The sequence below is a fragment of the Myxococcus sp. RHSTA-1-4 genome (genome assembly GCF_020037125.1).
In the GTDB taxonomy this organism is placed as follows: Bacteria; Myxococcota; Myxococcia; order Myxococcales; family Myxococcaceae; genus Myxococcus.
In genome coordinates, this window is the sequence record NZ_JAIQDG010000011.1 from 57,672 (window position 1) to 115,342 (window position 57,671).

The 57,671-nt window shown below is 71.6% G+C and carries 44 protein-coding genes, 6 tRNA genes, 1 other RNA gene and 2 pseudogenes (2 of these 53 cut by a window edge); 21 read left to right on the top strand and 32 right to left on the bottom strand.

Annotation, left to right across the window (positions count from 1 at the left end; translation table 11 throughout):
* Positions 1-182, top strand: partial view of a hypothetical protein gene (locus K8638_RS16840; RefSeq protein WP_223755560.1) — the final stretch only. The gene continues 520 nt to the left of window position 1, outside the view; 182 of the gene's 702 nt are visible here — the last part of the coding sequence; its start codon lies beyond the left edge, outside the window; its stop codon occupies positions 180-182.
* A 227-nt stretch (positions 183-409) separates the two neighbouring features.
* Here the strand turns inward: K8638_RS16840 and K8638_RS16845 are convergent.
* Positions 410-482, bottom strand: a tRNA-Asn gene (locus tag K8638_RS16845).
* Positions 483-546: 64 nt separating this feature from the next.
* Here K8638_RS16845 and K8638_RS16850 point away from each other — a divergent pair.
* From K8638_RS16850 to K8638_RS16875, 6 genes are all read left to right on the top strand, one after another.
* A complete protein-coding gene (locus K8638_RS16850; RefSeq protein ID WP_370644007.1) occupies positions 547-1,821 on the top strand; it encodes an RsmB/NOP family class I SAM-dependent RNA methyltransferase in 1,275 nt (424 codons plus the stop codon).
* Positions 1,822-1,929: 108 nt separating this feature from the next.
* Positions 1,930-2,841: an LD-carboxypeptidase gene (locus K8638_RS16855; RefSeq protein WP_223755561.1), complete on the top strand. Its 912-nt coding sequence runs from the start codon at positions 1,930-1,932 to the stop codon at positions 2,839-2,841.
* The gene (locus K8638_RS16860; RefSeq protein WP_223755562.1) at positions 2,838-4,019 is read left to right on the top strand and encodes a serine hydrolase; all 1,182 of its coding nucleotides are present in this window, start codon (positions 2,838-2,840) and stop codon (positions 4,017-4,019) included. The genes K8638_RS16855 and K8638_RS16860 overlap by 4 nt, the downstream gene beginning before the upstream one ends.
* Positions 4,012-5,484 (top strand): UDP-N-acetylmuramate:L-alanyl-gamma-D-glutamyl-meso-diaminopimelate ligase, encoded by a 1,473-nt coding sequence (gene mpl / locus K8638_RS16865; protein WP_223755563.1) that lies wholly within the window; start codon positions 4,012-4,014, stop codon positions 5,482-5,484. The genes K8638_RS16860 and mpl overlap by 8 nt, the downstream gene beginning before the upstream one ends.
* 1 nt (position 5,485) lies before the next feature.
* Positions 5,486-6,049 carry a TlpA disulfide reductase family protein gene (locus tag K8638_RS16870; protein WP_223755564.1) on the top strand — a complete coding sequence of 188 codons (564 nt, stop codon included), beginning with the start codon at positions 5,486-5,488 and terminating at the stop codon, positions 6,047-6,049.
* Between the two features lie 16 nt (positions 6,050-6,065).
* The gene (locus K8638_RS16875) at positions 6,066-6,884 is read left to right on the top strand and encodes an inositol monophosphatase family protein (protein WP_223755565.1); all 819 of its coding nucleotides are present in this window, start codon (positions 6,066-6,068) and stop codon (positions 6,882-6,884) included.
* Between the two features lie 11 nt (positions 6,885-6,895).
* On the opposite strand, the gene K8638_RS16880 is transcribed toward K8638_RS16875, so the two are convergent.
* From K8638_RS16880 to mglB, 12 genes are all read right to left on the bottom strand, one after another.
* Positions 6,896-7,510, bottom strand: coding sequence for a polysaccharide biosynthesis/export family protein (locus K8638_RS16880; RefSeq protein ID WP_223755566.1), 615 nt, complete (start codon positions 7,508-7,510; stop codon positions 6,896-6,898).
* 49 nt (positions 7,511-7,559) lie between these two features.
* Positions 7,560-8,795 carry a hypothetical protein gene (locus tag K8638_RS16885; protein ID WP_223755567.1) on the bottom strand — a complete coding sequence of 412 codons (1,236 nt, stop codon included), beginning with the start codon at positions 8,793-8,795 and terminating at the stop codon, positions 7,560-7,562.
* 188 nt (positions 8,796-8,983) lie between these two features.
* Positions 8,984-9,562, bottom strand: a complete 579-nt coding sequence (locus K8638_RS16890; protein WP_223755568.1) for a hypothetical protein — start codon at positions 9,560-9,562, stop codon at positions 8,984-8,986.
* Between the two features lie 88 nt (positions 9,563-9,650).
* Positions 9,651-10,097 carry a cyclic nucleotide-binding domain-containing protein gene (locus K8638_RS16895; RefSeq protein ID WP_223755569.1) on the bottom strand — a complete coding sequence of 149 codons (447 nt, stop codon included), beginning with the start codon at positions 10,095-10,097 and terminating at the stop codon, positions 9,651-9,653.
* Positions 10,098-10,106: 9 nt separating this feature from the next.
* Complete coding sequence (locus K8638_RS16900; protein ID WP_223755570.1) at positions 10,107-11,450, bottom strand: AgmX/PglI C-terminal domain-containing protein; 1,344 nt, start codon at positions 11,448-11,450, stop codon at positions 10,107-10,109.
* A 4-nt stretch (positions 11,451-11,454) separates the two neighbouring features.
* Positions 11,455-11,736 (bottom strand): hypothetical protein, encoded by a 282-nt coding sequence (locus K8638_RS16905; RefSeq protein WP_223755571.1) that lies wholly within the window; start codon positions 11,734-11,736, stop codon positions 11,455-11,457.
* Between the two features lie 6 nt (positions 11,737-11,742).
* The gene (locus K8638_RS16910) at positions 11,743-13,350 is read right to left on the bottom strand and encodes a tetratricopeptide repeat protein (RefSeq protein WP_370644009.1); all 1,608 of its coding nucleotides are present in this window, start codon (positions 13,348-13,350) and stop codon (positions 11,743-11,745) included.
* Positions 13,347-16,718 (bottom strand): tetratricopeptide repeat protein, encoded by a 3,372-nt coding sequence (locus K8638_RS16915; RefSeq protein WP_223755572.1) that lies wholly within the window; start codon positions 16,716-16,718, stop codon positions 13,347-13,349. The genes K8638_RS16910 and K8638_RS16915 overlap by 4 nt, the downstream gene beginning before the upstream one ends.
* Positions 16,718-19,138, bottom strand: coding sequence for a tetratricopeptide repeat protein (locus tag K8638_RS16920; RefSeq protein ID WP_223755573.1), 2,421 nt, complete (start codon positions 19,136-19,138; stop codon positions 16,718-16,720). The genes K8638_RS16915 and K8638_RS16920 overlap by 1 nt, the downstream gene beginning before the upstream one ends.
* Positions 19,139-19,148: 10 nt before the next feature.
* Positions 19,149-19,901: a dihydrolipoamide acetyltransferase gene (locus K8638_RS16925; RefSeq protein ID WP_223755574.1), complete on the bottom strand. Its 753-nt coding sequence runs from the start codon at positions 19,899-19,901 to the stop codon at positions 19,149-19,151.
* A gap of 119 nt (positions 19,902-20,020) precedes the next feature.
* Positions 20,021-20,608 (bottom strand): gliding-motility regulator Ras-like GTPase MglA, encoded by a 588-nt coding sequence (gene mglA / locus K8638_RS16930; RefSeq protein WP_223755575.1) that lies wholly within the window; start codon positions 20,606-20,608, stop codon positions 20,021-20,023.
* A gap of 11 nt (positions 20,609-20,619) precedes the next feature.
* Positions 20,620-21,099, bottom strand: coding sequence for a gliding-motility regulator GTPase-activating protein MglB (gene mglB, locus K8638_RS16935; RefSeq protein ID WP_002637270.1), 480 nt, complete (start codon positions 21,097-21,099; stop codon positions 20,620-20,622).
* Positions 21,100-21,428: 329 nt separating this feature from the next.
* Here mglB and K8638_RS16940 point away from each other — a divergent pair, with 329 nt between their 5' ends.
* The 4 genes and pseudogenes from K8638_RS16940 to K8638_RS45225 all read left to right on the top strand — a co-directional run.
* Complete coding sequence (locus K8638_RS16940; protein ID WP_370644010.1) at positions 21,429-22,913, top strand: collagen binding domain-containing protein; 1,485 nt, start codon at positions 21,429-21,431, stop codon at positions 22,911-22,913.
* Positions 22,910-24,892, top strand: a complete 1,983-nt coding sequence (locus K8638_RS16945) for a FecR family protein (RefSeq protein ID WP_223755577.1) — start codon at positions 22,910-22,912, stop codon at positions 24,890-24,892. Before K8638_RS16940 ends, K8638_RS16945 begins: the two co-directional genes overlap by 4 nt.
* Positions 24,893-24,894: 2 nt before the next feature.
* Positions 24,895-26,197 (top strand): annotated as a pseudogene (locus tag K8638_RS16950) (protein kinase); the annotation flags it as partial.
* A gap of 386 nt (positions 26,198-26,583) precedes the next feature.
* Positions 26,584-26,892, top strand: a pseudogene (locus tag K8638_RS45225) (AgmX/PglI C-terminal domain-containing protein); the annotation flags it as partial.
* A gap of 30 nt (positions 26,893-26,922) precedes the next feature.
* Here K8638_RS45225 and recR read toward each other — a convergent pair.
* The 5 genes from recR to K8638_RS16975 form a co-directional block, all read right to left on the bottom strand.
* Positions 26,923-27,516: a recombination mediator RecR gene (gene recR / locus K8638_RS16955; protein WP_223755578.1), complete on the bottom strand. Its 594-nt coding sequence runs from the start codon at positions 27,514-27,516 to the stop codon at positions 26,923-26,925.
* 6 nt (positions 27,517-27,522) lie between these two features.
* Positions 27,523-27,840 (bottom strand): YbaB/EbfC family nucleoid-associated protein, encoded by a 318-nt coding sequence (locus tag K8638_RS16960; protein WP_223755579.1) that lies wholly within the window; start codon positions 27,838-27,840, stop codon positions 27,523-27,525.
* 90 nt (positions 27,841-27,930) lie between these two features.
* On the bottom strand, positions 27,931-29,652 hold the full coding sequence (locus K8638_RS16965; protein WP_223755580.1) for a DNA polymerase III subunit gamma/tau: 1,722 nt from the start codon (positions 29,650-29,652) through the stop codon (positions 27,931-27,933).
* A gap of 64 nt (positions 29,653-29,716) precedes the next feature.
* Complete coding sequence (dnaX, locus tag K8638_RS16970) at positions 29,717-30,931, bottom strand: DNA polymerase III subunit gamma/tau (protein WP_223755581.1); 1,215 nt, start codon at positions 30,929-30,931, stop codon at positions 29,717-29,719.
* 70 nt (positions 30,932-31,001) lie between these two features.
* The gene (locus K8638_RS16975) at positions 31,002-32,540 is read right to left on the bottom strand and encodes an NAD(P)/FAD-dependent oxidoreductase (protein ID WP_223755582.1); all 1,539 of its coding nucleotides are present in this window, start codon (positions 32,538-32,540) and stop codon (positions 31,002-31,004) included.
* A 118-nt stretch (positions 32,541-32,658) separates the two neighbouring features.
* Here K8638_RS16975 and K8638_RS16980 point away from each other — a divergent pair, with 118 nt between their 5' ends.
* A complete protein-coding gene (locus tag K8638_RS16980; RefSeq protein WP_370644011.1) occupies positions 32,659-34,122 on the top strand; it encodes a mannosyltransferase in 1,464 nt (487 codons plus the stop codon).
* A 73-nt stretch (positions 34,123-34,195) separates the two neighbouring features.
* On the opposite strand, the gene ffs is transcribed toward K8638_RS16980, so the two are convergent.
* The 9 genes from ffs to K8638_RS17025 all read right to left on the bottom strand — a co-directional run bounded on the left by ffs (position 34,196) and on the right by K8638_RS17025 (position 41,447).
* An RNA gene (gene ffs, locus K8638_RS16985) (signal recognition particle sRNA small type) lies at positions 34,196-34,288 on the bottom strand.
* A 30-nt stretch (positions 34,289-34,318) separates the two neighbouring features.
* Positions 34,319-34,405 (bottom strand) — tRNA-Ser (locus K8638_RS16990).
* A 13-nt stretch (positions 34,406-34,418) separates the two neighbouring features.
* A tRNA-Ser gene (locus K8638_RS16995) sits at positions 34,419-34,505 on the bottom strand.
* 5 nt (positions 34,506-34,510) lie between these two features.
* A complete protein-coding gene (tadA, locus tag K8638_RS17000; RefSeq protein WP_223755583.1) occupies positions 34,511-34,978 on the bottom strand; it encodes a tRNA adenosine(34) deaminase TadA in 468 nt (155 codons plus the stop codon).
* A 20-nt stretch (positions 34,979-34,998) separates the two neighbouring features.
* Positions 34,999-35,075: transfer RNA gene (locus tag K8638_RS17005), tRNA-Arg, on the bottom strand.
* Between the two features lie 29 nt (positions 35,076-35,104).
* Positions 35,105-35,194: transfer RNA gene (locus tag K8638_RS17010), tRNA-Ser, on the bottom strand.
* Positions 35,195-35,236: 42 nt separating this feature from the next.
* A tRNA-Ser gene (locus K8638_RS17015) sits at positions 35,237-35,323 on the bottom strand.
* 94 nt (positions 35,324-35,417) lie between these two features.
* On the bottom strand, positions 35,418-36,698 hold the full coding sequence (gene serS / locus K8638_RS17020) for a serine--tRNA ligase (protein ID WP_223755584.1): 1,281 nt from the start codon (positions 36,696-36,698) through the stop codon (positions 35,418-35,420).
* A gap of 141 nt (positions 36,699-36,839) precedes the next feature.
* Positions 36,840-41,447 carry a tetratricopeptide repeat protein gene (locus K8638_RS17025; RefSeq protein ID WP_223755585.1) on the bottom strand — a complete coding sequence of 1,536 codons (4,608 nt, stop codon included), beginning with the start codon at positions 41,445-41,447 and terminating at the stop codon, positions 36,840-36,842.
* Positions 41,448-41,684: 237 nt separating this feature from the next.
* On the opposite strand from K8638_RS17025, the gene K8638_RS17030 reads away from it, so the two are divergent.
* The 5 genes from K8638_RS17030 (at position 41,685) to K8638_RS17050 (ending at position 46,631) form a co-directional block, all read left to right on the top strand.
* Positions 41,685-42,998, top strand: a complete 1,314-nt coding sequence (locus K8638_RS17030) for an NAD(P)/FAD-dependent oxidoreductase (RefSeq protein WP_223755586.1) — start codon at positions 41,685-41,687, stop codon at positions 42,996-42,998.
* Positions 42,999-43,037: 39 nt separating this feature from the next.
* Complete coding sequence (locus tag K8638_RS17035) at positions 43,038-43,748, top strand: glycosyltransferase family 2 protein (RefSeq protein ID WP_223755587.1); 711 nt, start codon at positions 43,038-43,040, stop codon at positions 43,746-43,748.
* Between the two features lie 28 nt (positions 43,749-43,776).
* The gene (locus K8638_RS17040) at positions 43,777-44,715 is read left to right on the top strand and encodes a polysaccharide deacetylase family protein (protein ID WP_223755588.1); all 939 of its coding nucleotides are present in this window, start codon (positions 43,777-43,779) and stop codon (positions 44,713-44,715) included.
* 117 nt (positions 44,716-44,832) lie between these two features.
* Complete coding sequence (locus K8638_RS17045; RefSeq protein WP_223755589.1) at positions 44,833-45,687, top strand: lysophospholipid acyltransferase family protein; 855 nt, start codon at positions 44,833-44,835, stop codon at positions 45,685-45,687.
* Positions 45,684-46,631: an SDR family oxidoreductase gene (locus K8638_RS17050; RefSeq protein ID WP_223755590.1), complete on the top strand. Its 948-nt coding sequence runs from the start codon at positions 45,684-45,686 to the stop codon at positions 46,629-46,631. Before K8638_RS17045 ends, K8638_RS17050 begins: the two co-directional genes overlap by 4 nt.
* 408 nt (positions 46,632-47,039) lie before the next feature.
* Here the strand turns inward: K8638_RS17050 and K8638_RS17055 are convergent, their stop codons facing one another.
* The gene (locus K8638_RS17055) at positions 47,040-47,456 is read right to left on the bottom strand and encodes a hypothetical protein (RefSeq protein WP_223755591.1); all 417 of its coding nucleotides are present in this window, start codon (positions 47,454-47,456) and stop codon (positions 47,040-47,042) included.
* 90 nt (positions 47,457-47,546) lie between these two features.
* Between K8638_RS17055 and K8638_RS17060 the strand changes: the two genes are divergently transcribed.
* A complete protein-coding gene (locus tag K8638_RS17060) occupies positions 47,547-51,473 on the top strand; it encodes a tetratricopeptide repeat protein (RefSeq protein WP_223755592.1) in 3,927 nt (1,308 codons plus the stop codon).
* Position 51,474: 1 nt separating this feature from the next.
* Positions 51,475-51,858: a hypothetical protein gene (locus tag K8638_RS17065; RefSeq protein WP_223755593.1), complete on the top strand. Its 384-nt coding sequence runs from the start codon at positions 51,475-51,477 to the stop codon at positions 51,856-51,858.
* A 52-nt stretch (positions 51,859-51,910) separates the two neighbouring features.
* Here the strand turns inward: K8638_RS17065 and K8638_RS17070 are convergent, their stop codons facing one another.
* From K8638_RS17070 to K8638_RS17085, 4 genes are all read right to left on the bottom strand, one after another.
* Complete coding sequence (locus K8638_RS17070; protein WP_223755594.1) at positions 51,911-54,001, bottom strand: ATP-dependent DNA helicase RecQ; 2,091 nt, start codon at positions 53,999-54,001, stop codon at positions 51,911-51,913.
* 46 nt (positions 54,002-54,047) lie between these two features.
* Positions 54,048-54,299, bottom strand: coding sequence for a DUF3006 domain-containing protein (locus K8638_RS17075; protein WP_223755716.1), 252 nt, complete (start codon positions 54,297-54,299; stop codon positions 54,048-54,050).
* A 2-nt stretch (positions 54,300-54,301) separates the two neighbouring features.
* Positions 54,302-55,087 carry a DNA repair protein RadC gene (gene radC / locus K8638_RS17080; protein WP_223755595.1) on the bottom strand — a complete coding sequence of 262 codons (786 nt, stop codon included), beginning with the start codon at positions 55,085-55,087 and terminating at the stop codon, positions 54,302-54,304.
* A 161-nt stretch (positions 55,088-55,248) separates the two neighbouring features.
* A complete protein-coding gene (locus tag K8638_RS17085) occupies positions 55,249-55,707 on the bottom strand; it encodes a Crp/Fnr family transcriptional regulator (protein WP_223755596.1) in 459 nt (152 codons plus the stop codon).
* Positions 55,708-55,779: 72 nt separating this feature from the next.
* Here K8638_RS17085 and trxB point away from each other — a divergent pair, with 72 nt between their 5' ends.
* Complete coding sequence (trxB, locus tag K8638_RS17090) at positions 55,780-56,742, top strand: thioredoxin-disulfide reductase (protein ID WP_223755597.1); 963 nt, start codon at positions 55,780-55,782, stop codon at positions 56,740-56,742.
* 98 nt (positions 56,743-56,840) lie between these two features.
* Positions 56,841-57,671, top strand: the 5' portion of a protein-coding gene (locus tag K8638_RS17095) for a PLP-dependent aspartate aminotransferase family protein (protein WP_223755598.1). 354 nt of this gene lie beyond the right edge of the window; only the first 831 of its 1,185 coding nucleotides appear in the window; its start codon is at positions 56,841-56,843; its stop codon lies beyond the right edge, outside the window.

Sequence of the window (57,671 nt, forward strand, 5' to 3'; positions counted from 1 at the left end):
CCCGTGGAGAGCCCGTACCGCGTGAGGCGCTCGACCCGGACTTTGACCTCCAACCCGAAATGGCGCCGGTGCTTGTTGGCTCATTCCTCGGGAGGCTGGACCCCAAAGCGAATCCATTCCTGCGTACGCCCGAGGAGATGCGGAATCTCTTCTTCGAAGGCGTTCCCTACAAGCTGCCGTAGAGTGGAAGCGCCAGGCCCAAGGCACATGCTGGACTGGGGGGCACCAGTCCGGCCTCTGAACGTCGCCATGCCATGTCGGCCTGCGCGGGCTTGCGGATCCGCGGCGAGTTGCTCCGGCGCGGTCGCCACCTGCTCGGGGGGCTGCCACGCTGTCGCGTGCCCGCTCGGAGTTTCTGGGGTCAAATGAAAAGGGCCCTGGACTTTCGCCCAGGGCCCTTCGCTACTTGCTCCCCGACGTGGACTCGAACCACGGACCTAGTGATTAACAGTCACCCGCTCTACCGGCTGAGCTATCGGGGAATATGTACCTCACGGCGGAACGGCGTTGCCGTGATGACGCGCTTTGTAGAGAACGGAGCCCTCCGTGTCAACAGTCCCGTTTGATCCGCTCTCCCGGCTTCACGCCCAACCCTGGCCCGCGCTCGCCGGCCTGGTCTCCATTACCTCGGAGGCCATCGCCCAGGTGCTCGCCGGCTCCCCCGCCGAGCGCGTCCTGGACCGCACCCTCCGGGACCATCGCCACCTCTCCCGAGACCAGCGCCAGGCCCTCAAGGAGGCCGTCTTCAACGTCGGCCTCTGGCGCCGCCGCCTCGGCTTCCTCCTGGGCCGTGAGAACGCCACGCCCCCCTTCCTCCTTTACGCACTGCTGCACGGCCTGGCCGGCGTCCCCGCCTCCCAGGCCGCCGCCCTGGTCGGGGTGGGGGATGGCACCGTCCCCACCCTCGACACCCGGGAGCCCCCCACGCTCGCCCTCCGGGCCTCCCTCCCGGACTGGCTCGCCGGCCACTTCGCCCGCGAGCTGGGCCCCGAGGCCGACGCCTTCTGCGCCCACCTCAACGTCCCCGGCCCCATCACCCTCCGCGCCAACCCGCTGCGCACCTCGCGCGACGCCCTGGCCGAGCGCCTCCGCGCCGAGGGCGTCTCCACCCGCCTCGGCGCCTGGAGCCCGCTCGCGCTTCACGTCGAGGGCCCACGCCCCAACCTCTACGGCCTGCCCTCCCTCCGCGAGGGCCTCTTCGAGGTCCAGGACGAGGGCAGCCAGCTCCTTGGCCTCATCGTGGAGGCCCGCCCCGGAGAGACGGTGCTCGACCTGTGCGCCGGGGCCGGCGGCAAGACGCTCCAACTCGGCGCGGACATGAAGGACTCCGGCCGGCTGATGGCCTACGACCCCGACCCCGAGCGGCTCGACCGGCTCCTCCAGCGCTCCGCCCGCGCCGGCCTCTCCCACGTGCAGGTGCTCCGCGCTCCGCCCACGCCGGGCCTCGGCGCCGACCGCGTCCTCGTGGACGCCCCGTGCTCCGAGCTGGGCTCCCTGCGCCGCGGCCCCGACCTGCGCTTCCGCGCCGGGCCGGACGTGCTGACCCACTTCCCGCCGCTCCAGCAGGACATCCTCCAGCACGCCGGAGACCTGGTGCGCCCGGGCGGGCGGCTCGTCTACGCCACCTGCACCGTGAATCGCGCGGAGAACGAGGACGTCGCCCGGGCCTTCCTGGCCTCACGGCCCGACTTCCGCCTCGTGCGCCCCGGGGAGGGATGGCTTCCCCCGGCATGCATCCGGGACGGGTTCCTCTTCGTCGCGCCACACCGGCACGGCACGGACGCCTTCTTCGCGGCGGTGATGGAGCGGTCGGCAGGGTAGGGACGGGGGCACCGAGCGTCCGCAGTGTCCTCGCTCCGACGGACAGGGGGACTCAACGCTTCCCGGCCGCCTGTCTCGAATCAACACGCCCCCCACGCCCCCGGTGCTATGAAGCGCCCCGTGCGCTGGCTCAAGCCCCTCCCGCTCCGTCCTCGCGACACCGTCCACGTCGTCGCCCCCGCAGGGCCCTTCGACCGCCCGGGTTTCGAGGTGGGGCTCGCCGTCATCGCGGAGCGCTACGCCCCCGTCCACGGGCCGGACATCTTCTCCTCCCACCGCTACCTCGCGGGTGACGACGCGCGCCGCGGTGGTGAGCTGGCCCGCGCCCTGACCGACCGCGAAGCCCGCGCCATCTTCTGCGCCCGCGGCGGCTATGGCAGCGCCCGCCTGCTCCCCGACCTCCCGCTCGCGGATGCTCTGGCGAGCGCCTTCGTCGGCTTCTCGGACCTCACCTCCGTCCATGGCGCCATGCAGGCGCTCGGCCGCGTCTCCATCCACGGGCCCGTGCTCACGCAGCTCGGCCGGCAGCCTCCCGAGGTGCGCGACTACCTCTTCCGCCTCCTCGAGTCCCCGGAGGCCCCGCCGCCGCTGACGGGCACGGCCACCTACGTGCCCGGCATGGCCGAGGGCCACCTCGTCGGCGGCAACCTCTCCGTCCTCTCCCGGCTCCTCGGCACCTCGTACATGCCGCCGCTCGACGGCGCGGTGCTCCTCCTGGAGGACGTCACCGAGCGCCCCTACCGCATCGACCGCATGTGGACGCACCTGCGCCTGGCGGGCGTCTTCTCGCGCGTGCGCGGCATCGTCCTGGGCGACTTCACCGGGTGCGAGGAGAAGGACGCGAACTACTCCAGCGCCGACGTGCTCCGCGAGCTGGCAAGGGAGGCGGGCCTGCCCTGCGCCGCCGGCTTCCCCATTGGCCACGGCGACCTCAACTACCCCGTGGCCCTGGGCACCCAGGTTCGGTTGGACGCGGACGCGGCGCGCCTCACCTTCCTCGAAGGAGCCGTGCGCGCATGAGCGGCAATCCCCACCCCATCACCGTCCTTCGCACCGTCCTCGACGACGCCTGCAGGAATGGCGTGTTCCCCGCGGCCCAGGCCGTCGTCCTGCACCGCGGCATCCAGGTCTTCGGCCACGTGACGGGCGACGTGTCCGGCGACACGCGCTTCGACCTCGCCTCCGTCACCAAGGTGCTCGGCACCACCGCCCTCTTCCTCCGCCTGTGGACGGAAGGGAAGGTGGGCCCGGACACGCACGTGTCCCGCTTCTTCCCCGGCACGCCCGTGGGTGACGCGGGCGTCACCGTGGCGGACCTGCTCTACCACCGCTCGGGCCTGCCGCCCTTCGTGCCCTTCTTCGCCCAGGCCCTCACCGCGCACCCCGAGCTGCTCGACGCGGACTGCCCCTCCGCCCTGCGCGCCCGGGTCCGCGAGGAGGTCATCCAGGCCGCCGCCGCCACGCCGCTCGCCGCCGAGCCCCGCACGCGCACCGCGTACAGCGACGTGGGCTTCATCCTCCTGGGCGAAATCCTCTCCCGCGCCGCGGGCGCCCCGCTGGACACGCTCTTCTCGCGCTACGTGGCCGAGCCGCTCGGCCTGTCCGCGCGCTTCCACCGCCTCACGGACTTCCCCGCGGAGGCCGCCCCCGCGCCCACCGGCGCCACGCGCCCTCGCGAGCCCGCGCCCGGCCAGGAGGGGATGTGGAAGGACGTGCCCTCGCGGCCCACGCGCCCCGGCGAGGTGGATGACGACAACGCCTGGGTGATGGACGGCGTGGCCGGACACGCGGGCCTCTTCGGCACCGCGGTGGACGTGGCCCGCTTCGGGCAGGCCGTGCTGGACGGGTGCTCCGGTGGCGCCGCCATTGCTCCCGGCCCGCTCTGGCACCGCGTCCTGGCCACCGACCCGCTCGTGCCGGGCAGCACCCGCTCCATGGGCTTCGACTCGCCCTCCGCCGTGGGCTCCAGCGCGGGCCACTACATCGGCGACACGCCGCCGGGCGCCGTGGGGCACCTGGGCTTCACCGGCACCAGCCTCTGGGTGGACCTGCGCCGCTCGCTGGTGGTGGCGCTCGTCACCAACCGCGTGGCCCACGGCCGCCAGGAACTCCGCATCCGTGAATTCCGCCCGCTCTTCCACGACCTCGTCGTGGAGGCGCTCGGGCTCACCGAACTCCAGCAGGGAACACATGGCTGACGACAACGGAAACGTCCTCGACACCCTCGAACCCGGCAGCGTGCGCCGCGTCCACCTCGTGGGCGTGGCCGGCACCGGCATGGGCTCCTTCGCCGGCATGCTGAAGGCCGCCGGCTACGAAGTCACCGGCAGCGACGAGAATGTCTACCCGCCCATGAGCGACATGCTCCGGACGTGGGGCATCCCCGTCTCCACGCCCTACAAGCCGGAGAACCTGGACGCGGCGAAGCCGGACCTCGTCATCATCGGCAACGTCATCCGCCGCGTGAATCCCGAGGCCACCGCCGTGCGCGAGCGCGGCCTGAAGCAGATGAGCTTCCCCGCCGCCCTGGGCTCGCTCTTCCTGGAGCGCGCGCACTCGGTGGTGGTGGCCGGCACGCACGGCAAGACGACGACGTCCTCCCTCATGGCCCACGTGCTGGTGGAGGCCGGGAAGGACCCGTCCTTCCTCGTGGGCGGCGTCACCCAGAACTACGCGGGCAACTACCGCGTGGGCAAGGGCCCGCACTTCGTCGTCGAGGGCGACGAGTACGACACCGCGTACTGGGACAAGGGCTCCAAGTTCCTCCACTACCGGCCGCGCACCGCCATCCTCACCAGCGTGGAGTTCGACCACGCGGACATCTTCCGGGACTTGCCCCACTACGAGTCCACCTTCGAGAAGTTCGTCCGGCTCATTCCGCAGGACGGGCAGCTCGTCGTCTGCGCCGCGTACCCCAACGCCGTGAAGCTGTCGCGCGAGGGCTGCAAGGGCCGCGTGGTGACGTACGTGGCGAAGGAGGGCGCGGACGCGGACTACACGCCGCGCAACGTGTCCTTCGGCCCCGCCGGCGCGCGCTTCGACGTGGTGGAGCGCGGGCAGGTGCTGGGCACGGTGGAGCTGCCCATGGGTGGCGCGCACAACGTGGAGAACGCGCTGGGCGTCATCGCCGCCGCGCGCGGCCTGGGCCTGTCCTTCGAGGAGCTGCGCAAGGGGCTCGCGACGTTCTCCGGCGTCAAGCGCCGGCAGGAGGTCCGCGGCGAGCCCGGCGGCATCATGGTGGTGGACGACTTCGCGCACCACCCCACCGCGGTGCGGGAGACCATCTCCGCCATCCACCACCGCTACCCGGAGCGGCGGCTGTGGGCCATCTTCGAGCCGCGCTCCAACACCAGCCGCCGCAACATCCACCAGGAGGACTACGCCCACGCCTTCACCGGCGCGGCCCGCGCCAGCCTCAAGGTGCCCGAGCGCCATGACAAGGTGCCCGTGGGTGAGGAACTGAACGTGCGCAAGCTCGTCGAGGACCTCAAGGCCCAGGGCATCGCCGCGGAGGGCTCCACGGACGTGCAGACGCTGGTGGACCTGGTGGCCCGCGAGTCCCGCTCCGGCGACGTGCTGCTCGTCATGAGCAACGGCTCCTTCGGAGGCTTCATCGACAAGCTGCTCGTGGCCCTGAAGGCCCGCGTGGGGCAGGGGGCCTGAGATGCGCGCCCGCCTTCCGTTCGTCTTCGCCGGAGCGCTCACGCTCGCGGGCTGCATGAAGTCCACGCTGCCGCCGCTCACCGGCCCCGCGCCGGGTGCCACCGGCGGGGAGCAGGCGCTGGAGTCCGCCCCCGCGGCGCCGCTGGTCTTCCAGGTGAAGCGCTACCCGGGCGGCGAGCCGTATGACCTCGCCGCCGACAGGGGCAGCGTGGTGCTGCTGGACGTGTGGGCCACCTGGTGCGAGCCGTGCAGGGACGCGCTGCCCTTCTACGAGAATCTCGCCCGCGAGTACGCCGGCCGAGGGCTGAAGGTGTACGCGCTCAGCGTGGACGAGGACCCTCGCGCCATCGCCCCGTTCCTGCAGGAGACGAAGGTGGGCCTGCCCGTCCTCCTGGACGAGAACGCCCAGGTGGCCGAGCGCACGCTCAAGGTGAAGGGCATGCCCACCACCTATTACATCGACCGGCGCGGCGTGGTCCGCCACGTGGAGGAGGGCTTCACCGAGGAGTTCTACCCGCGCTACCAGTCGCACATCGAGGCGCTGCTCGCCGAGCCCGCGCCGTAGGAGGGGAGGAGTCGCCATGGCCCAGGACACGCCCGCCGCCCTACGCCGCACCGCGGAGGAGGGGGCCCGCCTCGCCGGGCGCATCCTCGCGGAGCGCTTCCTGGGCGAGCGCATCATCGAGTTCAAGGGCGGCATCGACCTGGTGACGGACGCGGACCGGGCGTCGGAGGAGGCGCTGCTGGCCTTCCTCCGCGAGCGCCACCCGGCGCACGCCATCCTCGCCGAGGAGAGCGGCGCCTCGGCCGGCTCCAACAACCTGCGCTGGCTGGTGGACCCGCTGGATGGCACCACCAACTACTCGCACCGCGTGCCCCACTTCTGCGTCAGCGTGGCGGTGGAGGGCCCCGGCGGCGTGGTGGCCGGCGCCGTCTATGACCCCATGCTGGACGAGCTGTTCTCCGCCGCGCGCGGAGAGGGCGCCACCCTCAACGGCCGCCCGCTGCGCGCCAGCGACGTCTCCTCGCTGGACAGGGCGCTGTTGTGCACGGGCTTCCCCTACGACGTGCGCGAGCGTCCGGAGGGGCCGGTGGGCCTCTTCAACCGCTTCATCCTCCGCGCCCAGGGCATGCGCCGCACCGGCAGCGCCGCCATGGACCTGGCCTACGTGGCCGCGGGCCGCTTCGACGGCTTCTTCGAGTTCGGCCTCAAGCCGTGGGACATCGCCGCGGGCTCGCTGCTGGTGGAGGAGGCCGGTGGCGTCATCCGCCACGTCACCGGAGAGCCCTTCAACGTGCTGCGCGGAGACGTGATTGCCGCCGCGCCGGCCCTGGCCCCGGAGCTGCTGGCCGAGGCGAAGCGCTTCGTCGAGGATTTGGGCTGGACGCCGAGGCCCTGAGGCCCGGAAGGCTAGAAGAAGCTCTCCGGCACGAAGACGATGTCGCCGGGCTGGAGCATGAAGTTCTTCTCCCGCCCCACGCCGATGTCCTCCACGGGCACGCGAATCTTGCGCTCCTGCCCGTCCACCACGCGCGTCACCAGCGTGTTGTTCTTCGCCGCCAGCTTGGTGAAGCCGCCGGCCAGTGTAATCGCCTGGACGATGGACATCTCCCCGTCCAACGGGAAGGTGCCGGGCTTCTGCACCTCGCCGAAGACGAAGACCTTCTGCGAGTTGTACTCGCGGATGAGCACCGACACCTGCGGCCGGCGCACGTAGCGCGCCAGGCACGTCTGCAGCGCGTCCGCCGCCCCGCTGGCCGTCCTCCCCTCCAGCGGCACCTTGCCGCACAGCGGGTAGTCGATGGTGCCCTCGGGAGACACGCGCCAGGTCCCCGAGTGCTCGGGCTCCTGGAAGACGCGCACCTCCACCACGTCACCCGGGCCCAGCGTGCCTCCGCCCGCTCGTGCTTCCCCTGCCTCGGCGGCCGGCGTGGGGGCCGGGGGCGGCGGGCGCGACGACGTGCCGAAGCAGGCGGGGAGCGCCGCGAGGAGCACCACGGCCAGAAAGGAGCGAGGGGTCTTCATCCGGGGTTGGGGCGCCCCGGCAGGTCACCGGGGCAGGGGCGCTGGAGGCTCAGTACATCACCGAGAGGCGAGCATAGCCCTCGTGGCGCGTGTAGTTGAGGCCGCCGCCGCCCAGCGAGGACGACCGGGAGCCCAACGAGTAGCCGGCCGCGCCGGAGAGCCACGGACGGAACTGGTACTCGGGGCCCACATCGAGCTGGATGAGGGTGTCGCTGCGGCCGCCGTTGAAGCCGAGGAAGTCCACCGACGCACCCAGGTGCATCGTCAGCTTGCCGCCGAAGAGGGCCCGCGCCTCTCCGTAGCCGCGGTTGTCGGTGAACAGGCCGTAGGCCGCCACCGGCTCCAGCGTGCGCAGGTAGCCGGCCTTGAAGCTCAGGGTGGGGCTGTAGAGGTACGTGCCCTCGAGCTGCGCGATGACGGTGCCGCCGCCGGTGCCGGAGAAGTCCTGCCCCCAGCCCGCCTTGGCCAGCACCGCAATCTTGGGCGACACGAGGCCCGCCACGCCCGCCATCGCGCGCACCAGCGTGGCGTCCGGGCTGGTGCTGTCGTTGAAGTAGCTGCGCAGGTCCACGCCCGAGTCCAGCACCACGGCCGTCTTGGGCAGGAAGCGCCAGCGGCCCTCCAGCCCGAAGTGCAGGTTGCCGTAGTCGAACTGCTCCGCCGTGACGGGGTTGCAGACGCCTTCCGTGCAGTCCACCGGGCTGGTGGCGCCCAGGGGCTCGAAGAACTCCACCGCGTAGGCGGCGTTCGGCGCCAGCTCCACCGCGCCGCCACCCGGCCTCCACGGCACCTTCACCCGGGCCTCGTTGAAGAGGCTGAGCACGCCCGCGCCGATGGCGGCGGTGCGCGTGCGGTCCGAGCGCACGAACTGGTCCGACACCTCCAGCGACAGCGGCGTGTCCGGGTTGAGGCGCGCCAGCAGGTCCGCCGCGCCCTGGAGGCGCGAGGCCGAACCCGAGTTGGGCGTCAGCAGCCCCGTGTACAGCACGTAGTCCAGGTTGCCGTTGAGGTTGAAGGCCAGCGTGGGCGAGGGAATGTCCAGCTTGAACCCGGGCCGGAAGTGCACCGCGAGCTCGCCGGACAGGTCCGGTGAGACGCCACCCGTGGACGGATCAACTCCCGGGCTCGCGAAGTAGCCGACGCCGCTGTCCAGCCGCGTCTCCAGGTCGAAGTACGGGTGCAGCCGCCCGCTGCCCACCTTGAAGCCATTACCGCCCGTGGGTGGCGCCGCCACCGACGACTCCTGGGCCGTGGCGGTGCCGCCGAGCGCAAGCAGCGCCAGCACACCCCACCCCCCCCAGAATTTGGCTGGCTGCTTCATGGCTCAGAGAGACTTCCCGGGTGGGAGCGGTACCTTCTCCCACCTTTCGCGCGTTCGGCCCGTGGCGTCATAACATGCGCCTTCCCCTGGCCGAAATGAATGTTGGACACACGATGGAGACTCGCTCGGTGGGCCACAGGGCACACGGGGCGCTAGCGGATGGGGCTGGCCGGGGGCGGACGGACGACGACGTCGTCCGGCGAGGGGGGACGGGTAGGGTCCCCACCCGGCAGGTTCTCCGGCTCCTCCACCTCCACGAAGAGGTTCTCGTCGGTGCGGAAGGCGAGCTGGCCGATGCACTCCTCGGCCTCCGCGCGGAGCTGGGTCACCTTCTGCTGGGCGATCATCACCTTGGTGTACTCATGCTCGCTGGTGGAAGTCTCCTTGCGAGCCACGGCCTCCTGGAGCGACACCTCCGCGTTCTCGGAGATGCGCAGCAGGCCCTTGACCTGGGTGAGCTTCTCGTTGGCGCAGTTGAGCTTCACCACGTCCTTGGTGCGGCGCGCCTCCTCCACCTTGCCCAGCACGTTGCGCAGCACGTCGCGCATGACATTCACGGCCTGCGCGCTGCGCTCCAGCTTCTGCGCGTCCGGCACGTCACTGGCCTTCTCCAGCGCCGCGGCCGCGGCGGAGGGCTGTGACGGAGGGTTCGCGGGCTGTGCAGGCGCCTGGACCTGCGCCAGCGCCACCCCGGCGGCGAGTACCACGACGAGCGTTCCCACGGTGCGCATGCGCCTCACGGCTCTCCCGGCCCTTCCATGATGACGTGAAGCGTAGATTCCGGGGGGTGGGGTGTCAAACCCGCCACACGCGGGGTTTTCAGGCCTTGCCCGCGAGGCGGGCATTGGCCTCACGCAAGCGAGCAGACAGGCTTCGGGCGATGTTGACGACGACGAAGGTGAAGCCCTCTCCGTGGGACTGGCGGAAGGCGCGGAGGTCCTGCGCGGTGAGCTGGAGGAGGTGGGCCTCCGTCTTCGCGCGCACGGTGGCGGAGCGGTAGTCCTTGTCGATGAGGCCCATCTCCCCGAAGAACTCGGGGGCGGACAGGACGGAGAGGGGGCTCACCCCGCCACCGGGCAGGCGGCGGACCACCTCCACCTGGCCGTCGACGATGACGAAGAGGCTGTCGCCCAGGTCGCCCTCCTCGAAGACGACCTCGCCGGCCCCGAAGCTGCGCACCCGTGCCAGCTCCGCCAGGTGCGTGAGCTCCGCGGGGGAGAGCATCTCGAAGAGCGGCGATGTGGCGATGACGGACAGCTTCTCCATACCCGGAGCCTACCCCGCCGGAGAGAAGACGAAGGGGTAGGAAACGGCGGTTTCGGAATCGGGCTTGAAGGGGAAGGTCCAGTTGCGAATCGTGGTGCGGATGCAGCTTCCCACCGCCTCGCTGCCCAGGGTGTTCTCCTCGACGTCGACGTCGCCGGCGCGGCCGTTGGGCTTGATGACGAAGCGGACCACCACCTTGCCCTTGAGGTTGGGGTTGCGCTTCAGCTCGCGCTCGTAGCAGGCCTGGATGGACTTCAGGCGAGAGCGGACGTAGCGGGCCAGCGCGGCACGGTCCACGTCCGAGCTCTCCACCTCGGGAGCCGCGTCCTGCACCCGGCCCTGCACCTGGGCCTCCTTCTTGGCGCCCAGGTCCACCTTGCCGCCGCCCTGGGTGCCCACCTCGCCGATGCCCGTCACCTTGCCGGTGCCGCCGCCACGCGGGCCGGTGCCGCCGCCCACGGAGGCCTCGGTGGCCACGCCCACGCCGCCCGCGCCCGCCAGCGCCGAGGCGATGTCGCCGCCGCCGCTGGCGCCGCCGAGCACGTCCGCGAAGGCACCCTCGCCGCCGCCGCTGTTGGAGCCGAGAATCTTGAGCAGGCCGGTGCCGGAGACCTTCTTGGCAATCGCGGCGCGGCGCTCGGTGGCGTCGCCGGCGGGCTTGTCCGCCGCGGGCTTGTCGGACGCCTTCGGCTCGTCACCCTTCTTGTCGTCCTTGGGGGCCTCGCCCGCGCCGGTGTCGGCGGGACGGGGCGCCTCCACGGGACGCTGGGGGATGATGGCGCGCACGAAGCGGTCATCCAGCTGGTCCAGGGCCAGCTCGGGCTCCTTGGGGGCCTCGGAGAAGATGATGAGCGTGGCGCCGGAGAAGTGGAGGAGGAGCGAGGCCGCGAGGATGCCGAAGAAGACGCGGTCCATCGTCTTCCACATGCTGACCTTGACGTCGGCGGGCAGCACCGGCTTCGCGTCCTCGGGAGGGGGCGCGACGAACTGGAAGAAGACGGTGGCGTCGCCCAGCTCCACCTTGCCGCGGGCGCTCTCCTGCAGGGGCAGGACGTAGAGGTCGCCCCGGCGGGTGGCCATGCCCTGCGAGCGCAGGGAGTCGAAGTCGACGTCCGAGGAGCCGAGGTTGACGCGGCCCTGCATGGCCGCGTCGATGACGAGCTGGAACTGCTGGCCCTGGTTCTCCAGCAGCGAGAAGCGGGCCGGCCGGCCGTCGGTCCTCGGGAGGACGATGGTGTTCCGGGCGTCGTGACCGATGGTCACGTTGTCGCGCCGGACGTGGTGCTCCTCGACGATGCGGCCGTTCTGGATGACGCCGACGCGGAGCAGCTTGGTCTGCGGAGTGGCTGCCATGGCTCTAGAAGGGGTCCTGCTCCACGCTCTTCACGACCTTGGGCACGAAGCTCTCCGTGCGGTTGAGGTCGTCGAAGCTCAGGTTGGAGCGTGGAAGGATGTAGAAGGCCTGGGGCTTCTGGATGCGCCCCTCGACGGTGATGGCGTCCAGGCGGATGACCTTGCGCGGCTTCTTGCCGGTGGACGCACTCCCGCCGGACGACGTGGCGGTGCCCGAGGACGCGGAGTCCTGCGCGAGCACGGGCGCGGCGGCGAGCAGCATGAAGAGGGCGAGGGCGGTGCGCATGGGGTCCTACTGGGAGTCGGTGGCGAGCTTACCCGAGCCGGCCGGCGCGGGGGCAGGGGAGGGTGAAGGCGATGGTTCCCTACCCGGCTGGGACACCGCCCCCGGGGCCGGAGTTCCCGCCGTGGCCGGCTCCCCGGCCGCCTGGGCGGCGTCCGGCGTCTTCTTCCTACCGGTGGCCCGGGCCTTCTTCTTGCTGGCGGACGGAGTCTTCTTCAGGCCCTTGTCGGCGGGCGGGGCCTCGGCGTCGGCGGGCTTCTGGGCGGCGGCCTGGGCCTCAGCGGCCTGTTTCTCGGCGGCGGCCTTCTCGGCGGCGGCCTTCTCGGCGGCCTGCTTTTCGGCCTCGGCCTTCTCCTCCGCCGCCTTGCGGAGCTGGTCCTTGCGCTCGCGCTCGCGGCGGCGCTCCTCGCGCTCGATGTTCTTCCGGGCGTCCTTCACGTACTGGGCGATGCGCTCGTCCTTGCCGCCCTTCTCCTGGAACTGCTCGAAGTAGGAGATGGACGTCTTGTACCGCTCGAGCGTGTCCATCTCGGGCGGCTCCACGTCCAGGTAGAGGATGGCGAGGTTGAAGTACGGGTCCGTCGAGCCGGGCAGCAGCTTCAGGACCTGCTCGTACTCGGCCCGCGAGCGGGCGAAGTCCCCCTGGCCCCGGTAGGCGTTGCCCAGGTTGAGGCGGGCGGAGGCGAAGTCCGGCGCGGCCCGCACTGCGGCCTCCAGCTCGGTGACGGCGGCGGGGTAGTCCTGCGCCTCGTTGAGCATGGCGCCGAAGTTGTTGCGCGCCTCCGCGAAGTCCGGGCGGAGCCGCGAGGCCTCCTTGAACGCCTCCAGCGCCTGCGGGCGCGCCTTGAGCGCCAGGTACACCAGGCCCAGCGCGTTGTGCGTGGCCGCGTCCCCGGCGTCGATGGCGCGGGCGTTCTCCAGCACCATGCGCGCCAGCTCGTACTTGCCCTCGCGGTAGTAGACCTGCGCCAGCACCTGCATGGCGCGCACGTGGCGCTCGTCGCCCTTGAGCGCGCGCTTCGCCTCGGTGGCGGCGGACTCGAGCTTCTTCTGCTGGAGCAGGGTGATGGCCAGCGCGGTGCGCAGCGGCACCGAGTCCTGGCGGGACTCGAGCAGGCCGCGCAGCTCCGCCTCCAGCTTCACCGCGCGGCCGGTGCGGCCGTACAGGCGCGCGAGGCAATCCCACGCGGCCTCCTGCTCGGGCGCCACCGCCAGCGCCTGGCGGTAGGAGCGCTCGGCCTCCTCCGTCTTGCCCAGCCGCTCCTGGACGATGCCCAGGTTCGTCCAGGCGTAGTCGAGCTTCGGCTCCTCGCGCGTCAGCGTGCTCAGCGCCGCCTCGGCCGCGGTCAGCTCGCCCTTCCGGGCAATCTCCACCGCGCGCGCGAAGTCCCGCGCCGCGCCTCGCGGAGCCTCGGGGCTTGCCTGCGTCGCCGTGGCCGCCGGCTTCTCCGCCGTGGCCGCGACGCCCGCGTCCGGAGCCTGGGGGGCGCCGTCCGCGGAGGGGATTGCCGGGTCCGGGCGCTGCTCCGGGCCGGAGGCACAGGCGGACAGCAGGAGGCCGGACGCGAGCGCCACGGCCGTGAGCGCCCGGGCGCCGGGGATACGCGGGGGACTCACTGCTCACCTCCGCCGGTCAGCTTCGGCTCTTCCTTCGGGGCGGTGGGGCGCGGCGGCCCGTCCACGCTGCCCACCAGCCCGTCCGGGTACGCGGCGTCCGCGGCCAGGGCGTGCTTGGGCTCCTTGAGCACCGGGTACTCCTTGGGGCGGAAGCGGTTGAGGGCCTCCAGCGTGCGCCGCGTCCACTCGTTGGAGATGCGATTCTTGCGCGCCTCCACCATGGTGGCCGCGTAGCTCTCCACCGCGGCCTCCTCCAGCGTCGTCGTCTGCTGCGCGAGCTGGTCCTGGTACACCACCACCGCCTCCTCGCCCAGCCGCTTCACCTCCGGCGGCACCGGCGTCTCGATGATGGTGTTGGCGAAGCGCTCCAGCGCGTAGCCGCGCCGGTACAGCGCCGCCAGCGTCCACTCCAGCCGCTTGTACGGGTAGACGCGCGCGTAGGCGTCGTTCACCGACTTCACCGCGTTGCGCTTCGCCGTGAAGCTGCGCTCCAGCGCCTTGCCCCGGCCGCCAATCTTCAGCCGGTCGAACTTCTTCAGCTCCGCCTCCGCGAGCTGGAAGCGGCCATAGGCGGCCGCGTCCGCCGCCAGCGGGTGCGTGTCCGGCTGGAGCTTGCGGCGGTCGAACTCGTTGGCCGCCTGGGCCCAGGCGCGCTGCGCCTCGCGCTCGTTGCCCAGCTTCTCCTGCGCGTCACCCATGCGCCGGTACGCGTCCACCACCAGCTCCACCTGGCCGGGCTTGTTGGAGAACTTGCGCACGAACTCCTGGAGCGCGCGGACCTCGCCGCGCGAGTCGCCCTGCTTCTCGTAGATGATGGCGGCGCGGTACTGGTTCTTCGGCGCGTCCTCCGCGTTGGGGAACAGGTCCGCGTAGCGCAGGAAGGCGGCCGCCGCCTCGGGGTAGCGCTGCTGGCCCTCCAGCAGGCGTCCGGTGTTGAAGAGCGCCGCCTCGCGGTCCTTCGACGCGGGGTAGTCCTTCACCAGCTTCTGGTAGCTGGCCACCGCCTTGTCGAAGTCGTACGAGTTCTCCGCGTTCACCGCCACGCGGAACAGCGCCGAGTCCGCCAGCGGCGAGCCCGGGTACTCGCGGTAGATGCGCTCGTACAGCTTCAGCGCCGAGTCGAAGCGGCGGGTGTTCTCGTACGCCACCGCGGCGTTGTTGAGCGCCTTGTCCGCGAACTCGTGGCGGGGCTCCTCGTCCACGAGCTGGATGTACTTCTTCGCGGCCTCGTCGTGCTTGCCCTCGGCCATGAGCTGGTCGGCCAGCTTGAAGCGGCCGGCGAGCTTGAACTTCACCAGGTCCTTGTGGAGCGGGCTGGACGGGTCGATGACCTGCGTGTTGCTGGCCAGCCGCGCGCTGACCTCCTCCACGCTCTTCCAGTCCTTGTCGATGAGGAACGTCTCGACGATGAGGTTGGTGGAGTACTTCGCCACCTCGTGCTTCGGGTACGTCTGGACGATGGCCTCGAAGCGCCGGCGCGCCTCGGGGAAGTCGTTGTGCGCGTAGTACAGCTCCGCGGCCTTGTAGGCGATGCCCGGCGCCTTGTCCGTCTTCGGCAGCAGGGCCAGGTACTTGTCCGACGCCTCGATGAGCTTCTGCTCGGTCTGCGCGAAGGGCAGGGGCTTGACGACCTCGCCCTCGGGGCGCTCGGTGGAGCGCAGCGGCTTCGCGTCCGGCGCCGCGCCGGACTTCACGTCCAGGTTCAGCTGCTGCTGCCACGCGAGCACCGCGTTGAGGGCGGCGTCGTCGCGGTGCTTCTCCGCCACGCCCGTGTCGCGCACCACCTCGTAGCCCTTCGCGGCGGCGGCGAACTGGAAGGAGTTGTAGAGGCACTCCGCGTGGTAGAAGCGCATCTCGCCCGCGCTCTTGCTGCGGGGGAAGCGCTCCAGGTAGGCGCCGTACGCGCGCGCGGCCACCTGGAAGCCCTGGTTGGCCTGCTCGAACCTGCCCTCCTGCTTGAACACCAGCGCCTGCTGGTGGTGGTAGGTGGCGGTGCTGTAGAGGCTGCGCTCCGCCAGCGCGTTCGCCTCGGAGAGCGCGTCCGGGTCGTGTTTGTTCTTCTCGTACCAGTCCGTGCCCGGCTGGTAGAGGGTGGCCAGCTTCTCCGACTCGGCGAAGGACTCGGCCATCCGCCGGTCACCCGTGTACGCCTGGACGATGCGCTGCTGGAGCGCCGGCGCGTCCGGGGCGAGCGGGTCCTTCTGGAGCACGAGCTGGTACGCCGCGATGGCATCCGGGTACTTCGTCTGGTCGAAGTAGACGTTGCCCAGGCGCCGGTAGACCTCCGCCTCATACGGGCGGGGGCCGCGCTGCGCGAAGACGGCCTGGGCGCGGGGCATGCCTCCCCAGTTCTCGTCCGCGAGGGAGATGGCCACGTACTGGAGGGCCTCCTCGCGCAGGTCGCCGCCGGCCTTCTCCTCGCCCTTCGCCACGCGCTGGGCCTCGTAGAAGTCCGCCAGCGTGAGGAAGGACGCCACCGCCTCGTCGAAGCGGTCCATGCGGTAGTACGTCCAGCCCAGCTTGTAGACGGCCTTGTCGTAGAGCGGGTGCTGGGTGTCGCGGCTGGCGGCCTCGAAGGCCACGGCGGCCTTGTCGAGCGCCTTCGGGTCCTCGTAGTCCTCGAACCAGTGCTCGCCGATGCGCACCCACGCCTCGGTGGTGAAGCGGCTCTTCGGGTAGCGCGCGATGAGCTGCTCGTAGGTGACGAGGCTCTCGTCGAACTGCTTCTGCTCCTCCAGGCAGTAGCCCAGCAGGTACAGGGCGCCGTCGTTGAGGCGGTAGTCGGGGAAGTCCTTCAGCAGCCGGCGGTAGAGCGCGATGGAGTCCGAGTAGTCCACCGTCGGCTCGGGAGGCATCTCCCCGTTGGGGTCGCCGTCGAGCGACGCGAGCCGCTCCCGGTACTCCTTGCTCGCCGCCAGGTGCTCGTCCGCGGAGCGCTCGTAGTAGAGCTCCGCGAGGCGGAACATGACGTCCGGCGTATAGCGGGCCTCGTCGGGGTAGCGGCGCAGGAACTCCTCGAAGCGGACGATGGCCTCCATCCGCTCCTTGCGCTCCTGCGACTCCAGCTCCCGGATGGCCTTCTCGTACGAGGACGCCAGCGCGCCGCGCTTCTGCTCGTACTTGCGCTCCACCAGGAGCTGCACCTCGCGGTGGAACTCGCGCGACTCCTCCTCGTACGTCTTCAGCGCGCGGCTCACCTCCTGGAGCAGGGCTTCCTGCTCGGGCGTGCGGCCCATGCCCTTCAGGTACTCACCGGGGGCCCCGGCCGCGGGCGCCTCGGTGGAGGGGGCCCCGGCCTTCGCCGCCTCCTGGGCGGCGGCGGGCAGCGGGGCGAGCGCGAGCAGGGCGGCGAGGAGGCTGCGGCGCATCACTCCTTCTCCTCCGCCAGCACGTCCTTGAACTCGGCGTCCAGCTCGCGCAGCGCCTTGTCCTGCTGCGCGGACAGGCGCTGGATTTCCGTCGTCTTGTCCTGCTTCTCCGCGAAGGCCACGTCCACCACGCCCACGTCCGCCTTGAGCACCAGGTCGTAGAACTGCTGCCGCACGCGGCGGAAGCTCTCGAAGGCGATGCGGCCCACCAGGTTGCGCGCATCGCCGGACACCGAGGCCACCTCCGCCTCGTAGGTGTTCAGCAGCAGCTGCTCCGCCAGCACCTTCTCTCGGATGACGCGGCCCCGCGACTCCAGCCGCGCGCGCAGCACGTCCCTCGCCGTCACCACGCGGGTGCGCAGCGCGTTGGCCCGGGCCCGCACCTCGTGGGCTCGCACCAGCGTGCGCGCGTCCTCCTGGGACAGCCGGCCCTCCGCCTCGCCCAGCAGCTCATGCTCGCGGCGCAGCGCCTCGGCGTACTCCGTGCGGATGGTCTGCTCGCCGGCCAGCGCCGTGGCCGCGGCGTGGCGCTCGTCCGCCAGCCGGGCGCGCGTGGCGTCCAGCTCCTCCTGGAGGTCGGTCAGCGTCTGCACCTCGGCCTGGAGCTGCACCAGGAACTCCCGCTCCTCATTCGGGTCCGAGTTCCGCTGCGGGCGCGTGTCGTCCACCCACTTGCGCACCGAGGCGGCCACGGCCTTGAGACTCTGCAGCTCGTAGCCCAGGCGGAAGGCCTCGCGGTCCACCTCGTCCACGCGGGACTGCATGCGCCGGCGCCGCTCTTCCATCTCCTGAATCGTGGTGGGCATCGCGGAGAAGCGCTCGCCCAGGGCCTCGCGCTCGCGCCGCACCGCCGCCAGCCGCTCGCGCTCGTCCGGGGTGAGCACCGCCTCCAGCGCGGCGGTCTCCACGCGCACCAGCGCGGCCTCCGCGTGGGTGAGGGCCGAGTCCACCGCGTCCGCGCGCGTGTAGCCCTCCTGCAGCTCCGGGAAGGTCTCCAGCCCGCGCGTCTCCAGCGCCTGGAGGATGCGCTCGGCCAGGGCCTGCGCCTCGTCCGCGCCCTGGCGGCCGCTGTCGATGTCGCCCACCATCCGCACCGCGTCCGCCACCTCGCGCTGCGTGGAGGCGTACTTCAGCGCCAGCGGGGGCAGGAGCGTGCGCACGTCCTGCGAGCCGTCCACGCGCCCCAGCAGCCGGTCGAAGTACGCCACCGGGTCCTGGCTCACGCGCATCAGGTTGTCGATGGAGTCCCGCGCCGGCCGGAAGGTGTTGATGACGCTGGAGTACGTCTCGATGGACGCGTCATACCGGCGCAGCTTCTGGAGCAGGTTGCCCTGGAGGATGCGCGCCTCGGGCGCGAGCTGCGAGTCGGGCGCCACCATCAGCAGGATGTCGATGGCGTTCTTCGCGAGCTGGTGGTTGCCCATCTTCACGTGGACCCACGCGGCCTCGTAGAGCGAGTCCGGGAAGGACTCGCTGTCCCGCGGCACCTGGCCATAACGGTCCAGCGCCTCGTCGTAGCGGCCCGTCTCGTACAGGAGCCGTCCCAGCGACATCAGCGCCAGCTCTCGCACGCGAAGCGCGTCCGCCTCCGGGGAGGAACCGGCGGCCGGACGCTTCGCCCCCGGGGCCGCGGTGGCCACCTGCGCGGAGGGCGGGGTGGCGAGCTGCTGGAACTGCTGGATGGCGGCGGGCAGCTCTCCGGCCTGCACGGACAGCACGCCCAGGTGGTAGGCGGCCTGGAGGCGGAAGGGGCCGCCCGGAGCCTGGGCCAGCGCGGTGAAGGCCTCGCGCGCGCGGGCGATGCGCTCTCCGGCCGGCAGGTCCGAGCGGCGGAAGAGCCACCTGGCGTACACGTACGCCATCTCCGGGGGAAGCTGCCCGCCGGAGAGGGCGCGGGCCTTCTCCACGTACCCGTCGATGCCCTCGAACTGGTTGAGGCGGCTGGCCACCGCGAGGTAGCGCGCCAGCGCGTCCCGGTAGTGGCCGGAGGTGGTGGGCTGCGACAGCAGCTCGCGCAGGTACAGCCTCGCGCCGATGTAGTTCTTCTGCTGGAACAGCGAGTCCGCCAGGTAGAAGAGCGCGTCCGGGTAGCGCGGGTGGACGCGGAACTTCGGGTCGCTCACCAGGTCGTAGAAGAGGACGGACGCCGCCTGCCAGTCTCCCAGCAGGTACTGGATTTCCCCGTCGGAGAAGCGGCGCACCCGCGAGTCGTCGTCACTGGGCTCGGGGCGCTGCGTGTACTGCGTCTCCACGAAGCGCAGGTTCTCCTCGGTGCCGCGGAGGCCCCTCTCCACGGCGTCGAGCTGCTGCGCCAGGTCGCGCGCGGACGGGCGGGGCGCCGGCCGGGGCTCGGCGGCGAGCGTGGGCGCGCTGCCCACGAGGGCGGCGGCCAGGGCGAGTGCGCGGAGCGACGCGTTCACCAGGGTGCCCCTACTTCGGTTCGGAGGAGGAGGTGGCCGGCGGCCCGGCCTTGCGGCCCGTGTCGCGCGACACCTCGATGTCGTAGCGCACCGCCGGCCGGTCCTTCAGGTCCGTGGTGAGGCCGCCCTGCTCGAAGCCCACCACTCGCACGGTGGACAGCTTCCCGGGCTCCGCGTTGAAGGTGTAGCTGGACTGCACCTTGAACTTGTAGCCCTCCAGGTAGCTGAACACGCCGTAGCCGTTGCCGCGGTAGACGAGCCGCACGGCAATCTGGTGCTGCCCGGGGACGATGCGGCCGTTGAAGACCTCGAACTCCAGGCGCTTGCCGAGGTCTCCCTCGGTATCCACCTGGGTGAAGATGGGGGCGCCGTCCAGCGCGTACGTCACCGACTCCAGCATGAAGGAGCCGCCCATCTCGTTCTTGTGGACGATGACGGCGCGTGAGCCGGTGGACACGTCACCGCCCAGCACCGTCTCCTGCAACAGCAGCAGCCGCGCCTTGGAGCGGTAGATCTTCTCCTTCAGGTCGACGACCTGCTCCTCCAGCGTCTTCACGCGGGTGTCGAAGGCCTCTTCCGCCGTACGCGCGCCCGCCGCCGGAGCCACCGGCGCCTGCGCGGCATCAGGAGCCCGCGGCGCGGCGGCCGGCGTGGAGACGGGCGCCGCGGGGGAGGCGGCGGAGGGCTCCTGCGCGAGCGCCGGCATCCAGGCGGTGGCGCTCAGGAGCGCGAGGAGGTGGAAGGTTGCGGCAGCGACACGCACGGTGCGACCTCAAGAAGTCAGACGGCCCGACCCGACGGCCTGAGGTCATACCACCCTTCCCCGCGGGCCGTCTTGTCACGCGCAGTGCGAGGGTCCGGCTCCCCGGCCGGAGGGTTGCATCAGCCGCCCTTCTTGAGCTCCGTGAGGACCAGCTTGGCCACCGCCTTGAGCGTGTCGAACACGCCCACGCCGGTGGGGGCCACGGCCTGGTACTCGGGGACGTTCCGGGGGTTGAGCGCCTTGCGCATCTCCTCCACCGTCACCGCGTTGGGCAGGTCCCGCTTGTTGTACTGGACCACGTACGGAATCTTGTTCAGGTCGTAGCCCTGCTCGGCGAGGTTCACACGGAGGTTCTCGATGGACTCCATGTTGGCCTCCATGCGCTCGATTTGACTGTCGGCGACGAAGACCACGCCGTCCACGCCCTTGAGGATGAGCTTGCGGCTGGCGTCGTAGAAGACCTGACCGGGCACCGTGTAGAGGTGGAAGCGCGTCTTGAAGCCGCGAATCTCACCGAGCGACAGCGGGAGGAAGTCGAAGAAGAGCGTGCGGTCCGTCTCCGTGGAGAGGGAGATGAGCTTGCCCTTCGTCTCCGCGGCGGTCTTGTTGTAGATGTACTGCAGGTTGGTCGTCTTCCCGCAGAGCCCGGGCCCGTAATAGACAATCTTGCAGTTGATTTCGCGGGATGAGTAGTTGATGAAGGACATGGCTTCCCGGGTTACTCGCTGAAGAGGTTGTCGATATCGTCGTCGGAGATCTCGGCGAAGGGCGACCCGGCTCCCGGACTGTCGGTCTTCTTCACCAGGCTCTCGAAGATCTTCGTGAGCTCGTCGCTGGCCTTCTTGATGCGCAGACGGACGAGGCCGAGGCTGGTGCGGTTGTCGAAGATGACGACCAGCACGACCCGGCTGCCGACGATGGTCATGTAGAGCGAGTCCTTGGCCCCCTCGTGGAACTGGTTGGGGAACTCGTTCTCACCGATCAGCTTGGCCAGGCCGCCCATCGCGGCCACGTTGCCGGCCGTCAGCGAGGCCAGCGAGGTGGTGTCGATGTTCTGCGTCTGACCGGCCGAGGAGATGAGCTGCCCGTTCTTGTCGACGAGGAAGACCACCTTCGCGTTCGCGTCCTTGGTGAGCCGGTCGCAAACGGCGTTGATCTTGGTGAACTCCTCTTCGTACATCACCAGTTGCGTGCCCATGGGCGTATGCGCTCCTCAGCGTTCGCTCGCCCCGCTCACGGCAACGCTCCGATTGTTTCTGGAGTGAATCCCGGAGGTTAGACGAGGCGCTACCGACCGTGAGGATGCTTAGCAAAGCGAACTCACTCCAGCAAGAAGCCATGCGCGTCCTGGAGGGCGATCCATGGCCGTCCCCATGCCGCCCGGACGGGCACGGGCCTGGGACCCTTCCCGGGACATCCCATCCCCCGGGGTTGGGAGCCTTCGCGGCTTTCTCTATACTCCGCCGGGCTTTGCAACCCCCCATCCCCCTTCTTTCCTCTCTGGCGCGTCTGGCGCTGGTGCTGCTCGTGCTGGTCTCCCCGGCCTCCGCCCGGGCGGAGCAGGAGGCCGAGCGTGCCTCGCTGCGCCTGCGCTACGGCGTCTCCCTGCGTGACGGCCAGCAGGCGGATGTAGGGCCGGGGCTCACCTATGAGGGCCTCACGCCCAACGACCTGGCGGCGGTGGGCGTGGGGTGGGTGGGGCCGTGGCTGGGGGCGTGGGCGGAGGTGCAGCGCGAGGCGTTCGATTTGAAGGAGGGCTCGCTGCGGATCACCGGTGGCAGCCTGCTGCGCGCGTCGGTGGGGCCGAGGGCGCGGACCTTCCTCGGGCCGGTGCGCGCGGAGGTGGGGGCGGGCTATGGCTTCGCGCAGCTGCCCCTCTTCGGAAGCTCGGAGGCGCCGGTGCTGGCGCGGGGCGTGCGGCACGCGGCGCTGGTGAATGGGCGCGTGCTGGTGCCGCTCTTCCTGGGACTGAAGCTGGAGGCGCGCGGTGAGCTGCCGGTGGCGCTGGCGGTGCGCGACGCGACGGGGACGAAGGCGGAGGCCACGGGCTTCTCGGCCGGGGGCGCGCTGCTGGTGCCCCTCAAGAGCGCGGCGCGGTGGGGTGGCACGCTGGTGCTGGACTTCCAGCACGTCCAGGACACGGTGACGCTGGCGGACGGCACGCGCTCGGAGCAGCGGCTGCGCCGGGTGGGCGCGGCGCTGGAGCTGTCCTGGAGGGATGCCCCGCACGCGCCGCCACCACCGCCTCCCGCGCGGGTGCCCGCGGGGACGCTGTCGCTCCAGATGGTGGACGCGGAGACGGGCGCGCCGTTGCCGGGCGCGAGGGTGGCGCTGGGCGACGTGGAGCGCGTGGCGGACGCCCAAGGCCGGGTGGAGGCGGAGCTGCCCCCGGGCGAGGTGGCCGCGCGGGTGAGCGCGGAGGGCTACGCGCCCTCGGAGGCGCGGGCCACGGTGGAGGACGGCGGGCGCGCGGCGGTGGAGGTGCGGGCGCGGCGGCTGCCTCCGCCCACGGGCGCTCTGCGGGTGACGGTGGTGAGCGCGCAGAATGGCGTGCCGCTGCCGGAGGTGCGCGTGGCGGTGGGGGCGGCGGAGGTGCGCACGGACATGATGGGGCAGGCGCAGGTGAAGGACCTGCCTCCCGGGCCGGTGGCGGTGGTGGTGAAGTCCCCGGGCTTCCGCCCGGCGGAGGAGGCGGCCGTCATCGTCGCGGGGCAGGAGTCGGCGCTGTCGGTGCCGCTCGCGTTGGAGCGCAAGAGCGGGCCGGCGACACTCACCGGGCAGGTGCGCAGCACGCGGGGCGGGCAGCCGCTGGCGGCCACGCTCCTCATTCCCCAGGCGAAGGTGCGCACGCGCACGGACGCGAAGGGGGCCTTCACGGTGCGGGTGAAGGGAGGTACCTACCGCATCACCATCTCCGCCCGCGGGCACCTGTCGCAGACCAAGGTGGTCAAGGTGCGTGACGGCGAGCAGGCCATCTTCAACGTCGATCTCTTCCCGAGGCAGAAACGGTGAGTTCCCCGCGTCCGTGGTTCCTGGCCGTCCTGCTGCTCGCCGCCGGCTGCGACGAGGACGCCGTCCCTCCGCCCGCGGCCCCCGTGGCAGCGGCCCCGGCGCCGGATGCGGGCCCGGGCGCGGAGCTGGCGCGGCTGGAGCGCCTGTCCGGCGAGGTCCGGCTGGAGCGCGGGGGAAGGACGGGCCCGGCGGGTGAGGGGCCCCTGTATGGAGGCGATGCGGTGGAGACGGGCCCCGGGGGCGCGGCCACGGTGCGCTTCCCGGACGGGCGGACGGTGGAGGTGGGGCCCGACGCGCGCTTCGCGATGGGCGGGGACGCGGGCGGCATCGTCATGACGGTGGAGCGCGGCATCGTCCTGTCGCGCGTGCCGGCGGGGGCGCGGCACGGAGGCGGTGGCTCGGGCTCCAAGGTGACGCTGAGCATCCACACGCCCTTCGGCCTCACCCGCGTGGGCTCCGACGCGCCCAGCGAGGTGAGCGTGCAGGTGGAGGAGGACACCGGCCGCGTGGAGGTGCGGCTGGGCGCCATCGAGTTCGTGGGCCGGGACGGGCAGCAGGTGCGCGCCGCCGAGGGCGAGTCGGTGGCGGTGGCCGGCGGCAGGCTGGAGGTGGTGCGCATGCCCCGCGTGGTGAAGCTGGCGCCCATTCCGGTGACGGTGCGCCTGGGCTCGGGCCGCGCGGAGGTGCGGCCGAAGGGGACGGTGCGCTGGCGGCCTGTCTCCAGGCAGGGCGAGGTGCTGTCGCCCGGAGACGGCGTGCGCACGCGGCCCGGTGGCTCGGCGGTGCTGGCGCTGGAGGGCTCGTCCTCCGTGCTGTCGCTGGGCTCGGGCTCGGAGTTGGTGCTGGAGGGGGCGGGGCAGGGGGGCTCCACGGACGAGGCGCGGGTGGACCTGCGGCAGGGCGGGCTGGGAGTGCAGCTCGCGCCGGGACGCACCAGCCGCGTGTTGCTGCCGGGGCTGGGCGTGGAGGGCGGCGGGGCGGCGCGGCTGGAAGTCCGGCGCACGGCGTCTGGCTACCGCGTGGAGGCCTTCACGGGACAGGTGACGCTGGTGCGAGGCGAGGCGCGGCAGCCGCTGCGCGCGGGCGAGCGCGCCATGCTGGAGGGCGAGTCCGGCGCCCCCCGAATCGAGCCGCTGGCGCCGGCGCCGCTGGCCCTGGGCGCGAGCGAGGGCGTGGAGGTGTTCCACCAGGGCATGGGCGACGTGGCCTTCACCTGGGAGGGCGAGGGCGAGGCGGTGGTGGAGGTGGCCTCGGACGCGGCCTTCACGCGCCCGGTGCTGGCGGGCACGGTGTTCCGGCCCTTCGTCACCGTGCCCGCTCCGTCGCGCGGCTCCCTCTACTGGCGGGTGCGCCGCAAGGACGGGACGGAGGTGGCGAAGGGCAGCGCGCGCTTTGCTCCGGAGCGTCCCGCGAGGGACCTGGCCCGGGTGCGCAACGTGGTGCCGGAGGGGCCGGAGAAGACGACCATCTTCTACCAGGACAAGCCTCCGGCGGTGACCTTCACCTATGGGGAGGAGGCGTCCGCGGCGAAGTACCGCGTGGCGGTGTACCGCGCGGGCGCGCTGGGCACGCCGGTGGTGGAGCGCACCGTGGCGGAGACGCGCGCCGCGCTGGACGCGGGGGCGCTGGGCGAGGGCAGCTACCTGTGGTCCGTCACCCCGCTGTCCGCGTCGGGCGCGCAGCTCAAGGGCGGGCGGATGAACAAGCTGGAGCTGGTCTACGACAACTCGGTTCCAGTGCTGGTGGTGTCCTCGCCGCGCAATGGACAGCCGGCCGGGGAGCGGGTGCGGGCCACCGGGGTGGCGCCGGTGAACGCGCGGCTGTCCATCAATGGACGTCCGGTGCCCCTGGATGGCAAACACCGATTCAGCACCTGGGTGCAGCCGGTGGGCTCCCCCCCGCTGCTGGTGTTTAAGATGTACCGTCCCGGTGCGCCGGACGTGTACACGGTGCGCACCTTGAACCCGCGAGGGCCGTGAGGATGGTACCCCCCCAGACGACCCGACCCGCTTCCGAGGTCGACTCCGCGCCCCTGCTCCGTCCCTATGGCCAGTACGTGCTGGTGCGGAAGCTGGCCGAAGGCGGCATGGCGGAAATCTTCCTCGCCAAGCTGCTGGGCGCGGACGGCTTCGAGCGCAATGTCGTCATCAAGCGCATGCTGCCGCACCTGTCCAGCAACTCCGACTTCGTGGAGATGTTCCGCGACGAGGCGCGGCTGGCGGCGAAGCTGGCCCACCCCAACATCGTGCAGATTCACGAGCTCGGCTTCACCGAGGGCTGCTACTACATCTGCATGGAGTACCTCGCGGGCGAGGACTTCTCCACGACGCTGCGGCTGGCGGGACGGCGCCGTCTCTACGTGCCCTACCCGGTGGTGCTGCGGGTGCTCATCGACGCGGCGCGCGGCCTGCACTACGCCCACGAGTTCTGCAACGAGGCGGGGCAGCCGCTGAACATCGTCCACCGCGACATCTCTCCCTCCAACCTGTACCTGACGTACCAGGGACAGGTGAAGGTGCTGGACTTCGGCATCGCCAAGGCCGAGTCGAGGCTCGTCAACACGCGCGCCGGCGTGGTGAAGGGCAAGTACATGTACATGGCGCCGGAGCAGGCGAAGGGCCAGGAGGTGGACCGGCGCGCGGACGTGTTCGCGCTGGGCGTGAGCCTCTTCGAGGCGCTCACCCACGTGAGGCCCTTCTCTCGGGAGAACGACCTGGCGGTGCTCAACGCGCTCTTGCAGGGCGACTTCAAGCGCCCGCGCGAGCTGCGGCCGGACCTGCCGCGGGAGCTGGAGGCCATCATCCTCAAGGCCATGGCCTACAAGCCCGAGGACCGCTACCCCACCGCGGAGGCCTTCGCGTTGGACCTGGAGGCGTTCCTGGGCGAGCACCTGAGCGCCTCCGGTACCTCGCAGCTCGCCGCCTTCCTGCGCGGACACTTCGGCGAGGAGCGCTTCACGGAGCGCACGCGCATTCCCACCATGGCCACGCTCACCGCCACCCATGGCACGGAAGGCTCACCCGTGCAGGTGCCCGGCTCGGGACTCCAAGGCACGGACGTCCATGGCGGACGGCCCAGGGGCTCCGAGGCTCCCACCGCGGCGCAGGCCGCCCTCTGGGCGACCCGGCCTCCCGCCGCGGCGGGCACGGTGGCGCCGGGGCCGGCGGTGCCTGCCGTCGCGGCGCCCGAGCGCCCGGCTCCGGGTGGCCGCCGCTGGCGCACGCTCGTCGTCGGGCTGGCCGGTGGCATGCTGCTGGCCGGTGCGGCCTTCGTGGGTTACGCCGGCGTGCGGAAGGTCCAGGCGTCGCCGTCCATCATTCACGAGCCAGTGGAGGGCGCTAAGGCGCCGGTACCTTCCGCCGGGGTGGGCAGTGGCAGCGGCACACCGGCCCCCGTGGCGGGAAGTGATACCGGGGCGCTGCAGGGCCAGGCCGCGCTGACGGGGACGGCCGCTCCGGCGGAAGGCGCGGTGGCGCCGGGTGGCTCCGCCCAGGGAACCTCCGTCGGGGAGACGGCGGCGGCCGCTCCCGGCGCGGGCACTCCAGAGGTGGCGCCGGCTGCCGCAGGGGGAGGCGCGACGCTGACCACCGCCGCTCCAGCGGGAGCCGGGACGGTGGAGGGCGGAGCCGCGTCCCAGGGCACCGGCACGAAGTCCGCGCCGGAGCCGCGCGCCACCTCTACGAAGAAGCTGGTGACGCTGGGCATCGAGGACATCCAGCGCGTGGTGTCGCGCGGGCGGGCCCGCATCACCGGCTGCTTCGAGCGCTACAAGTCGGACCTGCCGGCGACGCAGGGCGAGGTGCAGGTGCAGCTCACCATCGCCTCGTCGGGCAGGGTGCGGGCGGGGACGCGCGGGCCGCTGGCCTCGTCGAGCGTGGGACGCTGCCTGGAGACGCAGGCCGAGCGGCTGCGCTTCCCGGCCCACCGGGACCAGGAGGTCACGGTGGTGATGCCCTTCTCGTGGCGGGTGACGCAGTAGCGGCGCCGCGGTCCGGCGCCGCCCCACGGGCTACAGGTCGCGGCGGGCGGACAGCGCCTTCGCGAGCGTGGCCTGGTCCGCGAACTCCAGGTCTCCCCCCATGGGCAGGCCCTGGGCGAGACGGGTGATGCGCAGGCCCATGGGCTTGAGCATGCGGGTCAGGTAGAGCGCGGTGGCCTCGCCCTCCACGTCCGGGTTGGTCGCGAGGATGAGCTCCTCCACGCGGCCGTCATTGAGGCGCTCCAGCAGCTCCTTGATGCGGAGCTGCTCGGGGCCCACGCCTTCCAGCGGGGACAGCACGCCGTGCAGGACGTGGTAGCGGCCCTTGAATTCGCGGGTGCGCTCCAGGGCCATCAGGTCGGCGAAGGTCTCCACCACGCAGAGCACGCGCTCGTCGCGGCGGGAGTCCCGGCAGAAGCCGCACGTCTCCGAGTCGGTGAGGGAGAAGCAGCGCACGCACAGGTGCACCTTCTCCTTCACCTCGCGGATGGCCTGGGACAGGTCCGAGGCGTACTCGCCGGGCGCCCGCAGGATGTGGAATGCGAGGCGCTGGGCGGTCTTCTCGCCAATGCCCGGCAGCTTCGCGAGCTGGGCGACAAGTCGATTCAGCGGGTCGGGAGTCATCCGGTATCAGGTAACGCCGGGGATCTTGATGCCGCCGGAGATTTTCGCGAGCTCGCGCTGCATGTGCTGACGGCTGCTCGCCAGGGCGGCGTTCACCGCGGCGGTGATGAGGTCCTCGAGCATCGACGGGTCATTCGGGTCGATGGCGGACTTGTCGATCTTGATGCTGCGAATCTCCTGGGTGCAGGTGGCGACCACCGTCACCAGGCCTTCGCCGGACTTTGCCTCGACAGTCTCTTCGGCCAGCTGCTGCTTCCGCTCTTCAATCTTCTCCGTCAGCTTGTTCGCCTGCCGGATGAAGTAGTTCAGGTCGACGCCAGGCATGTGCTTCCTCGGTACTCGTGGGAGCGGGCACCCTCAGGGGTCCCGCCCCGGGCGTGGAGTGGCGCACCCTACCGTTGCGCGCGGTGGTTGTCAGGCGCTGTCGTCGGGGGTCTCGGCCGCAGGGCCGGCCGAGGGGCGTTCGGGCTCGTATACCTGGATGTGCTCGATTTCCCCCCCGAGGAACTTGAGCACGGCGCGGACGGCCGGGTGGTTGCGCACCTTGCTGTCCGTGCTCTTCTCGTGGGCGGCGCGGCTCTGGGCGTCCTGCTCGGCGATGCTCAGCCCCATGGCGGTGTCCTCGGCGGACACCTCCTGGATGGTGAGCTTCACCGGGCGCCCGAAGTGCTCGGCCAGGGCCTTGTCGATGGTGGCCTTGCCCCCGGGCGACGTCACGGCCGTGCGGTGGAAGCCGGCCGCGGGCAGGTATCCGAGGACGATTTCCCCGGCCCGCATGGACATGAGGCGCCCGTTGGCCAGCGCGGCGCCATGCCGGGGCGAGGCGGCCTTCACGCTCTCCACGGCGGCCCGCCACCGCTCGACGAGGGGGCGGTTGGGATTGTCACGGCCGCCCGCGACGGGGCGTGGCGCCGCCTCGGGCTCCGGTTCGGGGTCGGAGTCTGGCGCGGAGGGCGGGAAGGGCGCGCGGGCCGCGGGGCCGGCGTTGGGAGCCGGGAAGGGGGCGCGTGCGGCGGGCGCGGGCCCGACGGGGGTGGCCGAGTATGGCGCGCGGGAGGCGGGCACGGCTCCGGCGTTGGGGGCCGGGAAGGGCGCGCGAGCGGTAGGCCCATCAACGGCAGGTGGCGCCGCGAAGGACGCGCGGGAGTCCGAGATGGGTGTGCGAGGACCAGGCTCGGCGGCGTTGCCGTGCGGTGCCTGGAAGGGCGCGCGGGCAGTGCCCTCGGCAGCGGCAGGTGATGCCGGGAAGGAGGCGCGGGCGGCAATCGCGGAGGCAACCTCCGCGGGCCCGGCGGAGTCCTCTCCGGGGACGGGCTCGGCGTCGGGGAGACACTCCCCGGAGGCACAGCCTTCGGGCGAGTGCTCCTCGGGGTAGTAGCGCGCGTCGTCGTCGGAATACGGCGGTGGCTCGGAGGGGCCGGGCGGCGGCTCGGGCCGGCGGATGTTGGTGATGCGGACCGTGGGCGCGGGCTCGGTGGTGCGCGACAGCGGCGTGGCTCCGGCGGGCGCCGGCGGTGGCGTAGCGGGGGCCGAGGGCTGCGCGGTACCACCCTTGTTGCGCAGGAAGGAGAGCGGGCGGGCCGCCGACGGAGGCAGGCCGTCCATCAGCGGGCCGGAGGGAGGCAGCTCCTCGGCCACATAGGCCGTGGGGGCCGGAGCCGTCATCGCGGTGGCGGCCGAGCCTCCACCGTTGCGGAGGAAGGACAGGGGCCGGGCCGCGGAGGCCGGCAGGTCGTCCACGAGCGGCCCGGTCGGGGCCACCGGAGGCACGGCGGAAACGGAGCGCGGCTCGGCGGGATGGGGCGCTTCCGCGTAGCGCGGAGCGGACTCGGCCGCGCGCATCGATTCCGCGGGGTGAGACGCCTCGGCGTAGTGCGCGGGTTCCGCCGGGCGCATCGGCTCGGCGGGGAGGAGTCGCTCGGGGGCGTGCGGCGGCTCGGCGTAGTGCGCGGGTTCCGCCGGGCGCATCGGCTCGGCGGGGCGGAGTCGCTCGGGGGCGTGCGGCGGCTCGGTGGAGTACGCGGGCTCCGCGGGGGGCACGCGCTCAACGGCGTGTGGTGCCTCGGCCGTGCGCACGGGCCCCGCATGGCCCACGGGCTCGGTCGCGCGCTCCACCCGTGTGGCGGGCGCGGACACACCTCGGGTGTCCCACGGGCGTGGGGCAGGGGAGACCGCCGGAGCGGACGGGGCGTGCCGCGTCTCAGGCGCGAAAGTTGGCGGGACTGGAGCGACCTCCCGGCGCTCCAGCGGTGTTCCGGGCGGAACCCTCTCCCTGGGACAGCCCCGCCGCGAGCTTGTCCACCCGGGCGAGCAGCTCCGGGATGGAGCCGCCCGGCGAGAGCTGGATGGCCTTGAGCAGGGCCATCTCCAGCGCGAGCCTCGGCTGCGCCGCGCGCGACACGTCCCAGATGCAGCCGTGCACCACGTCGAACAGGCGGGTGAGCTGCGCGGTCTCCGCCTCCTTCGCCAACGCCAGAAGCGCCTTCTGCTCGGACTCGGCCAGCTCGGCGGGCGCCTCGTTCAGCGTCTTGGTGACGAAGAGGTGCCGGAGCTGGAAGGCCAGTTCCTCCGCCAGCCGCTTCAGGTCCAGGCCGCGGTTGAAGACCTCCTCCACGCGCTCCAGCACGCGCTTCGCGTCCTTGCGCACCAGCGCCTCGGCGAAGTCCTGCACCACCGTGCGGTCGATGGCGCCCAGCGCCTCGGCCACCTCTTCATCCGTGGGGTTGGCCCCGCACGAGGCAAGCACCTGGTCCAGGAGGCTCAGCGCGTCGCGCATGCCGCCTTCCGACTGGCGCACCACCAGGGCCAGCGAGCGGTCCGAGATGCCCGCCCCCTCCGCCTTGCAGATCTCCTGCAGCCGCTGGAGCATCCGCGCCGCCGGAATCCGCCGGAAGTTGTGGCGCTGGCACCGCGAGAGGATGGTGTCCGGGAGCTTGTGCGCCTCGGTGGTCGCGAAGATGAACTTCACGTGCCCGGGCGGCTCCTCCAGCGTCTTGAGCAGCGCGTTGAACGCCGCCCCCGACAGCATGTGGACCTCGTCGATGATGTAGATTTTGTGCCTGTCCCGCTGCGGCAGGTACTTGGCGTTCTCGCGAATCTCGCGGACGTTCTCCACGCCGTTGTTGGAGGCACCGTCGATCTCCGCCACGTCCACGCTGGTGCCGGCGGCAATCTCGGTGCAGGCCCGGCACTCGCCACAGGGGTTCGCCGTGGGGCCCTTCTCGCAGTTGAGCGCCTTGGCCAGCAGGCGGGCGGCCGTCGTCTTGCCCACCCCGCGAGGCCCGCAGAACAGGTACGCGTGAGCGACGCGGTCCATCTTGATGGCGTTCGCGACCGTCCGGACGACGTGCTCCTGCCCGGTCATGTCATCGAACTTCTGCGGACGCCATTTACGCGCGAGGACGAGGTAGCTCATGGGGGTGGTCATCTAAACACGACGGCGTGAATGATCCATCTCGTTGCCTGCCCACCAGGTGGGATTGCACTCACCGTCCGAGCGCCTGTAGCACCACGCCCGCCGCGTTGTGCCCGGCCGCGCCGATGACACTGCCCGCGGGGTGGCACCCGGCACTACAGAAGTAGAGCCCCTGCACCGGCGTCTCGTAGGGAAGCCGGTCCGTGAAGCCCCGCTTGTTGTCCACATGATGGATGTGGCCGCCGGTGATGCCGAAGTACTTCTCGATTTTCGGGGGAGTGAGGGTGAAGGTCTCCCGCACCCGGTCACTGGTGCCCGGGGCGAAGCGGTCGCAGATGGACAGGAGGTGCTTCACGTAGCGTGACTCCTCCTGCTCCCACGTCGTGCCCTTCAGCGCGTACGGCACCCACTGCACGAAGAGGGCGGAGTTGTGGTGCCCCTCCGCGTCGCGCAGCGACGGGTCCACCGTGGTGTGGATGTACCACTCGATGGAGGGGAACTCCGACAGCCGGCCTTCCTTCGTGTCCTGGTAGGCGCGCGCCAGCGCTCCGAGCACATCGTCCTCCTGCGGCAGCAGGTGGATGGTGGGGCCGAACTGGCCCCGGTCCTGCGGGAGGCAGGTGAAGGTGGGCAAATCCTCCAGGCAGAGGTTGACCTTCATTGTGGTGCCCGGCGCGGCCATGGCGTCCACCTTCGCGCGGTAGTCCGCGGGCAGCGCCGCCGCGTCCACCAGCTTCAGCGTGCGGAACGGGTCTCCGTTGGACACCACCACGGCGGCCTTCACCTCCTCGCCGCTCTCCAGCACCACGCCCTTCACCACGCCCCGGTCCACGCGCACGGACGTCACCTTCGCGCCGGTGCGGATGGAGGCCCCGTGCTTCCGCGCGACGTTGGCGATGGCCTGGGTGACGGTGCCCATGCCCCCGCCGACAATCATCCACGTGCCGCCGCTGCCGGGCAGCCGGCACATGTTGTGGACGAGCAGGTTCATCCCCGTGCCCGGCGTGTCGTAGCCACCGTCCAGGCCCGAGAAGGCGTCCGTCACCGCGTACATGGCCTTCACCAGGTCGGACTTGAAGCCGAAGCGCTCCAGGTACTCGCGCGCCGTGCCCCGGCACAGCCGGACGAAGTGCTGACGCAGGGCAGGGCGGATGTAGCGCTCCGCGGTCTCCTCCAGCGACAGAGGAGGCTTCAGCCACGCCGGGGCCAGGTCGTCGCGCAGCGCGGCCAGCTCGGTGTTCATCGCCACGTGGGCGTCCCAGTCCGCCTGGGAGAAGAACTCGAGGAACTGGCGCTTCAGCTCGCGCTCGTCCGAGCCGAACAGGAGGTAGCGCTTGCCGGTGGTGGGCAGGAAGTAGTGCGGGTCTCTCCGCTTGAGGGGCAGGTCCAGCTCCAGCTCGCGCAGGAGCTCCGGCGGCATCAGGCCCAGGAGGTACGCGCCCGTGGACACGCCCAGCCTCGGCGCCGCGCGGAACGGGTACTCCGTGCGGCACGCGCCGCCGATGACGTCCTTCTCCTCCAGGACGGTGACGGACAGTCCCCGGCGCGCGAGCAGCGCCGCCGCCACGAGGCCGTTGTGCCCCGCGCCCACCACGATGACATCCGGCATGCCTTCCTCCCGAGAATCGCCGCGTTTCCACCCGGGCCCGAGCCCGGGCGGAGAGCGGGCGGACGAACGCCACGCATCTTGCGCCCGGACGGCGGGGCGGGGAGAGTCGGCCACGCCCGTGTCCGCGCCCGCCCCCCAACCCCAGGCTCCCGCCGTTCCCGATACAACACTCGAGCCGGCTCCGGACCTGCCCCGCTCCTCGCCCGGGAATGGCCGGCGCTGGCCCGTTCTCCTGCTGGGACTGGGGGTGGCGATGCTGCCGGCCGTCATCGCCGTGCTGCAACTGGGCCGCATCCACCCGGACGAGGTGTACCAGGCGCTGGAGCCGGCCTTCTGGCGCGTGCACGGCTATGGCGTGCTGGCCTGGGAGTGGAAGGACGGCATCCGCAACTGGGCCGTGCCCGGTGTGCTGGCCGCATTCCTGAAGCTGGCGGACCTGCTGGGCATCACCCACCCGCGGGGCTACCGGGCGGTGATGGCCATTCCCCAGGCGGCGCTGCACGCGTGGAGCCTCTGGGCCGCGTACCGCTTCGCCTCGCGCCGCGCGGGCCCCTCGGGCGGGTGGCTGGCCGCCCTCCTGCTGGGGCTCTACGGGCCGGTGCTCGTCTTCGCGGGGCGCACCCTGGGCGAGTCCTTCTCCGCCTCCTTCCTCGTGGTGGCCATGGAGGCGCTGGACCGGCGCGAGCGTCCGGTGCGCGCGGGCCTCCTCGGTGGCATGGCCCTGGGGTTGGCGGTGGTGGCCCGCTACCCCTCCGCCATCTTCGTCCTGGTGGCGCTGGTGTGGCTGGCGGCGGCGCGGCGCTGGCGGTTGCTGGCCTTCACCTGCCTGGGCGGACTGGGCGTGGCGGCGGGGCTGGGCGCGCTCGACTGGGCCACCTGGGGCTCGCCCTTCCACTCCTTCTTCGCCTACGTGCGCTTCAACGTCCTGTCCGGCGGAGCGGCGGCGCGCTTCGGCTCCGCGTCCCCCGGCTTCTACCTGAAGCCCCTCCTCGACGCGGTGCCCCTCTGGGCGGCGGCCGCCGTGCCCCTGGGACTGGCCACCCTGCGCCAGCACCGCGCGCTGTCGCTGCCGCTGGGGTGCGCCGCCGTGTACACGGGCGTGCTGCTGGCCACCGCGCACAAGGAGGAGCGCTTCCTCTACCCGGGCCTGGTGCTGGCCATGCTGGCCGCGGCGCCGCCGGTGGCCGCCTTCATCACCGCCCAGGCCCGGCCCGTCCTCCGGTGGGGCCTCGCGGCGCTCGCCCTGGCGGCGGGCGTGCGGGTGGCCCGCGACTACCCGCCCGGCGACCTGCGGGCGGACCAGTTCCGCGCCATCGTCGCCGCCACCCGGGGGGAAGGGGCGAGGGGCCTGCTCATCGTCAACGAGGGGCTGTGGGGTGCCGGCGGCTTCTTCTACCTGGGGAAGCGGATTCCCTGGCTCACCTGCGACTGGCCCCGGGACGGCGCCTTCCAGCACGCCATGAGGGACAGGAACTTCAACCGCGCCGTCACCTTCGAGGACCGAGCCCTGGCCGAGTTGCAGGCCGCCGGCTTCCGGGTTGCGCGGAAGATTGGCCGCGAGACGATTCTCACGCGCGAGTAGCCGCCCGGGAGGGCGGGGCGCCAAGCCCGCAAAGGCGGAAAGCCGACATCCCGAAGCAGGATGCCGGCTCTCCAAAAGAACGGCCGGGACACACGCGGAAGTACGCTACCGTTGCTTCCTTCCGGACCTGGCGGGGTTCACGCCCCCACGTTGTCCCGACCACAAGCTCTGTAACCACCAACGACTGAAACAACAACGGAGAGGGTGGGATTCGAACCCACGATACCCTTTCAGATATACACGCGTTCCAGGCGTGCGCCTTCAACCGCTCGGCCACCTCTCCAAAAAGTCTGGAGCGGAGAGCGTAGGATTCGAACCTACGATACCGTTACCGGTATGCCTGATTTCGAGTCAGGTGCCTTCGACCACTCGGCCAGCTCTCCAGTATTCAGTTGTCACGTTTTCTCGCGCGCAGGCGCTCGAAGAACGTCTTCAAAAGCAGGCGGCTCTCGTCCGCCAGTACACCACTTGAGACCTGGAGCCGATGGTTGTGCCGAGGCTCCTCGGCCAGGTTGTAGAGCGAGCCGACCGCGCCTGCCTTCGCGTCCGAGGCTCCGAAAACGAGCCGTGTCACCCGGGACTGAACCAGCGCTCCCGCGCACATGGCACAGGGCTCCAGCGTCACATACAGGGTGACGCCCGAGAGCCGCCAGACGCCCAGCTTCCGGGCGGCGGCATCCATCGCCAGCATCTCGGCGTGCGCCAGTGGGTGCCGGTCCATCTCGCGGCGGTTGAAACCGGTGGCAATGACCTTTCCGTCATGCACCGCCACCGCGCCGACAGGGACCTCTCCGAGCTCCGCTGCTTCCCGCGCGAGCGCAAGCGCCTGCTGCATGAAAGCTTCGTCGTCACTCATGAGAACAACGCGAAAGAAGATGGCGCTCCCTGGAGGATTCGAACCTCCGGCCTTCGGATTCGTAGTCCGACGCTCTATCCAGCTGAGCTAAGGGAGCATTTCTTCCGGCGTTACTACCACAACAAGTGGCGGAGAGAGAGGGATTCGAACCCTCGATACCCTTTCGAGTATGCAGGTTTAGCAAACCTGTGCCTTCAGCCTCTCGGCCATCTCTCCATCTCTTCTCTGTCAAAGAACCGCGAAACTCAAGAACAAAATCGGAGGCGGTAGGATTCGAACCTACGGAGAGCTTGCACCCTCTGCGGTTTTCAAGACCGCTGCCTTCAGCCGCTCGGCCACGCCTCCATGCTTCAGAGCCGGCGGAGTCCCTCGGTCCGACGGCGACCGTGGGGCCGCCCTTCTACCTCATTCGGGGCCCGTTGCAAGCCGGATTCATGGCTCAAAGTGGCTTCAGCTCTTTCAGCCCCCCCATGTACGGCCACAACGCCTCGGGAATCGCCACGCTTCCGTCCTCGCGCTGGTAGTTCTCCAGGAGGGCAACGCTCGTCCGTCCCACGGCCAGACCGCTGCCGTTGAGCGTGTGGACGAGCTGGGGCTTGTCCCCCTTCTGGGCCCGGTAGCGAATCTTCGCCCGGCGGGCCTGGAAGTCACCGAAGTCCGAGCAGGAGGAAATCTCGCGGTACGTGTTCTGCCCGGGCAGCCAGACCTCGATGTCGTAGGTCTTCCGGGAGGCGAAGCCCATGTCCCCGGTGCACAGGAGCATCACCCGGTGGTGCAGCCCCAGGCGGCGGAGGATGTCGCAGGCGTCGTCCGTCAGCGCCTCCAGCTCCTCCAGGCTCTTCTCCGGGGGGGCGAACTTCACCAGCTCCACCTTGTGGAACTGGTGCTGGCGGATGAGGCCGCGCGTGTCCTTGCCGGCCGCCCCGGCCTCCGCCCGGAAGCAGGGGCTGAAGGCGCAGTAGCGCAGGGGCAGCTGCTCGCCCTCCAGGATTTCGTCCGCGTGGTAGTTGGTGATGGGCACTTCCGCCGTGGGGATGAGGAAGCGCTCGGGGTCCCCCACCGTCTTGAAGGCGTCCTCCTCGAACTTGGGGAGCTGGCCGGTGCCCAACATCGACTCGCGCAGCACCAGGTAGGGCGGGAGCATCTCCGTGTAGCCCTTCTGGGAGTGCACATCGATCATGAAGGTGACGAGCGCCCGCTCCAGCCGCGCCAGCGCGCCCTTGTAGAAGGCGAAGCGGCTGCCGGACACCTTGGCGGCGCGCTCGAAGTCGAGCATGCCCAGCTTCTCACCCAGCTCGAAGTGCTGCTTCGGGGTGAAGGGCAGGTTTGGCTTCTCGCCCCACGTGCGCACCTGGACGTTGTCCTCGGCGCCGGCTCCCACGGGGACGGACTCGTGCGGCACGTTGGGGATGAGCAGGAGGATGTGGCTGAGCTCCTCCTCCACCTCCTTGAGGCGGGCCTCCTTCTCCTTGATTTCCTGCGAGACGGCGCGCAGGTCCCCGCGCAGCGCATCCAGCGCCTTGGGGTCCTCCTTCGCCTTGCGCTTCATCTCGTCGTTGGCCGCGTTACGGCGGGCGGCCAGCGACTCCATGGAGACGTAGAGCTCGCGCCGCTCGGCGAAGAGGCTCTTGAAGGGGCCCAGGTCCAGGCTGCCACCGCGCGTCTGCAGGCGGGCGACAACGGCATCGAAGTTCTGCGCAACGTTCCGGAGGTCCAGCATGGGGCATGCCTTGTAGTCACCCCGGGCGGTGGCCAGCAAGACTCTCGCGCCCGGGCTGCTCAGGGGCGGACGCCCCGGCCCCCCTCCACCTGACGCCGGCCGTGTCCGCGAAGGGGCCACGGCCGGCCCGCCCTCCAGGGGCTAGTTCTCGAGGTCGTAGATTTCGTCCTCGATGTCCTTCTTGTCCGTCGCGTCCGGCTTGCGGGACAGGTAGTCCTTGAACGCCTGGACCGCCTCGCGGCGCTTGTTGCGCTCCTTATAGGCGAAGCCCAGGTAGTAGTAGGACATGGGGTTCTCCGGCTCCACGGTGGTGGCCTTGCGGTACCAGTCGATGGCCTTGGCGTGCTGGGCCTGCTCCGTGAAGGCGCGGGCGACCTTGTAATAGACGTACGTCAGCTTCGGGTCCGCCTTGAGGGCCGTCTGGTAGCGCTTCACGGCGTCACTCCAGCGCGCGGCGCTGAAGTACGCGTCACCGATGGAGCCCAGCACCCGGGTGCGGCGCGGGTCGGCCTTGAGGCTGGCCTCGAACGAGGCGATGGCCTCCTCGAACTCGCCGGCCTCCAGGTGGGCATGGCCCAGGGCCTCGTGGGCGTCCGCGTGCTGCGGGTCCAGCTCCACCGCCTTCTGCCACTCCTTGATGGCGTCCGGCAGGTTCTTCGCGTCACGCAGGATGACGCCGTAGGCGTAGTGGTAGTCCGGGCGAGAGGGCGCGCGCTCCACCGCCTTGCGCATGTTGTCCACGGCGCCGGTGAACTCCAGCCGCTTCGCCTTGACGAGGCCCAGGTAGTAGAGCGCCTCGTGGTTGGAGGGCTCGTTGCTCAGCGCCAGGCCCAGGTTGCTCTCCGCGCCGGCCAGGTCGCCCTTCTCCAGCAGCACCGCGCCGAGCGTAATCGGCGTGGTGGTGGAGCGCGGGTCCTCCACCTTGGCCTTCTCCAGCTCGGCCACGGCCTCGTCGAGCTGGCCCAGCCGCCAGAGGACGATGCCGCGCTGCAGCCGGCCGTCCTTCAAGAGGTGCGGGTCCAGCTCCAGGGCGAGGTTGGCCTCCTCCTTCGCCTTCTCCAAATCCCCGGACAGCAGCGCCACGCGCGACAGGCCCAGGTGGGCGTCGGCGAGGTTGGGGTCGAGCTGCACGGCGCGCTCGAACTCCTGCTGGCCCAGCAGCGTGTTGTTCTCCGCCAGGGCCAGCTCGCCAAGGCCGGCGCGCACGCCGGCCTCGTCCGGGGCCTTGGAGGCCGCCAGCTCGAGCTGGACGCGGGCCTCGGCGTTGCGGCGCTGGCGCAGGTAGAAGCGGCCCAGGTACAGGCTGGCCTCCACCAGGTTGGCGTCCGCGGCGATGGCGCGCTTGTAGTGGCCCTCCGCTTCGGAGAGCTTGTCGAGCGCGTCCTCGATGCGGCCGTAGAGGTAGGCGATGCGGGCCTCGTTGGGGAAGCGCTCGCTGGCCTTCTTCACGGCGTCCAGCGCGGCCTGCATCTTCCCCGTCATCACCAGGGTGGTGATGTGGCCGTCCGTGTACTCCAGGCTGTCGGCGTCCTTGGCGGCCAGGTCCGTGTAGAGGGGCAGGGCGCCCTCGTAGTTGCGCTGGGCGCGCAGCACGCGGGCGAGCTGGGCCTTGGTGAAGGCGGAGTCCGGGTCCTTCTCCAGGGCGGCCTTCAGCTCGGCCTCGGCCTCCTTCGGCTTGTGCTGCTGGAAGAGGGCCACGCCCTTGAGGCCGCGGGCGCGGGCCAGCTCCGCCGGGCCCAGCGCGGACTGGACGTCCTCGGCCAGGGCGCTCTCCACGGCCCGGGTGCCCTTCTCGCCGTCCTTGCGGACCAGCAGCTCCACCGCGGCCAGCTCCACCGCGGAGGCGGCGTGCTTCGGGTCGGCCTCCAGCGCCGCGGCGTACGCGGCGGCGGCGTCATCCGCGCGGCCTGCCTCCTGGTGCAGGTTGCCCAGGGCGTGGTGGGCCTTGGCGGACTTCGGCTCGCGCGCCAGCACCTTCTTCAACGTGTCGATGGCGCGGGCCTCGTCGCGCTTCTGGGCGTAGGCCTCGGCCACGAGGAAGGCCAGCTCCAGGTCCCCGCCGTTGGCCTCGCGGCTGTAGGCGTCGTTCAGCGCGGGCAGCACCGTGTCCACCTGACGGGCGGTGAGGGCGATGGCCGCGGCGGCCTTGACGACCTCCACGTCCTTCTTGCCCAGCAGCTCGATGTTCTCCATCTCCTGGCGGCAGCGCGCCAGCTCGCCCGGGGCGGCGGCGGCGTAGCGGCGTTGCAGGTAGTGGACGGCCTGGCACCACAGCGAGCGCACCGCGGGGTACTCACCCTGCTGGAGCACCTGGGCGCTGAGGGAGTGGGCCTCCTGGTAGCTGGCGAAGGTGTCCTGGAGGAGCGCCTGGCGCGCGTCCGCCACCATCTTCGCCTGGGGCGAGCCCTCGGAGACGCGGGCGGGGAAGAAGGCGCGGCGGCCGAAGGCACCGTAGCGCGAGCCCACCTCCATGCCCACGCCGATGCCCACCAGCACCACGCCGATGCCGGCGGCCACCAGCATGGGGATGCGCTTCTTCCACTTCTCCTGGACGCCGCTGCGGTCCACCACGGCCACACCGGCCATGCGGCCCTCGTACAGCTGCTCCAGCCGCTTCATGTTGGCCTGCGGGTTGGCGGCATCCACCCGGGGGGCCTCGGAGGTGGTGGCGATGGCCGGGGCCGCGACGGGGGCCACTCCCTTGGCGGGGCCCTCCATCAGCCGCTGGATGGCGGCGGCGAAGGTGGACACCGTGCCGATGGGCGACCAGTTCTCCGAGTCCGTGGAGACGTCCTCGTTGCCCAGCAGCTGCCCGTCTTCCAGCATCTTGACGATGACGCCTTCGTCGAACGGGCCGAACACCTTGCCCGAGCGGCGGCGGACGTGGAAGCGGCGCACCTTGGCGCCCGCCTGGGCACCGGCGTCCTTGCCGGCCGCGTCGTCGATGAACGACAGCATCTCCAGGCCGTCCGCGGTGCCCCCGTTGGGCGGGGGCGGCAACGGGTCGGAGAGGTCGGCCTCCAGGTCGTCCGCGGGCCTCGCGGTGGGGTCGAACTCGAGCGAGTCCGGGATTCCGCCGATGCCGGCGGGCGCGGCGGCCGCCGGGGGCGGAGAGCCGAAGTCCACGTCGCCGAAGTCCACCGCCGGGTTGACGGGGGCGGCCGGGGGCGGGGGCTCGGCGAAGTCGAGGTTGAAGTCCGGCGCGGGGGCGGGCGCGGCCGGGGGCTCATTGAAGTCGAAGGACAGGTCCTGCGGCGGCGCGGCCGGAGCGGGCAGGTCCGAGAAGTCCATCGCCGGGGCGGCCGGAGCAGGCAGGTCCGAGTAGTCCACCGCGCCAGGCACGGGCGGAGGGGGCAGGGCGAACGGGTCCTCACCCGCGGGGGCCGGCAGCTCGTTGAAGTCGAACGACGGTGTCGCGGCCGGGGGAGGGGGCAGGGCGAACGGGTCATCCTCCGGCATGGATGGCTGCGCGTACGCATCCGGCGGAGGGGGCAGGGCGAACGGGTCATCCGCCGGCATGGGCGGCTGCGCGTAGGCGTCCGGCGGAGGGGGCAGGGCGAACGGGTCCGCCTCGGCTGGCGCGGTGCCGTAGGCGTCCGGCGGAGGGGGCAGGGCGAACGGGTCCGCCTCGGCTGGCGCGGTGCCGTAGCCCAGGGTGGGGGAGGGCGTGGGCGGCAGCGCGAAGGCCGTGGCCTCGTTGCCCGGCGGCTCGATGTCGAAGGAGAACGGGTCCGCCCCGGACTGGGGCTGGGCGGGGACGGGCAGCGCGTCGTCGGAGAAGTCGAAGTCACGCGCGGTGCCGGGCATGTCGGGCGCGCCGTAGGCCGGCGCTTCCTCGACGGGCGGCGGCAGGGGCTCCTCGGAGAAGTCGAAGTCGCGCGCGGTGCCGCGCATCTCGTCGGACGTGCCGTAGTCCGGTGCGGCGGGAGGCTGCTCGGGGAACGCGTCCTCGGGCATCGGGATGCGGACGACGCGCGTCGCGTCCCGGTTGTCGGCCACGGCGAGGTCGTCCTGCTCGCCGAACGCATCCATCGGCGCGGCGGCGCCGGGCAGGGGGATGGCGGCGGCGGACGTCACGGCGGACGCGCCGTCGTCGAAGCCGAAGGCGTCCGGCTCCGGCGCGGCGCCCGGCAGGGGAATGGCCTGCGAGGACGGCCCCGCGCCCGGCAACGGAATGGCGGCGGACCGCGGCGCGGCAGCGCCGGGCAGGGGGATGGCCTGCGAGGACGGCGCGGCGCCCGGCAGGGGAATGGCGGCGGGACCGGCGCCGAGCGGAATGGCGGCGGCCTGCGGCGCGGCGCCCGGCAGGGGGATGGCGGCGGACTGCGGTGCGGCGGCGCCCGGCAGGGGAATTGCCCCGGCGGAGGGTGCGGCGGCGCCCGGCAGGGGGATTGCCCCGGCGGAGGGCGCGGCGGCGCCCGGCAGGGGGATGGCGGCGGCGGACGTCACGGCGGACGCGCCGTCGTCGAAGCCGAAGGCGTCCGGCTCCGGCGCGGCGCCCGGCAGGGGAATGGCCTGCGAGGACGGCCCCGCGCCCGGCAACGGAATGGCGGCGGCCTGCGGCGCGGCGGCACCCGGCAGGGGGATGGCGGCGGCCTGGGGGACGGGCGCGGCCGGCGCGCTCACCGACTCGAGCTTGATGGGGAAGGTGGTCTGGCACCGGGCGCACTTGAGCTTCGCGCCGCCAGGCGGGATCCGCTTGTCATCGATGTTGTAGTTCGTCTGGCAAGACGGGCAGGAGACTTTCATGGATTTCCTTCGACGGGTCCGACTGGCGCGAATGCTCGCGAGCAGGCTTCGGAGCGCCTTCGCGGTGCGCGCAGGCTAGCAGAGCCGTTTCCAGCCCGGAAAGAACGCGCACGTCGATGCCGGAAGAGAACCTCCCTTCGCTCCCCGAGCGGGCGGGCGAGGGCACTGTCCACCCGTAGGAGGGGGCATGCGTTCGTTTTCCCCCCGGTGAACCGGAGGTGGTAGACCCCTCCCGGCATGGAACCCATCGTCATTCTTGGCGCGGGACTCGCGGGCCTGTCCACCGCCCACTTCCTCCGGAGGCCCTGGCGCCTCATCGAGAAGTCCGACCGGGTCGGCGGCCTCATCAAGACCGAGGTCATCGATGGGTGTTATTTCGACCCCACCGGCCACTGGCTCCACCTGAGGGACCCGGAGATCCAGGAACTGGTGAACGGCACCTGGCTGCCGGGGCAGATGGTCCGCATCCAGCGCAAGGCGGGCATCTTCACGCGCGGGGTGTTCACCCGCTTCCCGTACCAGGTCAACACCCACGGCCTGCCGCCGGAGGTGGTGTCGGAGAACCTCGTCGGCTACGTGGAGGCCATCTACGGCGAGAAGGGCCGGGCGCTGCGGGAGCGGGAGCCGGCCAACTTCGAGGAGTTCATCCTCCGCTACATGGGGGAGGGCTTCGCGAAGAACTTCATGGTGCCCTACAACCAGAAGCTCTGGACGGTGCACCCGCGCGAGCTGTCCGCCGCCTGGGTGGGGCGCTTCGTGCCGAGGCCGAACCTCAAGGAGGTGGTGGACGGGGCGCTGGGGGCCGGCAGCGACGCGGTGGGCTACAACGCGTCCTTCCTCTACCCGCGCGAGGGTGGCATCGAGAGCCTCGCCCGCGCCATGCTGCGCCACCTCCAGGGCGGTGAGCTGAGCGTCAACACCGAGCCCACCGCCATCGACTGGAAGGCCCGCAAGGTGACGCTGTCGGATGGCCGCGTGCTGCCGTACTCGGGGCTGGTGTCCAGCATCTCACTGCCGGGGCTGGTGCAGCTGCTGGCGAAGGGCGGCCCGGGCGTGCCCGACTCCGTCATGGCCGCGTCGAAGCGGCTGCGCGCCACCACTGTCACCTACGTGGCAGTGGCCGCGCGCGGGGCCAACCGCCAGCCCTGGCATTGGATCTACCTGCCGGAGCCGGAGTTCCACACGTACCGCATCGGCTCGCCCTCGGCGGTGTACGCGCCGTTGGCGCCGCCGGACACCTCCACCTTCTACGTGGAGTACAGCCACCACGGGGAGCTGTCCCCCGCCACGGCGGAGAAGTACGCGGTGGAGGACCTGCTGCGCTCGCGGATGATTCATTCGGCGGACGACGTGCTCTTCGCCCACGCTCGGGAGATTCCGCACGCGTACGTGCTCTATGACGAGGCGTACGGCCCCGCGAAGGCGGAGATCCTCCGCTTCCTGGAGCACGCGGGCATCCTCATCGCCGGGCGATACGGGCAGTGGGAGTACTCCTCCATGGAGGACGCCATCCTCGCTGGCAGGGCCTGCGCCCGGACGCTGAACGGTTGACGGCCCGGCCCCCGCCCCATATCTGAGGGACCCAATTCCATGGCCCCGCACCTCTCCGTCGTCATTCCCGTCTACAACGAGGAGTCCATCATCGCCTCGGCGGCGGAGGAGCTCCGCCAGGGGCTGGATGCGCGGGGGCTCGACTACGAAATCATCTTCGCGGAGAACGGCTCGCGCGACGCCACGCCGGGCATCCTTGAAGACCTGTGCGCGAAGAACCCGCGCCTGCGCTGGTTCCACTCGGAGCGGCCCAACTACGGCTCCGCGCTCAAGGCCGGCATCACCATGGCCCGGGGCACCTACGTCATCTGCGACGAAATCGACCTGTGCGACCTCACCTTCTACGACGCGGCGCTGCCGCGGCTGGAGCGGGGCGAGGCGGACATGGTGGTGGGCTCCAAGGCGGCCAAGGGCGCCAGCGACCAGCGCCCGCTGGTGCGCCGGGCGGCCACGCGCGTGCACAACAAGCTGCTGAAGGTGGCGCTGGGCTTCAAGGGCACGGACACGCACGGGCTGAAGGCCTTCCGCCGCGAGGCGCTGCTGCCCGTCATCCAGAAGTGCGTGGTGGACATGGACGTGTTCGCCAGCGAGTTCGTCATCCGCGCCTGGCGCGAGGGGCTGAAGGTGGTGGAAATCCCCATCCAGCTCCACGAGAAGCGCCAGCCCTCCATCCACCTGTTCAAGCGCGTGCCCAACGTCCTCAAGAACGTGGGCAAGCTGTTCTACGTCATCCGCATCGCCGGGAAGTGAGCCCCGGGCTCCAGGAAGGGCGGGCACCGTGAGGCTGGCGTCCATCTCCGTCGACCTGGACTCGCTGCCGCACTACTGCCGCATCCACGGCCTGCCGGAGTCGCTGCTGGACGCGCGCGCCCGCACCCTGGTCCACGCGGTGGCGGTGCCCCGCTTCCGTGAGCTGCTGGACGCGCTGGGCGTGCCGGGCACCTTCTTCGCCATTGGGGAGGACTTGGAGTCGGACCCGGGCGCCGCCTCGGGGATGCGCGCGGCCCACGCGGCGGGCATCGAGGTGGCCAGCCACAGCCACTCGCACGACTACGCGCTCACCCGCCGGGGGCCCGCCGTCATCCGCGAGGACCTGGCGCGAGCGGACGCGGCCATCCTCGCGGCCACGGGCGTCCGTCCGGAGGGCTTCCGCGCCCCGGGCTACACGCTGAACGCGGACCTCTACGCGGCCACGGCGGAGCTGGGCTACCGGTACGGCTCGTCCGCGTTCCCCGCCGCGCCGTACTACGCGGCCAAGGCGGCGGTGATGGGAGCGCTGGCGCTGATGGGCCGGCCGTCGCGCTCGGTGCTGGACACGCCGCGGGTGCTGCTGGCGCCCCGGGTGCCCTACCGGCCCGACCCGGCCCGGCCGTACCAGCGGGGGACGGGCGCGGTGCTGGAGCTGCCCATGGCGGTGACGCCGGCCGTGCGCTTTCCCTTCATCGGCACCTTCGCCACCACGCTGCCGCTGCCCCCCCTGCGCGCGGCCTGGCGCGCGTGCCGGAAGGACGCCTTCTTCAACTTCGAGCTCCACGGGGTGGACGTCCTGGACGCGTCCGACGGGATTCCTCCCGCGCTCGTCCGCCAGCAGCGGGATTTGCGCGTGAGCGCCACCCGGAAGATGGAGCGGCTGCGCGAGGTGTTCGGCTGGCTGAAGGCGGAGTGTGACGTCGTCACCCTGCGCGAGGCCGCCGGAAGGCTCTCCGCCACGCCGTGAGGGCCCCGGGCCTCTGTCCTCCGGGTGACGTCGCCCGCGCCGGGGGTGGCCCGAAAAAGGGTGCCGCCGGTGGGCCGGACCTCCCGGAGAGCAGGCCGGTGGTGTAGACACCAGCACATGCTGGAGCGCCTCACCGACCGAGTGAAGAAGGGCCTGCGCGGCTGGACGGACCGGCTGGCCACCGACGAGCAGAAGGACCGGCTCCTGGCCCTGGCCCGCCCGGAGAACGAGTACGGGGTGGACCCGTTCGGCTACAACCTCGACTTCAGCCTGTCCGCCGTGGCGCCCTTCCTGTGGCTCTACCGGAACTACTTCCGGGTGGAGACGTACGGCATCGAGAAGGTCCCCGCCGGCCGGGTGCTGCTGGTGTCCAACCACTCGGGGCAGCTCCCGCTGGACGGCGCCATGATTGGCGTCTCCATGATGCTGGAGGCCAGCCCGCCGCGCGCCATCCGCAGCATGGTGGAGAAGTGGGTGCCCTCGCTGCCGTACGTGTCCACCTTCATGGCGCGCATGGGGCAGATTGTCGGCACGCCGGAGAACTGCCGCCGGCTGCTGGAGGCGGAGGAGGCCATCCTCGTCTTCCCCGAGGGCACCCGCGGCATCAACAAGCTGTGGCCCCAGCGCTACCAGCTCCAGGAGTTCGGCCTGGGCTTCATGCGGCTCGCGCTGGAGACGCACACCCCCATCGTCCCCATCGCCGTGGTGGGTGCCGAGGAGCAGGCCCCCGCGCTCCTGGACCTCAAGCCCGTGGCGAAGCTGCTCGGCTTCCCGTCCTTCCCCGTCACCCCCACCGGGCTGCCCATTCCGCTGCCCACCAAGTACCGCATCTATTACGGGGACCCGCTGCGCTTCACCGGCCGCCCGGATGACGAGGACAGTGAATTGGACAAGAAGGTCCGCACCGTGAAGGCCGCCATCCAGTCCATGCTGCACCAGGGCCTCAAGGAGCGCCGGGGGGTGTTCTGGTGAGCCCCGCGTCCAGCAGTGGCTCGAGGCCGGCCGTCGTCGTCACGGGCATCAGCGGCAACCTCGGCCGTACCCTCGCCAAGCTCCTCCACAAGCACGAGCGCATCATCGGCATCGACCGGCGCCCCTTCGTGGGCCGGCCGAAAGACGTGGAGATGTACGAGCTGGACCTGCGCAAGAAGAAGGCGGAGGACGTCTTCCGGAAGAACGAGGTCCGCGCCGTCATCCACATGGGCATCATGCATGACCCGCGGATGAGCGAGGAGGAGCACCACTCCTTCAACGTCGTGGGCACCACGCGCCTGCTGGAGTACTGCGCGAAGTACGGCGTGAAGAAGGTGGTCGTCCTCTCCTCGGCCAACGTCTACGGCCCCAGCCCGGACAACTCCAACTTCCTCACCGAGGACGCGCCGCTGATGGCGGCCAGCCGCTTCTCCGGCGTGAGGGACCTCATCGAAGTGGACATGCTCGCGCATGGCTTCTTCTGGAAGCACCCCCACATCGAGACGGTCATCCTCCGCCCCGTCCACATCGTCGGGCCCACCATCAAGAACGCGCCCTCCAACTACCTGCGCCTGCGCCGCCCGTGGGTGATGGCCGGCTTCGACCCCATGGTGCAGCTCATCCACGTGGAGGACGTGGCGCGCGCCATGGTGGAGGCCCTCCGCCCGGAGCCCAAGGGCGTCTACAACGTCGTGGGCCCCGGCGAGGTGCCCCTGTCCGCGGTGATGCGCGAGCTGGGCCGCAGCCCCATCCCCGTGCCGCACCCCGTGGCCCGCCCGCTCCTGCGCACGCTGTTCAAGTACCGGCTCGCCAACTTCCCGCCCCCGGAGCTGGACCACATCCAGTTCCTCTGCGCCGTGGATGGCAGCCGCTGGGTGAAGGACGTGGACTGGAAGCCGCGCCACTCCATGCGCGACACCATCCGCTCCGTCATCGGCGAGTAGCGACGGGAAAGTCCGAGAGCCCCCTGACATGGGTGTCACGGCCCATGTGGCGCCCGGTGCCCTTGGGCCTGACAGCGATGTCAGTACCGGCGGGGCAGGGCGGCCGGCCGGCCGGGCGCCTGTGACTGCAAGTCCTTGAATCTCCGAAGGGCGGGCCCGCTCCAGGGACATGCGGGTCCGCTGGCACTCGCATTGCTCTAGGGAAGCCACGAAACGGCGCGGCGACGCGGGCCTGGAGAAACAGCGTCGCCTTTCGCCAGCGTGTCAGGGCGCTCCATTGGGGGGCTCCCGACGCCTGATGTCCCGGCCGGCCCCGGGACATCAGGCGGATTCTTGTAGGGCGCCCCATAGGGGGGCTCCCGACGCCCACCGCCTCGGCCGGCCCCGAGACGGTGGGCGGTTTCTTTTCTACGGCAGCTCGCCCCCGAAGGGGCCCTCGAGCTGCCGCTCCAGCAGCCACACCCCGTCCCGGAAGACGAATTCCGACGTCACGAGGGCGGTCTGCTCGGAGGCGGACGGCAGGCGCATCCACTGGATGCGGCTCTGCACGGTGGCGCGCTGCCCGTCCTCGGAGAGCTTCACGTCCTCGATTTCATAGTCGGTGATGGTGAGGTCCCGGTCGTCGTGGAGCTCGAGGCGGGCCCGCTGGAAGTCCCCTTGCCGCTCCGGGACGATGAGGCGGGCCGCCGACCGGTAGTCCCTCCAACGGATGGCCTCGTGGAAGCGCTCCACGGTGGGCTTGAGTGCCTCCAGATTGGATTTCTTGGATGTGGTTGCGCACGCCCCGAGGACGAGCACGAGGAAGAGGGCAGGCAGGCGTTTCACGACGGGGACGGTAGCACCCGCCAGCCTCCCCGGACGAGGGCGCGGTGGTATGGTCCGGCTCCCTCCCGAGTACCGGAGTCGCGAGCGCACATGGCCAAGTCGATGGTGGAGCGATACGAGCAGCTCCTCCGGCAGGACCCCACTTCTTCCGTCTTCGTCGAGCTCGCCAAGGCCCTGTTGGAAAAAGGGGACGCGGCGCGCGCCATCGAAGTCTGCGGGCAGGGCATCTCCCACCACCCCTCCTCCATCGTGGGGCGTGTGTTGTGGGGCAAGGCGCTCATCCAGTTGGGCCGTCCCGCGGAGGCGATGGAGCAGTTCGACCAGGCCATCAGCATCGAGAAGGACAACCCCTACGCGTACAACCTCATTGGCGAGGTGCTGTTGCAGCGGGGGCTGTACCGCTCGGCGCTGCCCATCCTCCGCAAGGCGGTGGCGCTGCAGCCCAATGACGGGCGCGTGAAGCTGTGGCTGGAGCAGGCCCAGCAGGCGCTGGCCGGCGGACCGGCCCCCGTCTTCGCGGACCTGATGGGGCTGGAGAAGCCCAAGGCGGACGGCGAGGCCGGGGACGCTGGGGCCTCGGAGGGTTCGCAGGAGCCGGGCGCCGCGGCGGCTCCCATGGCGGCGGCGAGACTGCGCGCCGCCGCGCTCGGCGAGGCCGCGAAGGCGAAGCCGGCGGAGGGTGTCGGGGCGGGCGCGCGAGGGGCGCGTGGCGCGGCCGCGCGGCGCGCGGACGGTGCCGCGAATGGCGCGGCCGGGGCGGATGCGAGTGGTGCGGCGGGTGCACAGGCGCGTGGGCCTCGCGTGGATGGGGCGCCCGGGGCCGCTGCGGATGACGCGGCGGGTGGTGGTGCCTCCGGAACCGCGGCGATGCGGCCTGCGGAGGACGCCGCTGGTGCCCATGGGATGACGGGACGCCGGGCGGACGGCGCGGAGGCGGGGGAGGACCCCGCGTCCGGCGAGGGCTCCGAGGGCATCGACTTCGGAGCCTCGCTCGCGGGGCAGCCGGGGCGCGCGGCCACCGGCGAGCACGCCAGCGTGGGCGGCTCGGACTCCGCGGGTGACGTGGCGGATTCCCTGGGGCTGATGAACCGGCAGGTGCCCGTGCCGCGTCCGGCGCCGGGCACGGAGCTGCCGGGCCTGGACCTCTCGCTCGACGATGAGGACGGTGACAAGGCCGCTGGCGCCGAGGGTGCGCCGTCCTCCGAGGAGAGCCGGAGCGCGTCCGGAGACGAAGCGTCCGGTGGGAACTCCGCGGAGTCCGAAGCGGCCTCCGGGAGCGACACGGCCTTTGGGCAGGACGCGTCCGACTCGCAAGGTGAGCCAGAGGCCGGAGGGCTCCAGGCCGCTCCGCGTGAAGAGACGGGGGAGCTGCCGCTGCTGCTGTCCGGCGAGTTCACCACGGCGAAGCCGACGATTCCGGCCAGTGGCGGGCTCCTCGGGGACCTGCCGCCTCCCGAGCCCACCGGACAGGCGCCCGTGGCGGCGCGCAAGTCCACGCCGGTGCGACCGTCGGGGAGCAAGCGCTCGCTGCTCGACGACATTCCGGATGCCACGTCGCAGGCTCTGCAAGTGGCTCCCGCGAAGGCCGCGGCCAGCGCGCCGGACACGGAGGCGCTCACCGCCGCCTACGAGAAGGAGCTGCGCGCGAAGCTGGAGCGCGAGGCCGCGAAGACCTCGTTCATCGCCCGGCACGGCGTGAAGGCCGCCGGCGCGGTGGTGGCGGTGGTGGTGCTGGCCATCATCATCGGCGGCTTCATCAAGTACCGCGCGGACCAGGGCGGGCAGACGCTGAACGAGACGCTGGCCCGTGCCGAGGACCTCATCGTCCAGGACTCGCGCGGCTCGCTGGACACGGCGCTCGCGCAGCTCGCTCGCGCGCGGGAGATGGACGAGGGCAGCAGCCGGGCCTGGGCGCTCACGGCCTGGACACATGCGCTCCTCTTCGCGGACCACGGCATGTCGCCGGAGGACCGCCGCCTGGCGCTGGAGGCACTGGAGAAGCCCGGGGTGAAGGAGGGCTCGCCCGCGCTGGTGCTCGTCACCAACGTGCTGGTGGCCGACGACCGGGGACGAGAGCCCGCGCGCCGCGCGCTGCTCGCGGCGCAGGAGGACAACACGGAGGTCCACGCGCTCGCCGGCAGCCTGCTGCTGGAGGCGAAGGACGAGAAGAAGGCGCTGGAGCGCTTCGACCGCGCGCTCCGGGCCTCGCCCGCCAACGTGCGCGCGCTGGTGGCCCTGGGCGGCTACTACCTGGCCTCCGAGGACTTCCCGCAGGCCGTGGAGATGTTCGAGCGCGCGCGCAAGAAGTCGCCCGACCACGCCGGGGCCCGCATCGGCCTCGCGGAGGCGCGGCTCGCGCTGTACCAGGAGCTGGACGCGGCGCTGGCGGACGTGGCGCCGCTGGCGGATGACCCGAAGCTGCCGGCCGCGCTGAAGGGGCGCCAGCAGCTGGTGCACGGCGAGCTGCTCTCCGCGCAGGGCAAGCATGACGAGGCCCGAGCCCTGCTGTCCCGGGGCGCGCAGGGCCCGCTGGCCTACGACTTCCAGCTCGCGCTGGGGGCCGCCGGCCGCGCCGCGGGGAAGCTGGACGTGGCGCAGGCCGCGTACGAGGCCGCCCTCAAGCTGCAGCCCAAGAGCGACGAGGCCCGCGAGGGATTGGGCCGGACGCTGCTGGACCGGGACCGCGAGCGCGAGGTGCTGACGCGGCTGGAGGCGGACGGTGGGCGCAAGGTGGCCCTGGTGCGCGGTGCCGCCTACGCGCGGCTGGGCGACTGGAAGCGCGCCCGCGCGGAGCTGTCGCGCACGCGGGTGAATGACCGCTATCCGCCCGAGGCCGTGTCCCTGCTGGCGCTGGCCGACGCCGCGGAGGGCAATGCCTCCCAGGCGCGCGAGGTGCTGGAGAAGTCGCTGGCGGCCTCCAAGCGCCCGCGCAACGACATGCGGCTGGCGCTGGGGCAGGTGTACTGGCGCGAGCGCGCCTTCGACAAGGCGCAGGCCCAGTTCGAGGAGGCCCAGAAGGACCCGCGAGACTACGAGGCGTCCTGCTCGCTGGGGCGGCTGCTGCTGGCGCGCGGGCTGCCGGACATGGCCCTCAAGCCGCTGACGCAGGCGGTGGAGCGCAACGGCGCGCACGGCGAGGCCCGGGACGCGCTGGGCCGCACCCTGCTGGCCCTGGGCCGCACGCCGGAGGCGCTCAAGCAGTTCGAGGCGTGGCAGCTGGAGAACCCGGGCAGCGCGGGCGCGCACAAGGGCTTCGCGCTGGCGCTGTTCCACGCGGGCCGCCGCAAGGAGGCGGAAGGGGCGGCGGGCCGCGCGGCGAAGCTGGCGCCAGACGACGCGGAGGCGCACCGGCTGCGCGCCGCCATCCTCTTCGCCGCGGGTGACGCGCGGGGCGGCTTCTCCGCGCTGGAGCGCGCCAACAAGCTGGACCCGAAGGACCCGGACACCTTCTGCGAGATTGCCCACGCCTTCCTGCGCCAGGGCAACGTGGACAACGCGGACGCGGCCTTCGCCGCGGCCCGCCGCGAGGGCCCGGACGCCACCTGCGGCCGGGTGGGCGAGCTGTACACGCAGCTGCCCGGCGGCGGCCGGCCCGCGGCGCGGACGCTGGGGGACCTGGCGTCCCGCGCGCCCACGGTCTGGGACAAGGCCTTCGCCCAGGCCACCCTGGCGCGGGTGCTGCTGGGCGCCGGGGCGCTGAAGGACGCGCGCTCCGCGGCGGACGAGGCGGTGCGGCTGGCGCCGTACGCGGGGCGCTCGCACCTGGCGCTGGGGCTGGTGGCCTTCAAGCAGCGGCAGGAGGCGGCGGCGAAGACGGCGCTGGCGAAGGCCGTGGAGCTGGAGCCCACGGACGGGCTGGCGCACCTGGCGCTGGCGGACGTGCTGGTGCGCGAGCCGGCGGAGCTGCCCCGGGCCATCGAGTCATACGAGGCCTTCCTGCGGCTGGCGGACGGCTCGCCGGAGGCGGCGCGGGTGAAGAAGGCGCTGCCCAACCTCAAGAAGAAGGCGGCCAGGTAGCGTGAGGCCCTCTTCGTCCCGGCCCGAGGCCCCGTTGCTCCGCATCATGTGGGGCAATGCCTTCCTGCTCTCGCTCATCTACCTCCTGGTAGGGCTGCTGGTGGAGCTGGCGATGCAGCGGTGGGACCGGCGCTTCCTCCGGAACCTGTCGCTGTCGCTGGACTCGCTCCCCGCGCGTGCCCTGGAGATGGTGGGGGCCCTGGAGCCGCTGCGAACGGCCTTCTTCAACGGCCACATCTCCGAATCCGGCGTGCGCGTCATCTTCGGCCTCACCACCGTGGCGGTCATCTTCCTGCTCGCGCTGGTGGTGGGCATCTTCATGAGCGGGGTGCGCCTGTTCATGGTGCGCCGGGCCCTGCGGCGCGCGGGCGGCCGGCGCCTGTAGCGAGCGGGGAGTTCCCGCCCGCCATTCGACTCGGCGCGGGAGGGAAATGCACTCAGGCCGAGCGCCGCACCCGGGCCTTCCGCACCCGGGGCGGAGTCGCGGGCACCGCCTGCGGCTCATGCCCCGCCGCGCGCGCCATGAGGCAGATCTCCACCACTTTCGGTCCGAAGCGCTCCCAGCGGCTCTCCCCGGTGCCCTTCACCGCGAGGAACGACTCCCGGTCGATGGGCAGCGCCGCGGACAGCCCCAGCAGCGTGGCGTCGTTGAAGATGATGAAGGGCGCGACACCCAAATCCCTCGCCAAATCCTTGCGCCACCGGCGCAGCTCGGTGGAGGCCAGCTCGCTGTAGCTCGTCACCGGAGGGGCCGCCGCCGAGGACGACCCTCGCGAACGGGATGACGCGGCGGGCCCACCGGCCAGCAGCACCGGCATCTTCTCCGGCGTGCACACGTCGCAGTTGCCACACGAGGCGCCCACGTCTCGTTGCCCGAAGTACCGGAGAATCGCCCCGCGCCGGCACCGCTTGTCCCGGTCCGTGTACGCGTACTCCGTCATCCGCCGGAGCAATTGGAGGTTCTGCCGCTCCTGCTCGCGCACGCGGCTCAAATCCAATTCCAGCTCGCGGAAGGGCACCCGCTCCAGCGCGCGGATGGAGCGTCCCGAGAACGGCCGCCGCACCTTCGCCGCGCCGGACTTCTCCAGGAGGCTCAGCGCGTGCCGCACCTCGTCCACCGACAGGCCCGTACGCCGGGCCAGGATGGGCAATTCCGTCGTGGCCTGCCGCCCCACGGGGAACGTCTCCAGCAGCGACTTGAGCAGCCGCTGCGCGTCCGGCGAGTGCGGGTGCGCGGCCAGGGCCTTCTCCGTCAGCGTGATTCCGTGCTCGCCCTCGCCACGGCCGCCGCGCTCAATCTTCCCCTCGCGCTCGAGGATGCGCAGCGCCGCGGACACCTCGAACTCGCTGGCATTCACCGTGCCGGCCAGCGCGTACACGCCCCGCTCGAACTCCTCCACCGACTGCAGCACGTTCCACACGTCCCCGAACACCGCCTCCGAGGGGTGGCTGCTCTGGATGAGCCGCTCCTGCGTGTACACGTCCGCGTGGTTGAAGAGCAGCACCGCCCGCGCGTCCCCGCCGTCGCGGCCCGCGCGGCCAATCTCCTGGTAGTACGCCTCCACCGCCCGGGGGATGTTGGCGTGGGCCACGAAGCGGATGTCCGGCTTGTCGATGCCCATGCCGAAGGCGTTGGTGGCCACCGCCACCGCGTCCTTCGTGGACATGAACGTGTCCTGCGCCCGGCGCCGCGCGTCGTCCTCCATGCCCGCGTGGTACAGCACCGCCTTCAGGCCCTTGCCGTGCAGCTCGGAGAAGACGCCCTCCGCCGCCCGGCGCGTGGAGCAGTAGATGATGCCGCTGCCGCCCAGCGCCGCCAGCCGCGCGCAGGCTGCATACCGGTCCTGGTCGCCTCCCACCTCCTGCTTGCCCAGGAAGAGGTTGGGGCGGTCGAACCCCATGGCGAACTCCTGCGGGTCCTTCATCAGCAGGATGCGGATGATGTCCGCGCGCACCTCGGGCGTGGCCGTGGCGGTGAGCGCCACCGTGCGCGGCGGGCGCAGGCGCTTGCGCACCTGTCCCAGCATCGCGTAGTCCGGCCGGAAGTCGTGGCCCCACTGGGAGATGCAGTGCGCCTCGTCCACGGCGAACAGGTCCACTCCCACCGTGGACAGCGTCTCCAGGAAGCTCAGGCTCCGGAAGCGCTCGGGCGCCACGTACAGCAGCTTGTACTCACGTGCGCGCAGCCGGCGCATCCGCTCCGCCCGCTCCAGGTCCGACAGCGACGAGTTGATGAAGGTGGCCGCGATTCCCCGCGCGGTGAGCGCCTCCACCTGGTCCTTCATCAGGGCAATCAGCGGCGACACCACCAGCGTCAGCCCCGGCAGCAGCGTGGCGGGGAGCTGGTAGCACAGGCTCTTGCCCGCCCCGGTGGGCATCACCACCACCGTGTTGCGCCCGCTCATCACCGAGGAGATGACCTGGTCCTGCCCCGGCCGGAACCGCGTCAGCCCGAAGTGGCGAACCAGTCCCTGCTGGGCTTCCTCGAGGTAGGGCAGGGCCAACGGCATCGCTCGCATGTTCACCATCCTGGTCCGGCCGTCAACGGAAACGTCGCCGGCGCGGCACCCCACCTCACAGGTCGAGCCCCGGCGGGACGGGAACCGCCAGCAGCGCCCGCTTGCGCGCCACCTCGTGCACCCGCCGCGCCGTCCGCTCCGGCTCCAGCCGGCCGTCAACCACCACGTCCCCCTCGCGCACTCCCGCCGGCAGCGCCGCGCGCTCCACCGTGCATGCCCGCCCGGTATCCAGCCGCACCACCTGCGCCCGCTCTTCTTCCAGCAGCTCCACGTGCACCGGGCCGCTCAGGCCCACCGCGCCCACCATCATCATCCACCTCCTCCAGCCGCGCTCCATGCGCGCCTCGCTTCCCGCTCACCGTCCGGCAGGAGCCCACGCTCCATCATCGACACGAAGCTGCCGTCCCCCACCACCACGTGGTCCAGCACCTTGATGTTGAGCAGCCCCGCCGCGGCGACGAGGTGCCGCGTCAGGCCCATGTCCTGGACGCTGGGCTCCGGGTCCCCGGAAGGGTGGTTGTGCGCGAGGACGATGGCCGTGGCCCGCGCCGTGAGCGCCGCGGCGAAGACCTCGCGCGGGTCCACCGGGCACGCGTTCATGGTGCCCTCCGCCACGCGCGCGTCATGCACCAGCACGTTGCGCGCGTTGAAGCACAGCACGTGGAACACCTCGCGCCGCAGCGCCCCCAGCGCGGGCGCCAGGTACGCGTGAATCTCCCTCGGCGTGCGCAGCTTCGGCCGCCGCTCCACGGCCCGCTGCGCCCGGCGCCCCAGTTCCAGCGCCGCCAGCACCTGCGCGGCCCGCACCGGCCCCACTCCCGGCAGCAGGCTCAGCGCCAGCGGCTCCTCCTGCACCAGCGCCTTCAGGCCCCCACTGCGCGACAGCAGCGTGCCCGCCAGCTCCGGCGCCCCGGGCGTCCTCGGCCCCGGGCCCCACACCACGCACAGCAGCTCCAGGTCGGTGAGGGCCTCCGCCCCCAACCGGAAGAGCCGCTCCCGCGACTCCTCCACGCCGCCCGTCCCACCCCGCGCCCTCACCGACCCACCGCTCGCGGATTCACCGCCCGCCCACGCCGCTCCCGCCGCCTGCTCCATCCCGCCCACCTCCACGGGCGGGGAACAAAGCAACGCGCGTGCCTGCCTGCTCTACCTGGGACGTCGCTCTCCCACCCGTCCCGACTCGCGCGCACCAGCCCGGATTCCGGACGGACATGCACGTACCACCCCACCTCTCACGTGCTGAGAGGGGCGGCGCGTCAGAAGCGGGAGATGGCGAAGAAGGCCTTTATCTTCTCGTTCGTCTCGCGCAGCCGCTCACTCAGCGTGCGGACGAACGTCCAGAGCAGCACGTACGCCAGGTCCTTGTCGGTGAACATGAGCTGGTCCAGCTTGGACCGCTCGATGACCCATACCGTGCAGCTCACGTGGGCGATGGCGTCCGCCGAGCGGGGAGAGTCCTCGACTACCGCCATCTCTCCGAAATACTGCCCGGGCTCCAGGATGGCGAGCGCCTCCTCGCCGATGCCGGGCACCGTCTTGGAGATGCGGACCTTGCCCGACTCGATTACGAACATCTCCTGGCCGGCCTCCCCCTCGCGGAAGAGGAAGGCGCCCGCCGGGTAGTCCCGGGAGTGGCCGATTTGCGCCACCTTGGCGAGCTGGCCCTGGGTCAAACCCTCGAACAGCGCAACCTTCTTGAGGACTGCGGCATCCATGAGGCCAGCTTCGTATCACGCGCCCGAGGGGCTCTGGTACCTTCGCGGCTCCAACAGGACAGGGAGAATCCGGTGGCGGAGGAGAAGATCAACAAGGTGACCATCATCGGCTCGGGGCCGGCGGGCTACACCGCGGCCATCTATGCCGCGCGCGCCAACCTGCAGCCCGTGGTGTTCGCGGGCGGGCCCACGCTGGAGCACCCCCAGCGCGTGCCGGGTGGCCAGCTCATGGTGACGACGGACGTGGAGAACTACCCCGGCTTCCCGGAGGCCATTACCGGCCCGGAGCTGATGGAGCGGTTCCAGAAACAGGCGGAGCGCTTCGGCACCGTCATCCACATGGAGAACGTGGTGAAGGTGGACTTCTCCCAGCGCCCCTTCCTCATCCAGGGGGAGAGCGTGAGCTACCGCTCGGAGACGGTCATCATCTCCACGGGCGCCACGGCCAAGTGGCTGGGAGTCAAGGGCGAGGACGCCTACAAGAACCGGGGCGTGTCCGCGTGCGCCACCTGTGACGGCGCGTTCTTCAAGAACCAGGACGTGCTGGTGGTGGGCGGCGGCGACACGGCGATGGAGGAGGCCACGTACCTGGCGAAAATCGTCAAGCACGTCACCCTCATCCACCGCCGCGACACGCTGCGCGCCTCCAAGGTGATGCAGGAGCGTGCGCTGCAGAACCCCAAGATTTCCTTCCTGTGGAACTCCGCGGTGGAGGAGGTGCTGGGCGACGCCAAGGGCATGAACGGCGCGGTGGTGCGCAACCTCAAGACGGGCGACAGCCAGCTCATCAAGGCCACCGGCCTGTTCGTGGCCATTGGCCACACGCCCAACACGGAGCTGTTCCAGGGCGTGCTGGAGACGCACCAGGCCGGCTACCTCAAGACGGTGCCGGGCAGCACCCGCACCAACATCGAGGGCGTGTTCGCCTGCGGCGACGTGCAGGACAGCTACTACCGTCAGGCCATCACCGCCGCCGGCACCGGCTGCATGGCGGCCATCGACGCCGAGCGCTGGCTCATCGAGCACGGCGAGTAGTCCCCCCCGCGCCGCGCGTCACCGGTGAGCGCTTCGCGAGGCCGGCCCCCGTTCCCCGGGCCGGCCTTGCCATTCCCGCGAAGGAACCGACAACTCCCATGAGCAAGAAGCAGAAGACGGTGGCGGTGCACGCCGGCTCGCGGCTGACGGGCAGCAAGGCGGTGCCCGTGGCGCCGGCCATCTACCCGGCGGCGGTGAACTGGTTCGACAGCAGTGACGACCTGGACGGCGCGCTGGACGGGAAGGACTACGCCTACGCCCGCATCAGCGCTCCCAACACGACGCTGCTGGAGGAGGCGGTGGCCGCGCTGGAGGGCGCCGACGCATGCGTGGCCTACGCCAGCGGCATGGCCGCGCTCCGCTCCGTCTTCGAGGCGCAGGGCTTCCGGCCCGGCGACAGGCTGGTGATGCCGGCGGACGGCTACGGCGTCACGCGCCTGCTCTACAAGAACCTGTGCGCCGCGCTGGGCGTGGAGCTGCACGCGATGATGATGACGGATGCGCGCGCGCCCGAGCGCATCCGTGAGCTGCGTCCGCGCATGGTGCTGGCGGAGAGCATGACCAACCCGCTGTTGCGCGTTCCGGACCTGCGCGCGCTGGAGAAGGCGAGCCACGACGTGGGCGCGGCGTTCGTGGTGGACGCCACCTTCCCGTCGCCCGTGGGGCAGCGCGCGCTGGACTTCGGCGCGGACTACGCGGTGCAGTCCACCAGCAAGTGGCTCAACGGCCACAGCGACGCGCTGGGCGGCACGGTGAGCGGCTCCACCGCGCGCATCGCCCCGCTGCGCTCCGCGCGAGTCCTGGCCGGTGACGTGCTGGGGCCCTTCGAGGCGTGGCTCACCCTGCGTGGCCTGCGCACCCTGCCGGTGCGGATGAAGGCCCATGCCGAGCACGCGGCGCACGTGGCCCGGCGGCTGTCGGACTCGCCG

Bases quoted from the DNA above. Each gene is read 5' to 3' on its own strand.
- K8638_RS17085 (WP_223755596.1), bottom strand. From the start codon at position 55,707: ATGGATGCCGCAGTCCTCAAGAAGGTTGCGCTGTTCGAGGGTTTGACC.
- serS (WP_223755584.1), bottom strand. From the start codon at position 36,698: ATGCTGGACCTCCGGAACGTTGCGCAGAACTTCGATGCCGTTGTCGCC.
- K8638_RS16870 (WP_223755564.1), top strand. From the start codon at position 5,486: ATGCGCGCCCGCCTTCCGTTCGTCTTCGCCGGAGCGCTCACGCTCGCG.
- radC (WP_223755595.1), bottom strand. From the start codon at position 55,087: ATGGAGCAGGCGGCGGGAGCGGCGTGGGCGGGCGGTGAATCCGCGAGC.
- K8638_RS17075 (WP_223755716.1), bottom strand. From the start codon at position 54,299: ATGGTGGGCGCGGTGGGCCTGAGCGGCCCGGTGCACGTGGAGCTGCTG.
- mpl (WP_223755563.1), top strand. From the start codon at position 4,012: ATGGCTGACGACAACGGAAACGTCCTCGACACCCTCGAACCCGGCAGC.
- K8638_RS17035 (WP_223755587.1), top strand. From the start codon at position 43,038: ATGGCCCCGCACCTCTCCGTCGTCATTCCCGTCTACAACGAGGAGTCC.
- K8638_RS16875 (WP_223755565.1), top strand. From the start codon at position 6,066: ATGGCCCAGGACACGCCCGCCGCCCTACGCCGCACCGCGGAGGAGGGG.
- mglB (WP_002637270.1), bottom strand. From the start codon at position 21,099: ATGGGCACGCAACTGGTGATGTACGAAGAGGAGTTCACCAAGATCAAC.
- K8638_RS17025 (WP_223755585.1), bottom strand. From the start codon at position 41,447: ATGAAAGTCTCCTGCCCGTCTTGCCAGACGAACTACAACATCGATGAC.
- tadA (WP_223755583.1), bottom strand. From the start codon at position 34,978: ATGAGTGACGACGAAGCTTTCATGCAGCAGGCGCTTGCGCTCGCGCGG.
- K8638_RS16975 (WP_223755582.1), bottom strand. From the start codon at position 32,540: ATGCCGGATGTCATCGTGGTGGGCGCGGGGCACAACGGCCTCGTGGCG.
- mglA (WP_223755575.1), bottom strand. From the start codon at position 20,608: ATGTCCTTCATCAACTACTCATCCCGCGAAATCAACTGCAAGATTGTC.
- K8638_RS16915 (WP_223755572.1), bottom strand. From the start codon at position 16,718: ATGCGCCGCAGCCTCCTCGCCGCCCTGCTCGCGCTCGCCCCGCTGCCC.
- K8638_RS17070 (WP_223755594.1), bottom strand. From the start codon at position 54,001: ATGGTGAACATGCGAGCGATGCCGTTGGCCCTGCCCTACCTCGAGGAA.
- K8638_RS17030 (WP_223755586.1), top strand. From the start codon at position 41,685: ATGGAACCCATCGTCATTCTTGGCGCGGGACTCGCGGGCCTGTCCACC.
- K8638_RS16905 (WP_223755571.1), bottom strand. From the start codon at position 11,736: ATGCGCACCGCCCTCGCCCTCTTCATGCTGCTCGCCGCCGCGCCCGTG.
- K8638_RS16960 (WP_223755579.1), bottom strand. From the start codon at position 27,840: ATGCCTGGCGTCGACCTGAACTACTTCATCCGGCAGGCGAACAAGCTG.
- K8638_RS16880 (WP_223755566.1), bottom strand. From the start codon at position 7,510: ATGAAGACCCCTCGCTCCTTTCTGGCCGTGGTGCTCCTCGCGGCGCTC.
- K8638_RS16855 (WP_223755561.1), top strand. From the start codon at position 1,930: ATGAAGCGCCCCGTGCGCTGGCTCAAGCCCCTCCCGCTCCGTCCTCGC.
- K8638_RS17060 (WP_223755592.1), top strand. From the start codon at position 47,547: ATGGCCAAGTCGATGGTGGAGCGATACGAGCAGCTCCTCCGGCAGGAC.
- K8638_RS16900 (WP_223755570.1), bottom strand. From the start codon at position 11,450: ATGGCAGCCACTCCGCAGACCAAGCTGCTCCGCGTCGGCGTCATCCAG.
- recR (WP_223755578.1), bottom strand. From the start codon at position 27,516: ATGACTCCCGACCCGCTGAATCGACTTGTCGCCCAGCTCGCGAAGCTG.
- K8638_RS16860 (WP_223755562.1), top strand. From the start codon at position 2,838: ATGAGCGGCAATCCCCACCCCATCACCGTCCTTCGCACCGTCCTCGAC.
- K8638_RS16895 (WP_223755569.1), bottom strand. From the start codon at position 10,097: ATGGAGAAGCTGTCCGTCATCGCCACATCGCCGCTCTTCGAGATGCTC.
- dnaX (WP_223755581.1), bottom strand. From the start codon at position 30,931: ATGAGCTACCTCGTCCTCGCGCGTAAATGGCGTCCGCAGAAGTTCGAT.
- K8638_RS17045 (WP_223755589.1), top strand. From the start codon at position 44,833: ATGCTGGAGCGCCTCACCGACCGAGTGAAGAAGGGCCTGCGCGGCTGG.
- K8638_RS16890 (WP_223755568.1), bottom strand. From the start codon at position 9,562: ATGCGCACCGTGGGAACGCTCGTCGTGGTACTCGCCGCCGGGGTGGCG.